Origin of the sequence: Aeromicrobium panaciterrae (assembly GCF_039537165.1) — a bacterium.
In the GTDB taxonomy this organism is placed as follows: Bacteria; Actinomycetota; Actinomycetes; order Propionibacteriales; family Nocardioidaceae; genus Aeromicrobium; species Aeromicrobium panaciterrae.
Map to the genome: position 1 here is coordinate 2,487,154 of NZ_BAAAZZ010000002.1, position 46,054 is coordinate 2,533,207.

At 67.1% G+C, this 46,054-nt stretch carries 54 protein-coding genes and 1 other RNA gene (1 of these 55 cut by a window edge); 35 read left to right on the forward strand and 20 right to left on the reverse strand.

Features of this window, described 5'->3' with window-relative positions; translation table 11 throughout:
* The 4 genes in view from ABD683_RS13045 to ABD683_RS13060 are tightly spaced (at most 2 nt apart) and all read right to left on the reverse strand, a layout consistent with a single transcriptional unit that may run on beyond the window.
* Nucleotides 1-324, reverse strand: the 5' portion of a protein-coding gene (locus tag ABD683_RS13045; protein WP_344770387.1) for a Maf family protein. Its footprint begins 270 nt before the window's first position; the window shows 324 of its 594 coding nt (coding positions 1-324); it begins with the start codon at nucleotides 322-324; its stop codon lies off the left edge, out of view.
* Entirely contained in the window at nucleotides 321-980 is a 660-nt protein-coding gene (locus ABD683_RS13050; protein ID WP_344770388.1) for a hypothetical protein, read from the reverse strand. The genes ABD683_RS13045 and ABD683_RS13050 overlap by 4 nt, the downstream gene beginning before the upstream one ends.
* 2 nt (nucleotides 981-982) lie before the next feature.
* A complete protein-coding gene (locus ABD683_RS13055; protein WP_344770389.1) occupies nucleotides 983-1,234 on the reverse strand; it encodes an acyl-CoA carboxylase subunit epsilon in 252 nt (83 codons plus the stop codon).
* Entirely contained in the window at nucleotides 1,231-2,823 is a 1,593-nt protein-coding gene (locus ABD683_RS13060) for an acyl-CoA carboxylase subunit beta (protein WP_344770390.1), read from the reverse strand. Before ABD683_RS13060 ends, ABD683_RS13055 begins: the two co-directional genes overlap by 4 nt.
* Nucleotides 2,824-2,874: 51 nt before the next feature.
* Here ABD683_RS13060 and ABD683_RS13065 point away from each other — a divergent pair, with 51 nt between their 5' ends.
* The 5 genes from ABD683_RS13065 (at nucleotide 2,875) to purE (ending at nucleotide 6,885) form a co-directional block, all read left to right on the forward strand.
* Nucleotides 2,875-3,684 (forward strand): biotin--[acetyl-CoA-carboxylase] ligase, encoded by an 810-nt coding sequence (locus ABD683_RS13065; protein ID WP_344770391.1) that lies wholly within the window; start codon nucleotides 2,875-2,877, stop codon nucleotides 3,682-3,684.
* A gap of 12 nt (nucleotides 3,685-3,696) precedes the next feature.
* Complete coding sequence (locus tag ABD683_RS13070; protein WP_344770392.1) at nucleotides 3,697-4,209, forward strand: PH domain-containing protein; 513 nt, start codon at nucleotides 3,697-3,699, stop codon at nucleotides 4,207-4,209.
* On the forward strand, nucleotides 4,196-5,188 hold the full coding sequence (locus tag ABD683_RS13075; RefSeq protein ID WP_344770393.1) for an adenylate/guanylate cyclase domain-containing protein: 993 nt from the start codon (nucleotides 4,196-4,198) through the stop codon (nucleotides 5,186-5,188). Before ABD683_RS13070 ends, ABD683_RS13075 begins: the two co-directional genes overlap by 14 nt.
* A 70-nt stretch (nucleotides 5,189-5,258) precedes the next feature.
* Complete coding sequence (locus ABD683_RS13080) at nucleotides 5,259-6,386, forward strand: 5-(carboxyamino)imidazole ribonucleotide synthase (protein ID WP_344770394.1); 1,128 nt, start codon at nucleotides 5,259-5,261, stop codon at nucleotides 6,384-6,386.
* A gap of 4 nt (nucleotides 6,387-6,390) precedes the next feature.
* Nucleotides 6,391-6,885, forward strand: a complete 495-nt coding sequence (purE, locus tag ABD683_RS13085) for a 5-(carboxyamino)imidazole ribonucleotide mutase (protein WP_344770395.1) — start codon at nucleotides 6,391-6,393, stop codon at nucleotides 6,883-6,885.
* Here the strand turns inward: purE and ABD683_RS13090 are convergent.
* Nucleotides 6,882-7,496, reverse strand: coding sequence for a pyridoxamine 5'-phosphate oxidase family protein (locus ABD683_RS13090; RefSeq protein WP_344770396.1), 615 nt, complete (start codon nucleotides 7,494-7,496; stop codon nucleotides 6,882-6,884). The genes purE and ABD683_RS13090 overlap by 4 nt on opposite strands.
* 69 nt (nucleotides 7,497-7,565) lie before the next feature.
* Nucleotides 7,566-8,588, reverse strand: a complete 1,023-nt coding sequence (locus ABD683_RS13095; protein WP_344770397.1) for a hypothetical protein — start codon at nucleotides 8,586-8,588, stop codon at nucleotides 7,566-7,568.
* Between the two features lie 124 nt (nucleotides 8,589-8,712).
* On the opposite strand from ABD683_RS13095, the gene ABD683_RS13100 reads away from it, so the two are divergent.
* Nucleotides 8,713-9,864: an acyl-CoA dehydrogenase family protein gene (locus ABD683_RS13100; RefSeq protein WP_344771603.1), complete on the forward strand. Its 1,152-nt coding sequence runs from the start codon at nucleotides 8,713-8,715 to the stop codon at nucleotides 9,862-9,864.
* On the opposite strand, the gene ABD683_RS13105 is transcribed toward ABD683_RS13100, so the two are convergent.
* Nucleotides 9,861-10,811: an NAD(P)-dependent alcohol dehydrogenase gene (locus ABD683_RS13105; RefSeq protein WP_344770398.1), complete on the reverse strand. Its 951-nt coding sequence runs from the start codon at nucleotides 10,809-10,811 to the stop codon at nucleotides 9,861-9,863. The two genes, ABD683_RS13100 and ABD683_RS13105, sit on opposite strands and share 4 nt — an antisense overlap.
* A 76-nt stretch (nucleotides 10,812-10,887) precedes the next feature.
* On the opposite strand from ABD683_RS13105, the gene ABD683_RS13110 reads away from it, so the two are divergent.
* The 3 genes from ABD683_RS13110 to dapE are packed head-to-tail and all read left to right on the forward strand — an operon-like array spanning nucleotide 10,888 to nucleotide 13,375.
* Nucleotides 10,888-11,601, forward strand: a complete 714-nt coding sequence (locus ABD683_RS13110; protein WP_344770399.1) for a VOC family protein — start codon at nucleotides 10,888-10,890, stop codon at nucleotides 11,599-11,601.
* Between the two features lies 1 nt (nucleotide 11,602).
* Nucleotides 11,603-12,277, forward strand: coding sequence for a VOC family protein (locus ABD683_RS13115; RefSeq protein WP_344770400.1), 675 nt, complete (start codon nucleotides 11,603-11,605; stop codon nucleotides 12,275-12,277).
* Between the two features lie 39 nt (nucleotides 12,278-12,316).
* Nucleotides 12,317-13,375, forward strand: coding sequence for a succinyl-diaminopimelate desuccinylase (gene dapE, locus ABD683_RS13120; RefSeq protein WP_344770401.1), 1,059 nt, complete (start codon nucleotides 12,317-12,319; stop codon nucleotides 13,373-13,375).
* A gap of 75 nt (nucleotides 13,376-13,450) precedes the next feature.
* On the opposite strand, the gene ABD683_RS13125 is transcribed toward dapE, so the two are convergent.
* Complete coding sequence (locus tag ABD683_RS13125; RefSeq protein ID WP_344770402.1) at nucleotides 13,451-15,331, reverse strand: ABC transporter ATP-binding protein; 1,881 nt, start codon at nucleotides 15,329-15,331, stop codon at nucleotides 13,451-13,453.
* Between the two features lie 154 nt (nucleotides 15,332-15,485).
* On the opposite strand from ABD683_RS13125, the gene ABD683_RS13130 reads away from it, so the two are divergent.
* The gene (locus ABD683_RS13130; RefSeq protein WP_344770403.1) at nucleotides 15,486-16,214 is read left to right on the forward strand and encodes an LOG family protein; all 729 of its coding nucleotides are present in this window, start codon (nucleotides 15,486-15,488) and stop codon (nucleotides 16,212-16,214) included.
* 75 nt (nucleotides 16,215-16,289) lie between these two features.
* Here ABD683_RS13130 and folP read toward each other — a convergent pair whose 3' ends face one another.
* A complete protein-coding gene (gene folP / locus ABD683_RS13135) occupies nucleotides 16,290-17,102 on the reverse strand; it encodes a dihydropteroate synthase (protein WP_344770404.1) in 813 nt (270 codons plus the stop codon).
* 76 nt (nucleotides 17,103-17,178) lie between these two features.
* Here folP and ABD683_RS13140 point away from each other — a divergent pair, with 76 nt between their 5' ends.
* The 5 genes from ABD683_RS13140 to ABD683_RS13160 all read left to right on the forward strand — a co-directional run bounded on the left by ABD683_RS13140 (nucleotide 17,179) and on the right by ABD683_RS13160 (nucleotide 20,435).
* The gene (locus tag ABD683_RS13140) at nucleotides 17,179-17,721 is read left to right on the forward strand and encodes a DNA-3-methyladenine glycosylase I (RefSeq protein ID WP_344770405.1); all 543 of its coding nucleotides are present in this window, start codon (nucleotides 17,179-17,181) and stop codon (nucleotides 17,719-17,721) included.
* A 45-nt stretch (nucleotides 17,722-17,766) separates the two neighbouring features.
* Complete coding sequence (locus tag ABD683_RS13145; protein ID WP_344770406.1) at nucleotides 17,767-18,360, forward strand: hypothetical protein; 594 nt, start codon at nucleotides 17,767-17,769, stop codon at nucleotides 18,358-18,360.
* Between the two features lie 83 nt (nucleotides 18,361-18,443).
* The gene (locus ABD683_RS13150) at nucleotides 18,444-19,007 is read left to right on the forward strand and encodes an RNA polymerase sigma factor (RefSeq protein WP_344770407.1); all 564 of its coding nucleotides are present in this window, start codon (nucleotides 18,444-18,446) and stop codon (nucleotides 19,005-19,007) included.
* On the forward strand, nucleotides 19,004-19,993 hold the full coding sequence (locus tag ABD683_RS13155; RefSeq protein ID WP_344770408.1) for a hypothetical protein: 990 nt from the start codon (nucleotides 19,004-19,006) through the stop codon (nucleotides 19,991-19,993). The genes ABD683_RS13150 and ABD683_RS13155 overlap by 4 nt, the downstream gene beginning before the upstream one ends.
* 40 nt (nucleotides 19,994-20,033) lie before the next feature.
* Nucleotides 20,034-20,435: a VOC family protein gene (locus ABD683_RS13160; protein WP_344770409.1), complete on the forward strand. Its 402-nt coding sequence runs from the start codon at nucleotides 20,034-20,036 to the stop codon at nucleotides 20,433-20,435.
* A gap of 18 nt (nucleotides 20,436-20,453) precedes the next feature.
* On the opposite strand, the gene ABD683_RS13165 is transcribed toward ABD683_RS13160, so the two are convergent.
* Nucleotides 20,454-20,957, reverse strand: a complete 504-nt coding sequence (locus ABD683_RS13165; protein WP_344770410.1) for a TetR/AcrR family transcriptional regulator — start codon at nucleotides 20,955-20,957, stop codon at nucleotides 20,454-20,456.
* A 160-nt stretch (nucleotides 20,958-21,117) separates the two neighbouring features.
* On the opposite strand from ABD683_RS13165, the gene ABD683_RS13170 reads away from it, so the two are divergent.
* Entirely contained in the window at nucleotides 21,118-21,669 is a 552-nt protein-coding gene (locus ABD683_RS13170; RefSeq protein ID WP_344770411.1) for a dihydrofolate reductase family protein, read from the forward strand.
* Nucleotides 21,670-21,681: 12 nt separating this feature from the next.
* Here ABD683_RS13170 and ABD683_RS13175 read toward each other — a convergent pair whose 3' ends face one another.
* The 3 genes from ABD683_RS13175 to ABD683_RS13185 are packed head-to-tail and all read right to left on the reverse strand — an operon-like array spanning nucleotide 21,682 to nucleotide 23,969.
* On the reverse strand, nucleotides 21,682-22,506 hold the full coding sequence (locus tag ABD683_RS13175) for an SGNH/GDSL hydrolase family protein (protein WP_344770412.1): 825 nt from the start codon (nucleotides 22,504-22,506) through the stop codon (nucleotides 21,682-21,684).
* 33 nt (nucleotides 22,507-22,539) lie between these two features.
* Entirely contained in the window at nucleotides 22,540-23,286 is a 747-nt protein-coding gene (locus ABD683_RS13180) for an SDR family NAD(P)-dependent oxidoreductase (protein WP_344770413.1), read from the reverse strand.
* Complete coding sequence (locus ABD683_RS13185) at nucleotides 23,283-23,969, reverse strand: hypothetical protein (RefSeq protein WP_344770414.1); 687 nt, start codon at nucleotides 23,967-23,969, stop codon at nucleotides 23,283-23,285. Before ABD683_RS13185 ends, ABD683_RS13180 begins: the two co-directional genes overlap by 4 nt.
* A 109-nt stretch (nucleotides 23,970-24,078) precedes the next feature.
* Here ABD683_RS13185 and ABD683_RS13190 point away from each other — a divergent pair, with 109 nt between their 5' ends.
* The 8 genes from ABD683_RS13190 to ABD683_RS13225 all read left to right on the forward strand — a co-directional run bounded on the left by ABD683_RS13190 (nucleotide 24,079) and on the right by ABD683_RS13225 (nucleotide 29,226).
* Nucleotides 24,079-24,699: a TetR/AcrR family transcriptional regulator gene (locus tag ABD683_RS13190; protein WP_344770415.1), complete on the forward strand. Its 621-nt coding sequence runs from the start codon at nucleotides 24,079-24,081 to the stop codon at nucleotides 24,697-24,699.
* Between the two features lie 124 nt (nucleotides 24,700-24,823).
* Nucleotides 24,824-26,062 (forward strand): TadA family conjugal transfer-associated ATPase, encoded by a 1,239-nt coding sequence (locus ABD683_RS13195; RefSeq protein ID WP_344770416.1) that lies wholly within the window; start codon nucleotides 24,824-24,826, stop codon nucleotides 26,060-26,062.
* Nucleotides 26,050-26,907 carry a type II secretion system F family protein gene (locus tag ABD683_RS13200; protein ID WP_344770417.1) on the forward strand — a complete coding sequence of 286 codons (858 nt, stop codon included), beginning with the start codon at nucleotides 26,050-26,052 and terminating at the stop codon, nucleotides 26,905-26,907. Before ABD683_RS13195 ends, ABD683_RS13200 begins: the two co-directional genes overlap by 13 nt.
* Entirely contained in the window at nucleotides 26,904-27,815 is a 912-nt protein-coding gene (locus ABD683_RS13205) for a type II secretion system F family protein (RefSeq protein WP_344770418.1), read from the forward strand. Before ABD683_RS13200 ends, ABD683_RS13205 begins: the two co-directional genes overlap by 4 nt.
* 10 nt (nucleotides 27,816-27,825) lie before the next feature.
* Nucleotides 27,826-27,996, forward strand: a complete 171-nt coding sequence (locus tag ABD683_RS13210; RefSeq protein WP_344770419.1) for a hypothetical protein — start codon at nucleotides 27,826-27,828, stop codon at nucleotides 27,994-27,996.
* A 2-nt stretch (nucleotides 27,997-27,998) separates the two neighbouring features.
* The gene (locus ABD683_RS13215) at nucleotides 27,999-28,382 is read left to right on the forward strand and encodes a TadE family protein (protein WP_344770420.1); all 384 of its coding nucleotides are present in this window, start codon (nucleotides 27,999-28,001) and stop codon (nucleotides 28,380-28,382) included.
* Nucleotides 28,379-28,807 carry a hypothetical protein gene (locus tag ABD683_RS13220; RefSeq protein WP_344770421.1) on the forward strand — a complete coding sequence of 143 codons (429 nt, stop codon included), beginning with the start codon at nucleotides 28,379-28,381 and terminating at the stop codon, nucleotides 28,805-28,807. Before ABD683_RS13215 ends, ABD683_RS13220 begins: the two co-directional genes overlap by 4 nt.
* The gene (locus ABD683_RS13225; protein ID WP_344770422.1) at nucleotides 28,804-29,226 is read left to right on the forward strand and encodes a pilus assembly protein TadG-related protein; all 423 of its coding nucleotides are present in this window, start codon (nucleotides 28,804-28,806) and stop codon (nucleotides 29,224-29,226) included. Before ABD683_RS13220 ends, ABD683_RS13225 begins: the two co-directional genes overlap by 4 nt.
* A gap of 100 nt (nucleotides 29,227-29,326) precedes the next feature.
* Here ABD683_RS13225 and ABD683_RS13230 read toward each other — a convergent pair whose 3' ends face one another.
* Both ABD683_RS13230 and ABD683_RS13235 read right to left on the reverse strand, forming a co-directional pair.
* Nucleotides 29,327-29,938, reverse strand: a complete 612-nt coding sequence (locus tag ABD683_RS13230) for a LysE family translocator (protein ID WP_344770423.1) — start codon at nucleotides 29,936-29,938, stop codon at nucleotides 29,327-29,329.
* Nucleotides 29,939-29,948: 10 nt separating this feature from the next.
* Nucleotides 29,949-30,362, reverse strand: coding sequence for an HIT family protein (locus ABD683_RS13235; RefSeq protein ID WP_344770424.1), 414 nt, complete (start codon nucleotides 30,360-30,362; stop codon nucleotides 29,949-29,951).
* Nucleotides 30,363-30,401: 39 nt separating this feature from the next.
* On the opposite strand from ABD683_RS13235, the gene ABD683_RS13240 reads away from it, so the two are divergent.
* Entirely contained in the window at nucleotides 30,402-30,695 is a 294-nt protein-coding gene (locus ABD683_RS13240; protein ID WP_344770425.1) for a DUF5302 domain-containing protein, read from the forward strand.
* Between the two features lie 22 nt (nucleotides 30,696-30,717).
* Complete coding sequence (gene prfB / locus ABD683_RS13245) at nucleotides 30,718-31,821, forward strand: peptide chain release factor 2 (RefSeq protein WP_344770426.1); 1,104 nt, start codon at nucleotides 30,718-30,720, stop codon at nucleotides 31,819-31,821.
* Nucleotides 31,822-31,932: 111 nt separating this feature from the next.
* Here prfB and ABD683_RS13250 read toward each other — a convergent pair whose 3' ends face one another.
* The 5 genes from ABD683_RS13250 to ABD683_RS13270 form a co-directional block, all read right to left on the reverse strand.
* A complete protein-coding gene (locus ABD683_RS13250; RefSeq protein ID WP_344770427.1) occupies nucleotides 31,933-32,940 on the reverse strand; it encodes a sugar phosphate isomerase/epimerase family protein in 1,008 nt (335 codons plus the stop codon).
* A 1-nt stretch (nucleotide 32,941) separates the two neighbouring features.
* The gene (locus tag ABD683_RS13255; protein ID WP_344770428.1) at nucleotides 32,942-34,123 is read right to left on the reverse strand and encodes a Gfo/Idh/MocA family protein; all 1,182 of its coding nucleotides are present in this window, start codon (nucleotides 34,121-34,123) and stop codon (nucleotides 32,942-32,944) included.
* Nucleotides 34,124-34,225: 102 nt separating this feature from the next.
* Nucleotides 34,226-35,278 carry a substrate-binding domain-containing protein gene (locus ABD683_RS13260; protein ID WP_344770429.1) on the reverse strand — a complete coding sequence of 351 codons (1,053 nt, stop codon included), beginning with the start codon at nucleotides 35,276-35,278 and terminating at the stop codon, nucleotides 34,226-34,228.
* A gap of 45 nt (nucleotides 35,279-35,323) precedes the next feature.
* Entirely contained in the window at nucleotides 35,324-36,319 is a 996-nt protein-coding gene (locus ABD683_RS13265; RefSeq protein WP_344770430.1) for an ABC transporter permease, read from the reverse strand.
* A 76-nt stretch (nucleotides 36,320-36,395) separates the two neighbouring features.
* Nucleotides 36,396-37,928, reverse strand: coding sequence for a sugar ABC transporter ATP-binding protein (locus ABD683_RS13270; protein ID WP_344770431.1), 1,533 nt, complete (start codon nucleotides 37,926-37,928; stop codon nucleotides 36,396-36,398).
* A gap of 109 nt (nucleotides 37,929-38,037) precedes the next feature.
* Between ABD683_RS13270 and ABD683_RS13275 the strand changes: the two genes are divergently transcribed.
* From ABD683_RS13275 to ssrA, 9 genes are all read left to right on the forward strand, one after another.
* Complete coding sequence (locus ABD683_RS13275) at nucleotides 38,038-39,234, forward strand: ROK family transcriptional regulator (protein WP_344770432.1); 1,197 nt, start codon at nucleotides 38,038-38,040, stop codon at nucleotides 39,232-39,234.
* 51 nt (nucleotides 39,235-39,285) lie between these two features.
* Complete coding sequence (gene ftsE / locus ABD683_RS13280; RefSeq protein ID WP_344770433.1) at nucleotides 39,286-39,975, forward strand: cell division ATP-binding protein FtsE; 690 nt, start codon at nucleotides 39,286-39,288, stop codon at nucleotides 39,973-39,975.
* 7 nt (nucleotides 39,976-39,982) lie between these two features.
* Nucleotides 39,983-40,897 carry a permease-like cell division protein FtsX gene (gene ftsX, locus ABD683_RS13285; protein ID WP_344770434.1) on the forward strand — a complete coding sequence of 305 codons (915 nt, stop codon included), beginning with the start codon at nucleotides 39,983-39,985 and terminating at the stop codon, nucleotides 40,895-40,897.
* A gap of 93 nt (nucleotides 40,898-40,990) precedes the next feature.
* Complete coding sequence (locus ABD683_RS13290; RefSeq protein ID WP_344770435.1) at nucleotides 40,991-42,235, forward strand: peptidoglycan DD-metalloendopeptidase family protein; 1,245 nt, start codon at nucleotides 40,991-40,993, stop codon at nucleotides 42,233-42,235.
* A gap of 6 nt (nucleotides 42,236-42,241) precedes the next feature.
* Nucleotides 42,242-42,727: an SRPBCC family protein gene (locus ABD683_RS13295; protein WP_344770436.1), complete on the forward strand. Its 486-nt coding sequence runs from the start codon at nucleotides 42,242-42,244 to the stop codon at nucleotides 42,725-42,727.
* Nucleotides 42,728-42,739: 12 nt separating this feature from the next.
* The gene (gene smpB / locus ABD683_RS13300; protein ID WP_309971478.1) at nucleotides 42,740-43,216 is read left to right on the forward strand and encodes an SsrA-binding protein SmpB; all 477 of its coding nucleotides are present in this window, start codon (nucleotides 42,740-42,742) and stop codon (nucleotides 43,214-43,216) included.
* Nucleotides 43,216-44,082: an amidohydrolase family protein gene (locus tag ABD683_RS13305; protein WP_344770437.1), complete on the forward strand. Its 867-nt coding sequence runs from the start codon at nucleotides 43,216-43,218 to the stop codon at nucleotides 44,080-44,082. Before smpB ends, ABD683_RS13305 begins: the two co-directional genes overlap by 1 nt.
* The gene (locus tag ABD683_RS13310) at nucleotides 44,079-45,452 is read left to right on the forward strand and encodes an MFS transporter (RefSeq protein ID WP_344770438.1); all 1,374 of its coding nucleotides are present in this window, start codon (nucleotides 44,079-44,081) and stop codon (nucleotides 45,450-45,452) included. Before ABD683_RS13305 ends, ABD683_RS13310 begins: the two co-directional genes overlap by 4 nt.
* Nucleotides 45,453-45,645: 193 nt before the next feature.
* Nucleotides 45,646-46,014: a transfer-messenger RNA gene (gene ssrA / locus ABD683_RS13315) on the forward strand.
* The last annotated feature ends 40 nt before the right edge of the window (nucleotides 46,015-46,054 follow it).

Below are 46,054 nucleotides of genomic sequence, written 5' to 3' on the forward strand. Positions count from 1 at the left end.
CACGCAATGACCCGTGTGCAGCACGCCGCTGCGACCCCGCATCCGGCGCCACCGCCCGGCGGCCTCCACCGGACCCGCGGGCTTGCCGAAGATCTCGCCCTCGAACGCCAGCACCGAGTCGCAGCCGATGACCAGGGCATCCGGCTCGACCTGCGCGGCGACGGCGCGACACTTGAGCTGGGCCAGCGCGGCGGCCAGGTTGCCGGCGTCTGTCGAGGTGATCTGGTCCTCGTTGACGCCCGACACGATGACGTCGGGATGGATGCCGGCCGAGCGCAGGAGCGCGAGGCGGGCAGGGGACTGCGACGCCAGGACGATCCTCATCGCAGCTCCGTCACGTCGTAGCGCTGACGTACGACCTCGAGCCGCGGCTCCTTCAGGAGCTCGTCGATCAGCACCGCTGAGCCGCCGACACCGGTCCAGGTGCCTTCGATGCTCGTCGTCACGAACCATGCATGATCGGCCGGCCACATGAGGTTGGGACTGTTGATGTCGCGAGGCACGCCGTACCCATAGCCGACCGCACCCCACTGACCGGCTTCCGCGAGCTTGCCCCTGAACAACAGGTAGTCGTGGAAGTAGGAGAGCTTTGGACCAGCGAGCACCTCGGGCGCGAACGCCGGCGGCACAGGTGGCGGGGGCTTCTCCTTCGTGAAGATGCGCCCGGGCCACTTCATCGGACCCGAGAATGCCGTGAGGAAACCGACGGGGTCGCCGCCGTCGATGTCGCCGTAGCCGTCCCACAGCCCGAAGTAGCAGTCGTCGGGCGTCGAGGTGTGGCCGCTGAGCACAGCGACCAGTGCCGCCAGCAGGTCATCGTCGAGATGTCCCTCGTACCGTTCACCGTCGCCCCTGTCGCTGTGGAGCACGCGTACGTAGGACGAGAATCCAGCCGGACCGAGGTTGTGCGGCAACGGAGAGCTGCCGTCATCGGCAAACCAGTCGGCGACCGAGACGTCAGCGAGCGGGCGCAGCGGCATGGTCAGCCGAGAGCCGAGCTGCGCCACTGGCCCGGGCCGAAGCGGTGCGGGGCACGCGCGAGGCGTGCGGGATGGCCCCACTGCGAGCGCGGTGCGGCCTTCGTACGGGATGCGGCGTGAGCCGCCGCGGCGTTGCGTGCGGCCACGACAGCGACGAGTGCCGCGAGCTCCTCGGGCGTCAGGTCACCCTTGACGACCCGAAGCACCGGCTTCGCGCCCGGCGCCTCTTCTGCCGGCTCGGCTGACTCGCTCACAGCGGGATGTTCCCGTGCTTCTTGGGCGGCAGCGTCTCGCGCTTGGTGCGCAGCAGACGCAGTCCCTTGGTGATCTCGGCACGGGTCTGCGACGGCTCGATGACGGCGTCGACATAACCGCGCTCGGCGGCGAGGTAGGGATTGCAGAGCGTGTCCTCGTACTCCGTCATCAGCTGCGCACGCAGGGCCTCGGGATCCTCGGCCGCCGCGATCTCCTTGCGATAGAGGATGCCGACCGCGCCGGACGCGCCGACGACGGCGATCTGCCCGGTCGGCCACGCGATGTTGAGGTCAGCACCCAGGTGCTTCGAACCCATGACGTCGTACGCGCCGCCGTACGCCTTGCGGGTGATGACCGTGATGAGCGGGACGGTGGCCTCGGCGTACGCATAGATCAGCTTGGCGCCGCGGCGGATGATGCCGTTCCACTCCTGGTCGGTGCCGGGCAGGAAGCCGGGGACGTCGACGAACGTGAGGACCGGGATGTTGAACGCATCGCAGGTACGGACGAAGCGCGCTGCCTTCTCGGACGCGTCGATGTCGAGGCAACCGGCGAGCTGCATCGGCTGGTTGGCGACGACGCCGACGCTGCGACCCTCGACGCGGCCGTAGCCGATCAGGATGTTGGGCGCGAACAGCGGCATGACCTCGAGGAAGTCGCCGTCGTCGACGATCGCCTCGATCACGGTGTGCATGTCGTAGGGCTGGTTGGCCGAGTCGGGGATCAGCGTGTCGAGCGCCAGATCGGTCTCGGACGGCTCGAGCTCGACGACGGTGTCGTACGGCTCGGGCTCCTCCATGTTGTTCTGCGGGAGGTAGGAGATCAGCGCCTTGACGTACTCGATGGCGTCTTCCTCGTCGGCACCCATGTAGTGGGCGTTGCCGCTCTTGGTGTTGTGGGCCCGGGCGCCGCCCAGGTCCTCCATCGTGACCTCTTCACCGGTCACGGTCTTGATGATGTCGGGGCCGGTGATGAACATGTTGGACGACTTGTCGACCATCACCACGAAGTCGGTGACGGCGGGAGAGTAGACGTGGCCGCCGGCGTTGGCGCCCATGATCAGCGAGATCTGCGGGATGACGCCCGAGGCGTGCACGTTGCGCTTGAAGATCTCGCCATAGAGGCCGAGCGAGACAACGCCCTCCTGGATGCGTGCGCCTGAGCCCTCGTTGATGCCGATGATGGGGCAGCCCGACTTGATCGCGAGATCCATGACCTTGGTGATCTTCTCGCCATAGACCTGGCCGAGCGATCCGCCGAACACCGAGAAGTCCTGGCTGAAGACGCAGACCTGGCGGCCGTCGATCGTGCCGTAGCCCGTGATGACGCCATCGCCGAGTGGACGGTTCTTCTCGAGTCCGAACTCGGTCGAGCGGTGACGCGCGAGAGCGTCGAGCTCGACGAACGAGCCCTCGTCGAGCAGCTGGTCGATCCGCTCGCGGGCGCTCTGACGTCCTCGGGCGCTCTGCTTCTCGTGCGCACGCTCGGCCATCTCGACGAGCGCGGTGTCGCGCTTCTCGATGAAGTCCGCAAGCTTGCCGGCGGTCGAATGGAGCTCGGGCTTCGCTTCGATCTGTTGTTCACTCACGCGGCTCAGCGTAACGAGTCCGGTTCTTGAGGGATATGTGAGTCTGTTCTCATGCCCTTTGACGACCTGGACCGACCGCCGCTCGACGCCGGAGCGCTGCGTACTGCGCTCACGGGTCCCGGCCGGTTCTGGACCGACGTCGTGATCACGGCACAGACCGGCAGCACCAACGCCGATGTCGCCGAGGCCGCCCGCCACGGTGCTCCGGAGGGCACGGTGCACGCGACCGACAAGCAGGTTGCAGGCCGCGGCCGGCTCGACCGTACGTGGGAGTCACCGGCCGGCTCGGGCATCGCCGTGTCGGTGCTGCTCCGCCCCGCCGAGATCCCGGCCGCACGCTGGGTGTGGCTGCCGCTGCTCGTGGGGCTCGCCGTCGACGCGACGGTCCAGGAGCTCGGCGTCGACTGCGGCCTCAAGTGGCCCAACGACGTGCTGGTCGACAACCGCAAGCTGGCCGGGATCCTGCTGGAGCGGGTCGACACGCCGGCCGGAGCGGCCGCGATCATCGGCGTCGGTCTCAACGTGACACTGCGTCAGGACGAGCTGCCCGTCGAGACCGCCACCTCGCTGCTGCTCGAAGGTGCCACCGAGACCGACCGGACCCTGGTCCTGCGTGCACTGCTGCGCAACCTCGAGGCGCTCTACCTGGCCTGGAAGGACGCCGATGGCAACCCGGCGGCCGGCATCCGCGACTCCTACGAGCGCCGCTGCGTCACACTCGGCACCCGCGTGCGCGTGGCGCTGCCCAACGATGAGTTCCTCGAGGGCCAGGCGACCGCGATCGACGAGCTGGGGCGCCTCGTCGTCGATGGGCGGCCGATCAGCGCGGGCGATATCACGCACGTACGACCGGCCACGTGACAAAATCCCCCCATGGCCCTTCCCCGCAAGCTGATGGTCGACGGAGAGCACACCGTCGCGACGACTCGTACGCACATCAAGGTGCTGTTCATCCCGTTCGTGATCCTGCTGCTCGTCGCGCTGCTGGAGGGCTACGTACAGGCCAAGGTCGACGGCGAGGTCGATGCGGCGGTGCGCTGGATCCTCTTCGGCGTCGCCGTGGTGCTGGTCTTCTTCGGGACCTTGCTGCCGTTCGCGCGCTGGTTCGCCTGGACCTACACGCTGACCAACAAGCGCATCGTCGAGCAGAAGGGCCTACTGACTCGCACCGGTCGGGTCATCCCGCTCAGCCGCATCAACGATGTGGCGTTCGAGAAGAACCTCTCCGATCGCATCCTCGGCTGCGGCACGCTCATCATCCACGACGCGAGCGACCAGGCCGGCCTCCAGCTCAAGGACATTCCACGCATCGAGGCATTCCACCGCACGGTCTCCAACCTGGTCTTCGAACAGCACGGCAAGACGGCGAGTGATGAATCGGTCTGAGCTACGCGAGCAGCTCGCCCGCCAGATCCTGGGTGGCGAGCTGGAGCTGACGAGCGCCGAGGTCGTCGAGAAGGGCGGACTGAGCCTCGACGCCGGTGAGCGGCTGTGGCGCGCACTGGGCTTCCCCGACACGGGTGACAGTGTCGCGTACGGCGAGGCCGACGTACGGGCCGTGTCGATCGTGGCGACCGCGATCGAGCTTGGCGTGCTCGACGAGCTCACGGCGTTCCGGATGACCCGCGCACTCGGCCACACGATGTCGAGGCTCGCTGACTGGCAGGTCTCGACCCTCGTCGAACAGGTCGAGCACGATGTCGAGGGCGGCAAGTCCGGCAGCCGCCTGGAGGCCGCGATCGATCTCGCCACCAATGCGGCACCCGGGTTCGAGGAGCTGATCCTGTACGTGTGGCGCCGCCACCTCGCCGCCGCGGCCGCCCGCATCGAGGCGTTGGGCGCCGCCGACGAGGAGCTCCTCTCCACCGTCATGACGGTGGGCTTCGCCGACCTCTCGCGGTTCACCTCCCTGGCCAACGGGCTCGACGACGCCGCGCTCGCGACCCTGGTCGAGGACTTCGAGAACCGGTGCGCCGACATCGTCACCTCGCACGGTGGACGGGTCATCAAGACGCTCGGTGATGCCGTGCTGTTCGTGTGTGACGACGCGGCGGAAGGCACGCGTACGGCGCTCGACCTGGTGCGCCAGATCGGCACCCGCTCGGAGCTGCCTGACATCTGTGTCGGCCTGGCGACCGGATCGGCGATCAGCCGGCTCGGTGACGTGTTCGGCCCGCCGGTCAACCTTGCAGCCCGGCTGTCGCACGTCGCCCGCAGCAACCGCGTGCTGATCGACCAGGAGACCGCGAAGTCGCTGGACGACGAGTTCGACCTTCGTACGCTGCCGCCGCGGCCCTTGCGTGGCTTCGGCAACGTCTCGCCGATCACGGTGAGCGAGCGTCGCGGCTTCTTCCGCACGCACTAGATGACTGATTCCAAGGGGTGCCGGTCGAGTCAGGCAACGTCCCTGGGAATCAATCATCTAGGGTCGTGCCGTGACCTCGCCGCTCTCTCTTGCCGTCATCGGCGGTGGTCAGCTGGCCCGGATGATGCAGCAGGCGGCGATCGGTCTTGGCGTCCACATCCGGCTGCTGGCCGAAGCGCCTGACGTCTCGGCGGCGCAGGTGATCCCGGACCACTTCGTCGGCGACTACACCGACATCGACGATCTCCGCAGGGCGGCCGAGGGCTCATCCGTCGTCACGTTCGATCACGAGCACGTACCTCCGGAGCACCTGAGGACCCTCGCGGCTGAGGGCCACATGCCCCGTCCGGGACCAGGCGCGTTGATCCACGCGCAGGACAAGATCACACTGCGCACGCGGCTCGACGAGCTGGCCGTACCGTCGCCGCGCTGGGCCGTCGTCGCCTCCGTCGACGAGGTGGTCGCCTTCGGCCTGCCGTGCGTGCTCAAGACGCCACGCGGGGGCTACGACGGCAAGGGCGTGTGGGTCGTACGATCTGAGTCCGACGCTGCCGAGGCGCTGGCCGGCGATGCGGTGCTCGCCGAGGAGCTCGTCGACTTCCGCCGCGAGCTGTCGGCGCAGGTGGCCCGCCGGCCTGCGGGCGAGACCGTCACCTACCCGGTCGTCGAGTCACGCCAGGAGAACGGTGTCTGCAAGGAGGTCATCGCCCCGGCGCCCGACCTGGCCGATGAGCTCAGCCAGCAGGCCCAGCAGATCGCGATCGAGGTCGCCGAGGCACTGGATGTCACCGGGATGCTGGCCGTCGAGATGTTCGAGACCGACGACGGACGGCTGCTGGTCAACGAGTTCGCGATGCGACCGCACAACACCGGCCACTGGTCGATCGACGGCGCTGCCACCAGCCAGTTCGAGAACCACCTGCGCGGCGTGCTCGACTTGCCGCTCGGGCCGTCGACGCCGTCAGCAGCCTGGAGCGTCATGTACAACGTGCTGGGGGGTGCGATCGACGACCTCGAGGGACAAGTCGGCGTCGTGCTTGCCGCCGTGCCGGAGGCGCACATCCATCTGTACGGGAAGTCCGTGAAGGCGGGCCGCAAGGTCGGCCACCTCACCGTGACCGGCGACGACCTCGAGACGGTCCTCGCGCGGGCACGGCAGGCAGGAGCACTGCTCCAGGACGGCTCGCCGATAGGCTGATCCCATGACTTCACCGCGCGTGGGCATCGTGATGGGCTCGGACTCGGACTGGCCGACCATGGAGGCCGCGGCGACGGCGCTCGGCGAGTTCGGCATCGCGTACGAGGCCGACGTCGTCTCGGCGCACCGGATGCCCGACGAGATGCTGGCGTACGGCCGCGAGGCGCACGCGCGAGGCATCGAGGTCATCATCGCCGGAGCCGGGGGAGCGGCCCACCTGCCCGGCATGCTGGCCGCCGTGACGCCCTTGCCGGTGATCGGCGTACCCGTTGCGCTCAAGCACCTCGACGGCATGGACTCGCTGCTGTCGATCGTGCAGATGCCGGCCGGCGTACCCGTGGCAACCGTGTCGATCGGCAACGCCCGCAACGCGGGACTCCTCGCCGTACGCATCCTGGCCACGGGCGACGACGCGCTGACTCAGAAGATGGTCGACTTCCAGGCCGCGCTCGCCGACACGGCACGCGCCAAGGGCGCGAAGGTCCGCAAGAAGGACTAGACCTCGTAGAGGTGTTGGGCGTACTGCGTGCCGTAGTAGGTCTCCAGCACCTCGATGCTGTCCTCGGGACGCTCCAGCGCCTTCGCGATGCGGGCACGGCTGGCGACCTCGTCGGGGTGCCAGGTCTCGGGCTTCCAGAGGCTGGACCGCAGGAACGCCTTGGAGCAGTGGAAGAAGATCTGCTCGACGTCGACCTCGAGGATCACGACAGGCTTGTGACCCTTGACGACCATCTGGTCGGCGTACGGCGCATCCGCGAGCAAGGTGGCCCTGCCGTTGATCCGCAAGGTGTCACCGCGGCCCGGGATGAAGAAGATCAGCCCGACGTGGGGGTTCTCCAGGATGTTGGAGAACCCGTCGACGCGCTTGTTGCCGGGACGCTCCGGGATCGCCAGCGTGGTGTCGTCGACCACCAGCCCGAAGCCCGCCGGGTCGCCCTTGGGGGAGACGTCGCACCGACCGCTGGCATCTGACGTCGCCACCAGGCAGAACGGAGACGCGGCGAGCCACTCGCGGTGCTCGTCGGTGAAAGCGTGTCGGTCCTTGTCGATGACCCGCTGCAGGGGCTCGCCGAGGAGCTCACGCAGCTCGGCCTGGGTGGTGATCGTCATGGATTCAGGGTAGGCGGGGCGCTGACGGCGACGCCTCCTGGGAGGACTCGGAAGGCGCCGTCATGTGCGTCATCGAGCAGGGAGGACCATCCCGATGCCGCCGATCTCACCACCGTCCTTGAGCAACAGAGGCGTTGCATCCTCGTACGACGCGGCGTTTTCGAACCACACGGTGGTGGACGGTTCTGAGGCCTCATCGTCTGCCCGGACCTTGATCGGACCGGCGTGGTCGATGGTTCGGACCGTCCAATCGCCGTCCTGGTCGGTGTATGTGCTGCCGAGCCAGTGAGTGCTGTCGTCGGCATCCCAGATATTGATCCAGACGTCGGCCAGTGGGGCGCCATTGGTATCGGTCACAGTTCCGGATACCTGCTCGAGTGGGTTGTCGAGCACTTGAGTGTTGATCGTCGTCACCTTGCCGGCCTTGACCGTGACCTGTTCGGTACCTTCGCAGAGCGCGACCGCGGGCATGTTGTCGTAGCATCCTCCGGCGAAGTTCAGGTCAGTGTCCGTGAACGTCAGCTCGTACGATCCGGGACGCACGCCGTCGATGCGGAAGGACCCGTCCTTCGTCACGGGGGTCCAGCCGCCATATCCGGTGGTCCGATTCATGGCGGATACTGTGCCTGCCGCAGCTGGTTGGACCTCGTCACCTTCCTTGGTGAACAGCTTGCCCTCGATGAACCCAGCCAAGGTCATCGTGACGTCTGGCACCTTCGACGACCCGGCGGTGAAGGTCCGCGTCTGGGTGATGTCGACGTAACGCCCACTGAGGTCGTCGAGCGCGAGGTAGTACAGCGTCTTCGCGCTCTTGGGAACGGCCGGGAAGGTGAAGCGGCCTGCGCTGTCAGTGTGGGTTTGGCCGAGATCCATCTCGTTGCCGACGCGGTGAAGCGTGACCTGTATGTCGCTCAGAGGCCTGCCCGCCTTGTCGTAGACATGCCCGGTGAATTGCACCGTGTTTGCGGCGGGTGCGGCGCTTTGCGTGATGGCCGGGCCAGCCACGAGTGCCACGAGCGCTGCAATGAGCATTCGGATCGAAGTTCCGGACATGTTTTCTCCTCGAATTGTGGTGTGGTGATTGAGATGCACCGATCGAGTGAAAGGTTGTCGCCGAGGTGTGTCCGATCCCACGACGCGTGAACTTGGGATGTGGCACACGGCGGAGATAGAATTACTAGGTCGTCCTACTAATTCTGGAGTCCCCGTGTCAGACATGTTCGTCCTCTCCGAAGAGCACCAGGCCATCCGCGAAGCCGTACGCGCTGTTGCCGAGGCCAAGATCGCGCCGTTCGCGGCCGAGGTCGATGAGGACGCTCGGTTCCCGCACGAGGCCGCGGCAGCACTGTTGGCTGCCGACTTCCACGCGCCGCACGTGCCGGAGGAGTACGGCGGAGCAGGCGCCGATGCGCTCGCCACGGTGCTCGTGATCGAGGAAGTCGCCCGCGTCGACGTCTCTGCCTCGCTGATCCCGGCGGTCAACAAGCTCGGCTCGCTGCCGGTGATGATCTCGGGCGACGAGGCCATCAAGAAGACCTACCTCTCGCGTCTCGCTGCAGGCGAGGGCTTCTCCTACTGCCTCTCCGAGCCCGACGCGGGCAGCGACGCCGCCAACCAGAAGACCAAGGCCGTACGCGATGGCGACGACTGGGTGCTCAACGGCGTCAAGCGTTGGATCACCAACGCCGGCGAGTCCGAGTTCTACACCGTGCTCGCGATGACCGATCCCGACAAGCGCAGCAAAGGCATCTCGGCGTTCGTCGTCGAGAAGTCCGACGAGGGTGTCTCGTTCGGTGCTCCGGAGAAGAAGCTCGGCATCAAGGGCTCGCCGACGCGCGAGGTCTACCTCGACAACGTACGCATCCCCGGTGACCGCATCATCGGTGCCGAGGGCACCGGTTTCGCCACCGCGATGAAGACGCTGGACCACACCCGCGTGACGATCGCCGCCCAGGCCGTCGGCGTCGCGCAGGGCGCGCTCGACTACGCGCTCGGCTACGTGCAGGAGCGCACGCAGTTCGGCAAGAAGATCTCGGAGTTCCAGGGCATCGAGTTCATGCTCGCCGACATGGGCATGAAGATCGAAGCCGCTCGCCAGCTCACGTACGCGGCCGCCGGCCGGTCGGAGCGTGGCGACAAGGACCTCACGTTCTTCGGCGCAGCCGCAAAGGCGTTCGCCTCCGACACCGCGATGCAGGTCACGACGGATGCCGTGCAGCTGTTGGGTGGCTACGGCTTCACCAAGGACTACCCGGTCGAGCGCATGATGCGCGATGCCAAGATCACGCAGATCTATGAAGGCACCAACCAGGTGCAGCGCATCGTGATGGCGCGCCAGCTTCTCAGCGGCATCCAGAGCACGCTTTAGATCTCGACGACGACCTTGCCGAGCGCCTTGCTCTCGCCGACGCGGGAGAGGGCAGCAGCGGTGTGGTCGAGGTCGTACGTGCTGTCGACGTGGATCTTCACGTCGCCCGACACGCACAGCTCCGCGAGCGGCTCGAAGTGCTCTGGGCCCTCCTTGACGACGAGGACGCCGATGCTGCGGCCTGACGCCAGGCCGACGAGCCCGCCGACGGTGAGGATGCGCAGGAGTGAGCGGGACGTACCGCCGACACAGCGGTAGGTTCCACCACGTTTGAGTGCTCGACGGTAGGCGAACACGGATCGACGGGCGACCAGGTCGAGGATCAGGTCGTACTTCTCACCCCTCGTGTAGTCGTCACTCTGGTAGTCGATCACCTCGTCCGCGCCCACGGACCTCATGTGGTCGAGCTTGGTGGCGTTGTCGACGCCGGTCACGTGGGCGCCTGCCAGCTTGGCGAGCTGGATCGCAAGGCTGCCGGTGCCTCCGCCGGCGCCGTTGATGAGGACGCGCTTGCCCGGCGCGGCCCATCGGGTGCCCTGGAGCGCGATCGCGCCGGACTGCGGGAGAGTTGCTGCTTCTGCGTACGTCAGATCCTTCGGCTTCAGCGCTGCCGCCTTCTCAGGCATGACGGCGTACTCGGCGAACCCACCCTTGAGCGTGAGGTTGTCGGCGTAGATCTCGTCACCGGGCTTGAAGCGGGTGGCCCTGTCGCCGACCTGGTCGACGACCCCGGCGATGTCTGAGCCGAGGACGTTCCGCGCCGGGCGACGCAGGCCACCGAGCCTCGCGTATGCGGGGTCGCCGAGCAGGCACTCCCAGTCGCTGAGGTTGAGCGCGGTGGCAGCGACCTTGACGCGGATCTGGCCCTTGCCGGGATCGGGGATGGGCACGTCCCGTACCGACAGCACCTCGGGCGATCCGTACTTCTCGTAGACGACGGCCTTCATGCGATTCCTGTTCGTGAGGGCGTGAGACACAGCCTAGGTGTCGCAAACGTCGGTGGTGCGTGACAGGCTGAATCCCATGATCGGGGAACTCAAGACCGTGGCGTTCGACGCGCCAGACATCAACGCACTGTCCGCCTTCTACACCTCGTTGGCGGGCTGGGAGCAGACGTATGCCGGCGACGACTGGGTCACGCTGACCACTGTCGACGGCTGGCGCATCGGCCTGCAGCTGGCGCCCGACCATGTGCCGCCCCAGTGGCCCGACCCTGCGCACCCTCAGCAGGCCCACCTCGACATCCGGGTGCCCGATCTGGCCGCGGCCACCCAGCGCGCCGTCGAGCTCGGCGCGACGCTTCTGCGCGAGAACGAACGCTGGAACACCCTCGCCGATCCCGCCGGGCACCCGTTCGACCTCGCCAGTCACCCTGAGGGCCCTCACCCGACGATCTTCGGCGTGATGCTTGACGTCCCTGACGCCACGGCGTCGAGTGCGTTCTATTCCGAGCTGACCGGCAAGCCCGTCACCTACGAGGCCGAGGGCATGGCGATGCTCGGCAACGAGGGCGAACAGCCGATCCTGTTCCAGCAGGTCGAGGGCTACGTCGCTCCACGCTGGCCCGACCCCGCCTTCCCGCAGCAGATCCACTTCGACATCCAGGTCGATGACGTCGACGAGGCCGAGCCCAAGGTGTTGGCGATCGGTGCGACCAGGTTGCCCTACGAGGGTGACGACTGGCGCGTGTTCGCCGATCCGCACGGCAAGCCGTTCTGCCTCATCTGGGACAACTGACATGGCACTGGTGACCTACAAGGCGGTCTGCATCGACGCCCTGGATGCAGCCAAGATGGGCGAGTTCTGGGCCAGGACGCTCGACTACGACCTCGAGACGCTCGGCGACGGCGATGCCGTGATCCGCGGCCCGGGAGAGGGCGAGGAGATCTGGATCAACACGGTCTCGGAGCCCAAGACCGTCTGGCACCGCGTCCACCTCGACCTCCGCCAGGGTTCGCTCCAGCCATTCAGCGAGCTCGAGCAGGTGTCCAAGACCGGGGAGTTCGCCTGGACGACGTTCCGCGATCCCGAGGGCGGTGAGTTCTGCGTGTTCGTCCACGACGAGCCGATCAAGCACCGGCTCAAGGACGTCGTGGTGCAGGCCATCGATCCGACCGCGATCTCGCGATGGTGGGCCGACGTCATGGGTGGCGACCTCAACCACGTTGATCCCGACTACTCCCACATTGACGACGTGCCCGGGTCGAGCCTCGAGTCGTTCGACTTCGTCGTCACGACGAAGCCCAAGACCGTCAAGAACCGCGTCCACTGGGATGTCACCCTCAACCAAGGGGTGACGGTGGATGGCCTCGTCGCCAAGGGGGCGACCGTGCTGCGCGCTCCGGACCACCAGATCCGTTGGACTGTCATGGCAGACCCGGAAGGCAACGAGTTCTGCGTCTTCGACCGCTGATGTCACGGCGTGATGGGCGGTGCGTGATGAAATGGGCACGTGCCCCTCGATCTTGAGACCGACGTCGTCACCCTGACCGCAGCTCTGGTCGACACCTTCTCCGAGAGCCTCCAGGAGAAGGAGATCGCCGACGACGTCGACACGGCACTCCGCGCGTACCCCCACCTCACGGTTGAGCGTGAGGGTCACACGATCGTCGCGCGCACCGAGCTGGGTCGCGACGAACGCGTGGTGATCGCAGGACATCTCGACACCGTGCCCGTCAACGGCAACTTCCCGTCGCGGCTCGAGGGCGAGATCCTCCACGGTCTTGGCAGCTGCGACATGAAGGGCGGCGTCGCCGTCGCGCTGCTGCTGGCCGCACAGATCAGCGAGCCGGTCGTCGACGTCACGTACGTGTTCTACGACGGCGAGGAGATCGAGGCGGAGTTCAATGGCCTCGGGAAGCTGGCCCGTACGCGTCCAGAGCTGCTCGCCGCAGATCTGGCCATCGTCATGGAGCCGACCGATGCCGGCATCGAGGCTGGCTGCCAGGGCACCATGCGCGCCGAGATCCGTACGACGGGTGAACGCGCCCACTCCGCCCGCTCGTGGATGGGGTCGAACGCGATCCACGCGCTGGCACCCGTGCTCGACACTCTTGCCACCTACGTCGCCCGCGAGGTCGAGATCGACGGGCTGACCTATCGCGAGGGGCTCAACGCCGTCGGCATCAGCGGTGGCGTCGCCGGCAACGTCGTGCCCGACGAGGCGGCGGTGATGGTCAACTATCGCTTCGCGCCTGACCGCACCGAGGAGGAAGCCCACCTGCACCTGCAGGAGGTGTTCGAGGGGTTCGGCCTGACGGTCACCGACTCCGCGCCGGGTGCTCGCCCCGGCCTGACCGAGCCGGCGACGGCGGCTTTCGTCGCCAACGTCGGCGGCACGGTGCTGCCGAAGTTCGGCTGGACCGACGTCGCGCAGTTCACGGTGCTCGGCATCCCGGCGATCAACTACGGCCCTGGCAACCCGATGTACGCCCACAAGGCCGACGAGCACGTCCCGATCGAGCAGCTCCGCCGCGTCCACCAGACCATGGCGAGCTGGCTCCAGAGCTAGAACTGACCGCGATTTGTGACGTTAAAAGCGCCAAACAGCAGACTTGACGCTTTTAACGTCACAAATCGCGGGGGACTAGACCGGCTCGGCGATCGGTCCTTGGTCGAACTGCGTCCGGTAGAGCTCTTCGTAGCGTCCACCCTGGGCCAGCAGCGCGGCGTGGGTGCCCTGCTCGACGATGCGCCCGTCCTCGACGACGAGGATGAGGTCAGCCGCTCGTACGGTCGACAACCGGTGCGCGATGACCAGCGACGTACGACCTGCCAGCGCCGCCGCGAGCGCCTCCTGCACCGCTGCCTCCGACGTCGAGTCGAGGTGCGCCGTGGCCTCGTCGAGGATCACCAGCTGCGGGCGGGCGAGCAGGAGCCGCGCGATCGTGAGGCGCTGACGCTCACCGCCGGACAAGCGGTAGCCACGCTCGCCGACGACGGTGTCGAGCCCGTCGGACAGCGACCGTATGAGGTCGTCGAGCCGGGCATCGTGCAGCGCTTCCCACAGCTCGTCCTCGGTCGCCTCGGGCCGCGAGAGCAGGAGGTTGGAGCGTACGGACTCGTGGAACAGGTGACCGTCCTGCGTCGCCATGCCCAGCGTCGCACGGATCGACGCGAGCGTGAGGTCTCGTACGTCGACACCGTTGAGCCGGATCGCGCCCGAGTCGACGTCGTACAGGCGGGGGACGAGGCTGGCGATCGTGGACTTGCCGGCACCGGACGTGCCGACCAGCGCGACGAGCTGCCCGGGCTCGATCGTGAACGACACGCCGTGGAGCACGTCGACGCCGCCGCGACTGTCGAGCTGTGCCACCTCCTCGAGCGATGCCAGCGACACTTTGTCGGCCGAGGGGTACGCGAAGGTGACGTCGTCGAACTCGACCGACACCGGACCCGGCGGCAGGGCGACGGCGTCTGGCTTCTCGGCGATCAGCGGCTTGAGGTCGAGCACCTCGAAGACCCGCTCGAAGCTGACAACAGCACTCATCACCTCGACGCGCGCACTGGCCAGCGCGGTCAACGGCGCGTAGAGACGGGTGAGCAGCAGTGCCATGGCCACCACGTCGCCGGGATCGAGCGTGCCGCGCAGGGCGTAGAACCCGCCGAGGCCGTAGACGACTGCCAGCGCCAAGGCTGACACCGTGGTCAGCGCGGTGACGAACACCGACTGCAGCATCGCCGACCTCACGCCGATGTCGCGTACGCGCCGGGCTCGCGCCGCGAACTCGATCGACTCCCGCTCGGGCCGGCCGTAGAGCTTCACCAGCGTGGCGCCCGGCGCGGAGAAACGCTCAGTCATCCGGGTGCTCATGGTGGCGTTGTAGTCGGCGGCCTCACGACGCATCGCCGCGAGGCGACCGCCCATACGCCGTGCCGGTATGACGAACACCGGCAGCAGGATCAGCGCCACCAGCGTGATCTGCCACGAGATGCTCAGCATCACGACGAGTGCGAGCGTCAGCGTCACGAGGTTGCTGACGACGCCCGACAGGGTGTCGCTGAACGCGCGCTGCGCGCCGAGGACGTCGTTGTTGAGCCTGCTGACCAGCGCGCCAGTGCGCGTACGGGTGAAGAACGCCACCGGCATCCGTTGCACGTGGTCGAACACCTTGGTGCGCAGGTCGAGGATCAGACCCTCACCGATGTTGGCCGACAGCCAGCGGGTGTAGATGCCGAAGCCGGCGTCGGCCAGCGCGATCAGGGCGATCAGCCCGGCGAGCTCGAACACGGTACGCCGGGAGTCGCCGTCGACGATCGCGTTGACCACCTTGCCGGCGAGCACCGGCGTCGCCACCGCGAGCACGGCGGTGACCACGCTCATCATGAGGAACAGGATGAGCGTGCGCTTGTGCGGCACCGCGAACGTGCCGATCCGTCGCAGGGTCTCGCGGGTCACCTTGTGCGCGCCCTCGCCGTTCATCATCGTGCGGTGCAGCGCGGACCATGCGGTCGCATCCATGCTCATCTGGGGTTCTCCAATTGTTCGACCTTCAGTCTCCACCCAGGGTGTGTCTCCCGATTCACCGCCGGCTCGCGCGGCCAATCGGGAGACACACCCTTGCCACTGACGAACGTACGACCTCACGTCGACTTGAGGTCAACACCGATAGCCTCGACGCATGACTGAACGACGCGAGACGCAGAAGGGGCCCATCCGGCTCCGCGGCGCCCAGGTGCAGACCAGCACGACCGATCAGCGACTCCTCGACTCGCGCGGACCCACCGACTGGGTGCACACCGATCCGTGGCGGGTGCTGCGCATCCAGTCCGAGTTCGTCGAGGGTTTCGGAGCGCTGGCCGAGCTCGGCCCGGCCGTCAGCATCTTCGGCTCGGCTCGCACCAAGCCCGACGACCCGATGTATGACGCCGCCCGCCAGATCGCCGAGAAGCTCTGCGGCGAGGGTTACGCCGTGATCACCGGCGGCGGACCCGGCGTCATGGAGGCCGCCAACCAGGGCGCCCACGAGTGCGGGGGAGTCTCGGTCGGCCTCGGCATCGAGCTGCCGCACGAGCAGGGCATGAACGAGTACGTCGACCTCGGCATCAACTTCCGCTACTTCTTCGTCCGCAAGACGATGTTCGTGAAGTACGCCCAGGGTTACGTCGTCATGCCGGGTGGCTTCGGCACGATGGACGAGCTGTTCGAGGCCCTCACGCTGGTGCAGACGCAGAAGATCACCTCGTTCCCTATCGTGCTGTTCGGCACGGACTACTGGGGTGGGCTCATCGACTGGCTCCGCAACACGATGCTCACCGACTACAAGGTGAGCGCCGAGGACATCGACATGCTCCACATCACCGACGACGTCGACGAAGCCGTCTCCTGGTTCGTCGCCAAGGACACCTAGTCCACGACCGCGATTTGTGACCAAGAAGGCTCTAAAAGGGGCGGGAAACGCTCATTTCGTCACAAATCGCGGCGACTAGGCCAGGCCTCGGCGGGAGACGGCTGGGGGGCGGTCGCCCTTGATCGACGCGACCATGTCGAGCACCTGACGCGTCTCGGCGATGTTGTGCGCACGGAACACCCGCGCACCCTGCCACGCCGACACCGCGGTGGCGCCGAGCGTGCCGGGCAGCCGGTGGTCCTTGTCGAGGTCGAGCGTCTCGCCGACGAAGTCCTTGTTCGACAGCGCCACCAGCACCGGCCACCCGGTGGCGACGAGCTCGTCGAGGCGTCGGGTCAGCTCGAGGCTGTGCCGGGTGTTCTTGCCGAAGTCGTGCGTGGGGTCGATCAGGATGCCGTCCTCGCGTACGCCCGCAGCCAGCGCCTTGTCGGCGAGCTCCGTGACGGTGCTGATGACATCGGCGACCACGTCGGCGTACGCGGCGCGATGTGGATCCGTACGCGGGCCGATGCCGCCGGTGTGGCTGCACACGATGCCGGCACCGTGCTGGGCGGCGACGGCAGCGAGCTCCGGGTCGTGGCCCGACCACGTGTCGTTCACCAGATCGGCGCCGAGCTTGCACAGCTCGTCGGCGACCTCGCTGCGCCAGGTGTCGACGCTGATCACGAGGTCAGGGAACCGCGACCGTGCCTCGGCGACGAAGTCAGCCGTACGCCGCAGCTCCTCGGCCGCATCGACCTCGGGCCCGTACCCCGCCCGTACGCCACCGACGTCCACGATGTCGGCACCCTCGGCGACGGCGACCGACAACTTCTCGAGCGCCGGCTCGAGGTCGAATGTCGCACCGTTGTCGTAGAACGAGTCGGGTGTGCGGTTGATGATCGCCATGAGGGCCAGCTCTCCGGGCGCAAACGAGCGAGTACCCAGTCGGAGACTGTCCTCCCTGCGTGGCACGATCACGTCCATGAGCCTAGACGTGGTCCGGTGCCCCTGGGGCGACGATCCGGCGATGATCGACTATCACGACAACGAGTGGGGCAAGGAGCTCCGCGGCGACCGTGAGCTGTTCGAGCGGATGTCGCTGGAGGCGTTCCAGTCCGGCCTCTCGTGGGCCATCATCCTGCGCAAGCGCCCGGGATTCCGTGCGGCGTTCGCCGACTTCGACCCGGAGGTCGTCGCGACGTACGGCGACGACGATGTCGAGCGGCTCCTGCAGGACGCCGGCATCGTCCGCAATCGGATGAAGATCGAGGCCACGATCAGCAACGCTCGTACGCTTCTCGATCTCGACGAGTCGTTCAGCGAGCTGCTCTGGTCGTTCGCGCCACCGGCCCGGCCGGCGCCGAAGTCGTACGCCGAGGTGGCCGCGACCACGCCCGAGTCGATCGCCATGGCCAAGGCGCTCAAGAAGAAGGGCTTCCGGTTCTTCGGCCCGACCACGGCATATGCCTTGATGCAGGCCACCGGCATGGTCAACGACCACCTCGAGGACTGCATTGCCCGCTGAGGCGTGCCTCCCAGCAATTGCGGCCACACTACCTACGATCGGAGCATGACCCACTCCCGCCGGGCGTCACGCTCAACCAGGGTTGTGACCGCCACCGTGCTGCTCGTCATCGCCGTGGTCGGAGCTGCCGCAGCGATCGTCGTGTCGACGATCCCTGCTCTTGTCGCAGCCACCTCGTACGCCGTCGTCGCCGGTATCGTCTCGACGCGGCTGCTCGCCAACGACCTCGCGACGGTACGTCGCGACTGGGCGCGCGACCGCGCACAGATCGCCGACCGCAACCGCGTCCAGGCCATCTCCCGGTCCAAGGAGCACACCGCGTTCGCCGAGCAGATGGCCTCACGGATCAAGCACAAGGACGCCCAGCTCGAGTCGCTCCGTGACTCCCTCGTGACCGCCGAGATCGACCTCGCCAAGATGCGCGAACGCGTCTCTGAGGAACGCGCACGGATTGACGCGCTGACGTCCGACCTCGACTCGGCGCAGTCCGACATCGAGTCGGCACGCAACGACCTGATGAAGGCGACTGACGCCCTCGCCGCCAGCGAAGCCGCCGAGATCCAGGCCCGTGCCGAGGTCGTCGCCTGGGAGCAGTCCGTGACCGAGGAGCAGCGCAGAGTCCACCAGCGCCCTGCGTGAGTTGAAGACACCATCGGAACAAAACCCGCCTGCCGCGTGAACCCGATCGGTTCGTCCCGGCAATCAGGTATGTGAACACCCTGATGCCGGAAAGCTCGGACGCGGAGATCATCGCTGACTCGGTCGAGCAGCCGCACGTCTTCACCGCGCTGTTCGACCGCCATGCGCGAGGGATCCATCGCTTCATCGCCCGCCGGATCGGAGCGGTGGACGCCCACGACGTGGTGTCGCAGACCTTCCTGGTGGCGTTCGAGAACAGGGAGAGGTACGACGCCGCGTTCCCCAGTGCCCGTCCGTGGCTCTTCGGGATCGCGTCCAACGTCATGCGTCACCACTGCCGGTCCGAGGTGCGGGCGTGGCGGGCGATGGCCGCTTCCGGCATCGAGGTCGAGCCGTCGTTCGTCGACGAGGTCGTCGACCGTGTGGACTTTCGGGCCCACGGCGCTGCGATGGCCGCGGTGCTCGCCGACCTTCATGAGCGGGATCGCGACGTCCTGCTGCTGTTCGCCTGGGAGGACTTCTCCTATGCGGAGATCGCGGCTGCTCTCGCGATCCCGGTCGGCACGGTGCGTTCACGTCTTCATCGAGCCCGCTCGCAGCTGCAGGCGGCGCTCGGCACGCACGTATTGGAGGAGATCAACCTATGAACGACATCACCTTGCTCAAGACGCTCAACGCCGACGTCCCCGAGGCGGACGACGTCGCACTGAGGCGAGCGCGCCGACGACTGATCGAGAAGGCTGTCGGGCCGGCCGTGGCCCGGCGCCGGCGCTACCGGCGGATGGCTGTGCGCCTCGGGGGCGTCGCCGCAGCCGCTGCCGTCATCGTCGGCATCGGCGCCGCCCGCTTTGACAGCAATCCCGTCGGCTCTCCCGCCGCTGCCACGGAGGTTCTCCAGCGCGCGACTGCGGTCGCGTCGGCTGCGGAGAAACATGCGTACGTCCACACGACGCACGTGGTCACGCTGGACGGCACGGTGCTGTGGACCGCGGAGACGTGGATCCCGCGCGACGAGAAGGCGCCGTGGGTGCAGTCCAGCACGGTGCCGGGCGAGGACGGACCCGTGACCTGGGTCTTCGATGCGCCGCAGCCCGGCGATGACCTGGCTTCCGTGGACCCGATGTCGCAGGACGGCGACGGCGTGACGAGGCCGTCCGAGGCCACGATCAGGCTCATCAGCCCGATCAACGACGACATCCCCCGGGGCGAGGCAGAGCTATCCGCCTGGTTGACGCGTCCCATGACGTTGGGACACGACCGCAAGCCTGCATCGACGGGGGAGGCGGCCATCAGGCGTGCTGGGCGCATCCTCGCAGCGACGCTCACGCCGCCGGAGCTGCGTACGCGGGTGTTCAAGGCCCTGTCGACGATCAAGGGCGTGACGGTCGATGAGGATGCTGACTTCGCCGGGCGACCTGCCGTGTCGCTCACCTCTGGCCACGATGACCGATCCCAGCTGTTCTTCGCCGAGGACGGCACTTTCCTCGGAAGCATCACGATCGGTGCCGACGACGACCCGGGATCCACCGCGGAGCAGCAGAGCGCGCTGACGTACGACTTCGCCGCGCCGCCCGCGCACCTGCTGGCGAGTCCGACACACCGCGGTACGAGCGCTGTCGTGCCGAACAACTGAGTGGCATCGAGGCGTGGAGGGTGCGCCTATGCTCACGGCCATGCACATGGAGCTCGTGACGATCGTGGTGGACGAGTATGACCCGGCCATCGAATTCTTCGTCGAGGCTCTGCAGTTCGAGCTGGTCGAGGACTCGCCGTCGCGGACCAACGACGGCAGACCCAAGCGGTGGGTCGTCGTACGCCCGCCTGGTGCGCAGACCTCGATACTGCTGGCCCGAGCTGACGGTGACGAGCAGGCTGCCGCTGTCGGCAACCAGCTTGCCGGTCGGGTCGCATTCTTCCTGCGAGTCAATGACTTCGAGCACGTGTATACGCGCCTCATCGAGCGTGGTGTCAGGTTCGTGAGTCCGCCGCGGGATGAACCGTACGGACGTGTGGGAGTGTTCCTCGACATCGCGGGCAACCGGTGGGACCTTCTAGGACCATCGCCAACCGGTTAGCGTCCGAGGGAGACGCGTCTAGGGCAAGCGGCCTGGATGCTCCGCGAGAGTTTTCAGCTCCTCCTGGAGCTGGCCCACCGAGGGAGCGGTGTCCGGGTCGATCAGTGACTGCACCATCAGGCCGAGCAGAAGCGCCAGGGGGACCGACCCGCCGAACGCTTCACGGCTGTGTCTCTGGGCTTCCGCGAGTCTCTCCCGGAGCGCAGGAACCTGCTGGGCCTGCGCGATCGCCTCGATCTGTGCGACCCACAGCGCGCGATGCGTGACAAAGGAGTCGGTCAAGGCCTGCCATCGACCCTCGGGACCAGACGCAGCCTGCTCAAGCTCGACTTGTCCTCCCAGCTCTTCGATCGACTCGAAAAGAGCCTGGATGAGCAGGTTCTCGCGAGAGCCGAAGTGGTAGCCGATCGCCGCGTGGCTCACTCCGGCTTCCTTGGCAATGTCTCGCACGGTCGTCCTGGCCCAGCCACGCTCGACGAGGCATCGTTTCGCCCCGACAAGCAGATCGTCTCTGTTTCCCACGGTTTCTCCCTGTCTTCCGTTGTGTGCTGGGCAAGCGTAGCCGATATTTGTCCAAATGGATTGACCATTTGGTCAACAGTCTCGTAGCCTCGTGTTCACGGAGCACGTACGACCGCCACTCCGGTTGTCACATGCGCGGTCACCATTGGAGGGGAACGAGATGGGAACGCTGACGGTGGACTGGTTCACGTCCTTGGACGGCTACGGCCTGGGGGAGGGCTGGCCGCCCTACTTCGGCCTGGAGGGCCCGGGCATGTTCGACTGGGTGATGGAGCAACAGGACCGGCCGCACACGATCCTCATGGGTGCCACCACCTACCGTGAGATGGCGGACGTCGTTCAACACCTGGGTGACGATCCAACGCTCGAGTCGCTGATGCAGACACCCAAGATCGTCTTCTCCTCGCACTTGCAGGAGCCACTCAGCTGGGTCAACACCGAGCTGGTCCGAGAGGATGCGATCGCCCACATCCGTACGCTCAAGGAGCAACCGGGAGCCATGCGGACCATCGGCAGCCTGAGTCTGGGCCGGGCGCTGCTGGCTGCGGAGCTGGTCGACCGGCTCCGGGTCATGGTCTTCCCCCTTGTCCTGGGCAACACCGGCCGTCAGCCCGTCTACGACGGGCTCCCGGACCTCAGTCTCGAGCTGATCAGCAGCCGCACGCTCGACGGGCGACTCCTGCTGTTGGACTACACGCCCTCGCTCGTGTGACGCCAGGCGCGCTCATGCAGTGAGCGTCTCGATGAGGGCCGTGACGATCCGCTGCTGGCCGGCGAGTGATGGATGGACGCCGTCCGGGCCGTGCAAGGCCGGGTCGGACGGGGTGCCGAATGCGTCCACGAGGTCGACCACGGGTTCGTCGAATGCGGAGATGGCATCGGCGAGGGCCGTGATGTCGCTGTTGCGCCAGGTGCTGGCCCCGTACCGGAACGCGGGGCTGGCGGCCACGCGCTCCTCGTCGACGGGCACCGGGGTGAGCCAGACCCACTGAGCCTGTGTGCGTTCGGCGGCGATGCGACTCAGCTCGCCGAGGTTGTCCACGCTCTCGGCGAGAGTGACCTGGGGCTTGCTGTCGGCGATCCGGGTGACGTCGTTGCCGCCCAGACCGCAGATGATCCAGTCGGCACCGGGGTGAAGCATCGACGGCCATCGGCGCAGGACCATCGCCGTCGTGTGGGCCGAGAGTCCGGCGTTGGCCACCGTGAGGTCGTCATCCGGTCTGGCGAGCGTCAGGACGTGCCGCAGGATCTCGGCCCACGACTGCAGGTCGTCGGTGATGGAGTCTCCGACGGCGAGGATGCGGTCGCCGCGTCGGAACGGGAGGCGCTCGACCCGGCTGGCGAGCTCAGCGTCGGCGAGCAGGTCGGTGGCAGCGTCGCGGGTCCGGTTGTCGAACTCGGCGCGGACCTCGGCGTACTCCTGCGGACCCATGCCGAAGATGGCTGGGAGTGCGTCGGAAAGTCCGGGGAGGTAGCCGTAGAGCTTCTCCAGGTGCACGTACTGCAGCTGATCTGCGGCGGGCGGCGAATAGGCGGTCTTGTTGGTCATGCTCGTTCTCCTGTGCGATCTGAGATGGGGGGCTCAAGCACCGCGGGCGCCCTTGCCGCCGTCGACGGTCAGGACGGCGCCCGTGGTGTACGACGCCGCTGGGGACGCCAGCCAGGTCACTGCGGCGGCGACCTCGGCAGGGCCGCCCAACCGTCCGAGTGGCGCGTACGAGCCGATCTGCTGCTTGACCTCGGCGGGTTGAGTGGCGATGCCGCCGGAGTCGATGGAGCCCGGGGCCACGGCGTTCACGCGGATGCCTCGGTCGGCGTAGTCCAAGGCGGCGGTCCGGGTCAGGCCCACCACGCCGTGCTTGGCAGCCACGTAGGCGGCCATCCCCGGCGCGGCGGTCACGCCTGCTGTGGAGACGACGTTCACCAGGCTGCCGCCATCGGGCAGGGCTGCGAGCTCGTGCCGCATGGCGACCAGCGTGCCCCGCAGGGTGACCTGCAGCACTCTGTCGGCATCTTGCGTCGACAGCTCGCCCAACGGTGCGGGCCGGTGGGCTGCGCCGGCGTTGTTGACGGCGATGTCCATGCCATCGTCGGCTGCCTGCCGTACGAGGGTGCGGACCGCGTCGTCATCCGTGACGTCGATCGTCATCGCTCGAGCCGGGATGCCAGCCGTCTCCAGGTCGGCGTGGAGCTGCCCGACCCTGACTCCGTCACGTGAGGCGATGACGAGCCTGGCCCCGGCGCCGCCGAGCGCGTGCGCGATCGCCTGCCCGATGCCTCCGTTCGCGCCGATGACCAGCGCGGTCCTCCCGTCCAGCGGGCCGGTCATGCGAGCTCTCCCTGCGAGTGGCGGGTCTCGGGGAGCAGGAACCCTGCCGCGACGAGCCAGATGAGTGATCCGAACCGGCCGATTGGGATGAGGTATTGCACGGGCTCGATGACCATCGTGAGGATGCTCAGCTCGGCGAGCAGTGCGATCACCAAGCCGACTCGGGCGAACCAGTGGGGCAGCAGGTGCAGCATGAGACCGGGTACGGCGATGCCGGCGACCAGGAGTCCCAGTCCGAGGACATGTGCGAACCCGCCGGCGGCAAAGCTCGCGTACGAGAGGGCATGGGTGAGCGCGGGGTCCCCGCTCACCACCGACTGGCTCTGGGTCCAGGTGACGATGGCGGACACGACGAGCAGCGTCGCGGCCGCCGTGCCGCCGAACAGTCCAATACCCGGACCGGGAACTCGTACACCCAGTCGCTGCTGGCGGGCGTACACCGTCGCGGCGTAGATCCCGAGCGGGATCGCCGAGCCCAGCTGCAGCATCGAGGCGAATCGGGCGGCGGAGCCGTGATCGGCGAAGAACCCGACCACGACGTCGGTGTCGCCAAACGGTGAGGTGATGGTTTCTCCGTCGGAGAGGACCGCCATGGAAATCAGGCTGCCGATCAGCAGGCCGAGGGACGCCATGCCGAGGAAGCCGGGATGTGGTCCAGCCGGGCCTGGTGCAGAGGTGGCCATGATGAACTCCTTTCTCAACGAGACGGAGCGTCTCGTCTTGTTTGACTATGCACACGACACGTCAGAACTGTCAAGAGACGCGACGTCTCGTCTTGCTAAAGTGGGGCGCATGCCTGCCAACCCGACACGCCGGAGCCCCACGTCGCATGCCGCGATCCTGAGCGCTGCCTGGGACCTGGCGTGCGAGGTCGGCTATGCGCGGCTGACGGTCGAGGCGATCGCCAAGCGTGCCGGCGTCGGCAAGCAGACGATCTATCGGTGGTGGCGGACCAAGGACGAGATCCTGCTCGAGGAGCTCGACTCGCGCACCAGCGCCACCTTGGAGTTCGCCCACTCCGGTGACATCCGCGCGGACCTGCGCCGACAGCTCACCGAGGTGACCAAGGTCCTGGGCTCGGACGAGTACGCGCCGTACCGAGGCCTCATCGCCGCCGCCCAGTCAGACCCGGAGCTCCTGCGACAGATCGAGCAGCGCATCATCGAGCCGCGCGTCGACGCACTCGTTGAGCGTGTCTCGCAGGCGCAGCGCGACGGTCAGCTGAGAGACGACATCGCGCCTCGCGACGTCGTGGAGCTGCTGTACGGCCCGATCTACTACCGACTGCTGGTGCGGACACGCCCGCTCCGGGTGGCCGACACCCGCCACCACCTCGATCTCCTGTTCGAGGGCCTGAGTCCCGGTCAGGCGGTGAAGGCGGCCAAGGCGGCCGACGTGGCGCAGCCTGGCTGAACGGCCCGGTCCAGCCTTCTCCACAGATCCGTGCCAGGAGGTCTTCCCAAACAAGCCGTCATTCGGCAGGATCTTGCGACAGTCGGATGTTGGTCGGCACTCTTCGGGGGAAGAGGTTCTGGGAGTGGATTCGCAAGCGCCTGCGCTCGCCGAGCGCGTACGCGACCTCGTACGCGAGCGCCGCATCGACCCGCGCACCGACGCTGACTCCGTACGGCGTGCCGCCCTCGACGCGATTGCCGAGCACGAGTCACGCAGCCTGACCGGAGCCGTGCGGTCACTCGACGAACCAGATCTGGTCGTCGGTCAGATCGTCGCCGACGTCTCAGGCTTCGGTCCGTTGCAGCCCTATCTCGACGACGAGACGGTCGAGGAGATCTGGATCAACGAGCCGTCCAGGGTCTTCATCGCTCGAGCCGGGCGACATGAGCTCACGTCGGTGATCCTGTCGGGCGAGCAGGTGCGCGAGCTCATCGAGCGGATGCTGTCGTCATCTGGTCGTCGCCTCGACATCAGCCAGCCGTTCGTCGATGCGATGCTGCCCGGAGGCCACCGGCTGCACGTCGTGCTCGAAGGGATCGCGCGGGGGTTCGCCGCCGTCAACATCCGCAAGTTCGTGGCACGTGCGCATTCGCTCGACGACCTGGTCACGTTGGGCACGATCGACTCGCGGGCGGCGGAGTTTCTGACGGCCAGCGTTCTGGCCGGTCTCAACATCGTGGTCTCCGGGGGCACCCAAGCGGGCAAGACGACATTGCTCAACTGCCTCGCGGCCGCGATCCCCGGCTCGCAGCGGCTGGTCTCGGTCGAAGAAGTCTTCGAGCTCCAGTGCGGCCACCCCGACTGGGTCGCGATGCAGACCCGTCAGGCCGGGCTCGAGGGCACCGGCAGCATCGACCTGCGGTCCTTGGTCAAGGAAGCCCTCCGCATGCGCCCCTCACGTGTCATCGTCGGTGAGGTGCGATCGGCCGAGTGCCTGGATCTGCTCCTGGCACTCAACGCAGGTCTCCCCGGCATGGCCAGCATCCACGCCAACTCGGCCAAGCAGGCACTGGTCAAGATGTGCACGCTGCCCCTGCTCGCCGGTGACAACATCGGATCGCGTTTCGTGGTGCCCACCGTGGCTTCATCGGTCGACCTCGTCGTCCACACCGGCATCGATCCCGACGGGTCACGCGCCGTACGCGAGATCGCGACCGTGACCGGCCGGGTCGAGAACGGGCTCATCGAGTCAGAGCCGGTGTTCGTACGCCGGGCCGGTCGGCTCGAACGTGGCCACGGTGCACCGTTGCGGCGAGAGGCCTTCGAGCTGGTCGGCATCGACCTCGACGACGTGCTGGGAGTCGGCCGATGGGCGCCTTGATCGGGCTCGTGTTCGGCGTCGGCGTGCTACTCATCCTGGCTGCGCTCACCCGGCAGCCGTCCATGGTGCGACGTTCGGCATCGCGTACGAGCCGACTGGGCACGCTGCTCGCATCGGCGGGCGTGCAGGGTGTCTCGCCCGCACAGGTCGTGGCGCTGTGCCTCGGATCGTTCGTCCTTGCGGCGTTCGTGATGATCGGCGTCTCAGGTGTGCTCGCGGTGGGACTCGTGTTCGGGTCGATGGCGGCGTGGTTGCCGATCGCCGTGCTGCGCGGTAGGGCCGCCAGGCGTCTGCGTGATCACGCCGCACTCTGGCCCGACGTCGTCGACAACCTGTCATCCGCCGTACGAGCCGGGCTGTCGCTGCCCGAAGCGCTGATGCAGCTCGGTGACCGCGGCCCCGAGGGCCTCCGCGCACCATTCGTGCAGTTCGGTCGCGACTACCAGTCGACCGGGCGCTTCCATGAGTCCCTCGACCTGCTCAAGGATCGGCTCGCCGATCCCATCGGCGACCGGGTGGTCGAGGCGCTTCGCATCGCCCGCGAGGTGGGTGGCGGCGACCTCGGCACGATGCTGCGGTCCCTGTCAGGATTCCTGCGCGACGATCTCCGTACGCGCGGCGAGCTCGAGTCCAGGCAGTCGTGGACGGTCAACGGTGCCCGCCTCGCCGTGGCGGCTCCGTGGCTGGTCCTGCTGTTCATGAGCTTCCAGGGCGAGGTCATCGAGCGATTCGCCACGACCACCGGCCTGGTCGTCCTCGGCACCGGCGCCGCGCTGTGTGCGATCGCCTACCGCCTGATGATGTGGATCGGTCGGCTGCCCGCAGAGCAACGGATCCTGGCGTGACCGGCGCCGTCATCGGCCTCTGCGCTTCCTCAGGGGTGCTGCTGCTCGTTTCCGGCTGGTTGCGTACTCGCCGTCCGGCACTCGACCAGCGTGTGCTCCCGTACGTCCGAGACGTCCACCCTTACGTGCCCGTGGGTGCGCCGACCGGAGTGGTGTCGGCGGTGTTCGGGCCCAGCGTGCGCAGGGCTGGAGCCGCGATCGGTGACCTTCTCGGAGGCTCGGCGAGTGTGTCGCGCAGGCTCGTACGTCTCGGCTCCCCGATGACGGTCGACGACTTCCGCATCCGACAAGTCGCGTGGGGCGGAGCCGGCCTCGCCATCGGTGTCGTCGTGTCGATCGTGCTCTGGTCGGCCCGAGACGCGGCGATGCCGATGCTTCTGGTGATATGCGCTGTTGGTCTCGTCGGCGGAGTTCTGTGGTGCGACAGCGCCCTCTCGAGCCAGGTCCGATCGCGCGAAGCGCAGCTGCAGGCTGAGTTCCCTGTCGTCGCCGACCTGCTCGCGCTGGCGGTCGCGGCGGGGGAGAGCCCTGTCGCGGGCCTTGAGCGGGTCATGCGGGTCTGCCAAGGACAGCTCTCCTACGAGCTCGGCCAGGTGCTCTCGGACATCCGCACCGGTACCCCGATGGCGGCCGCATTCGATCGACTCGCGTCGCGGACGGGTGTCGCGAGCATTGCGCGATTCGCCGAAGGGCTTGCGATCGCCGTCGAGCGCGGCACACCGCTGGTCGACGTGCTGCATGCCCAGGCTGCCGATGTCCGGGAGTCCGGACGCCGCGAGCTGATGGAGGTCGGCGGTCGCAAGGAGGTCGCGATGATGATCCCCGTCGTGTTCCTGATCCTCCCGGTGACCGTCGTCTTCGCGTTCTTCCCCGGCTACATCGGCCTCCACCTGACCTCGGGAATGTGAAAGGAACGCCATGAAGAGACTGTTGAAGCGGCTTGGATCTCGCCACGACGAGCGCGGTGACGTGCCCGGATGGGTCATGATCACCGTGATGAGCGCTGGGCTGGTGGCCGTGCTCGGTGCCGTCGCGGGTCCGCAGCTGCGTCAGATGCTCGAGCAGGCACTGTCGGCGGTCGGCGGCTGAACGTGCCCCGCCGCGATGAGGCCGGAGCGGCGGTCGTCGACTTCGTGCTCGTGATGATGCTGCTCGTCCCACTGGTGCTCGGCATCGCCCAGGTCGGCCTGGTGCTTCACGTCCGCAACACCCTGTCATCTGCGGCATCTGAAGGCGCCCGGGCAGCGGCACCTTTCGGAGCGACTCCCGAAGACGGTGCGGCTCGTACGCGGGCGTTGATCCGGCAGGCGCTCGCGGATCGCTACGCCGACGGTGTCTCGGCATCCTGGACCACCGTGGGCGGTGTCGCCGGCTCCGAGGTGGTCGTGCACGCGGACGTGCCGGCGCTCGGACTGTTCGGTCCGTCAGTGTCGCTGACGGTGCGCGGCCACGCCGTGCGGGAGGTTGCACCATGAGTCACGACGACGGCACGGCGTCGGTGGAGTTCGTCTGGCTGACGATCCTGCTCCTGGTGCCGTTCGTCTACATCGTGATCGCGGTGTTCGATGCGCAGCGCGCCGCATACGGCGTATCGACCGCCAGCCGCGCCGCCGCTCGGGCGTTCGTCCAGGCACCCGATGTCGCGACCGCCGAACGTCGTGCCCGAATCGCGGCAGAGGTCGCCCTCGGCGACCAGGGCATGTCGGCCGCGGACATCCAGATCTCGTGCCTGCCGACGCCGGGTGCGTGCCTCCAGCCGGGTTCGTCGGTGCGCGTGCGCATCAGCACGACCCAGGCCCTGCCGCTGACCCCCAGCGCCCTGGGTTCGCAGCTCGGCGGCATCGCCGTCGACAGCGTGCACACCGAGCCGTACGGCAGCTTTCGGGCGGCGGGGTCATGAGTCGAGACGAACGTGGCCAGGTCACGGTGATGACGATCGGGTTCTTCGTCTTCCTTGCACTGCTCGCTGTCGTGGTCGTCAACTCGTCAGCGGCATTCCTGGAGCGGCAGGAGCTCGCCAACCTCGCCGACGGTGCCGCGCTCGCGGCTGCGGATGGCCTGAGCGAAGAGGCGTTCTACCGAGACGGTGCTGACACGGCCGTTGAGCTCGATCCGGCGGAGGCTCGCCGCCTCGTGGCGTCCTACCTGGCGGCGTCCGGCGGTGATGTCGGATCGGTCGCGGTGACCTCTGACGGCGACGAGGTCCACGTACGACTTGAGCGGACCATCACGCTTGCCATCGCGCCACCGGGATGGGACTCGCAGACCACGATCGTGTCCGAGGCGACGTCCCAGCTCCGCCTCGGCGACTCGCCCTAGCCATTGCGGCCGTGTCGACCTGCGATGCGCCAGCTGCGGCGAACCCATGCACGCCGGCGACATCGACGTGCTGCCGGGCCCCGGGAGCGCCGCCGCGCAGCTATTTCGTGGCGAGGGCCAGCCGTCCCGCGAGTGCCGCGTAGGTGCCGGCAAACGAACGGCGCATCCAGAGCACGACGTTCGGGCGAGAGATGACCTGGTCGCGTACGGCAGCAGCGAACAGGCCGTACAGGACGAACACCACGAGGGTCACCAGCATGAAGACCAGGCTGAGCAGCAGCATGCGCGACAAGGTGTTGGACTGACCAGCGGGTACGAACTGTGGTAGGAACGCGAAGAAGAAGATCGTGAGCTTGGGATTGAGGACGTTGATCAGGATGCCCGAACGGATGACCTTCAAGGCCGTACGCGGCGAGGTCTCCTCGTCAACGGCGAGGTCGCTGGTGTCTCGGAGCGTCGTCCAGGCCATGTAGAGCAAGTAGGCGACGCCGGCGTACTTGAGCGTCTGGAACGCAACAGCGCTGGCGTGCAGCAGGGCGGCAAGGCCGGTGATGGCGGCGATCATGTGCGGGATGATGCCGAGCGTGCAGCCGATCGCGGCGATGATGCTGGCCTTCGTTCCGCGCGAGATGCCGGCCGAGATCGTGTAGAGCGCTCCCGTGCCGGGAGTGGCAACGATGACCAGGGTCGTGACCATGAACGCTGTGCTCATGCGCGGCAGGCTACTTCATCGCGTCGCGGATCGTTGCTGCGTACGTCTCGGCCTCGCCGTCGGCGTACTTCGTGCGCGGCCAGAAGAATCCACGCAGACCATCGCCCTTGGTACGCGGCACCACGTGGACGTGGAGGTGCGCGACGCTCTGTGAGACGACATTGTTCATCGCGACGAACGTGCCCTGGGCGCCGAGCCCGGAGGTGATCGCGTTGCCGACGCGCTTCGCAGCATCTAACAGCGGGACCATCAGATCCGTCGGCAGGTCGGCGAGCGTGATGAGGTGCTGGCGGGGGACCAGGAGCACGTGACCCTTGAACACCGGTCGTACGTCGAGGAAGCCCACGACGTGCTCCTCGTCGAGCACGATGGTCGCTTCGGCCGTCCCGGCGATGATGCCGCAGAACAGACAGTCGTCACTCATGGGTCGATCACATCACAGCGAGGGCACTAGGGTGGGGGCATGGCTGCCAAGAAGACCGCGAAGAAGAAGCCCAAGAGCGGCAACCCGGCGAAGCAGGCCGCGACCGACAAGGCTGCTCCGGCCACGAAGGCCAAGAAGGTCGCGAAGGCTGCTGCTCCCGAAAAGATCGAGGGCGACAAGCTCGACATGAAGGCGAAGTTCCGCGAGGCGCTGGAGAAGAAGAACGCGAGCCAGCACGCCTCCGCAGAGGGTGCTGACCACGACGGCAGCGAGAAGTCGCACGGAGCGACCGGCCCCACGATGGCGCCCGAGTTCCGCCGCAAGAGCGTCTGACCCGACCGGGTAACCTCGACAGGTGGCAACACCCGACTTCGCTGAGCAGACCAAGGCCCTCGACACGACCCTGACGTCGATCGAGAAGGTCCTCGACCTCGACTCCATCCGCGCCGAGATCGCGTCCCTCCAGGAGGAGGTCGGAGACCCCGGTCTCTGGGACGACCAGGCCAATGCCCAGCGCGTCACCAGCCGGCTCTCCACGCTGCAGGCCGAGGTCGAGCGCGTCACGGGTCTCCGTCAGCGTCTCGACGACGTCGAGATCATGCACGAGATGGCCGCCGAGGAGGGCGACGCCGCCGCCGAGGCCGAGGTCGCCGGCGAGCTCGTCAAGATCCAGAAGGCCATCGAGGCGCTCGAGGTCCGCACCCTGCTGTCGGGGGAGTACGACATGCGCGACGCGCTGGTGTCGATCCGTTCGGGCGCCGGGGGTGTCGACGCGGCCGACTTCGCGCTGATGCTGCAGCGCATGTACATCCGCTGGGCCGAGCGCCATGGCTACACCGTCGAGGTCTACGACACGTCATACGCCGAAGAGGCGGGCCTGAAGTCGACGACGTTCGCGATCAAGGCGCCCTATGCCTACGGCACGCTCTCGGTCGAGGCCGGCACGCACCGCCTCGTACGCATCTCGCCGTTCGACAACCAGGGACGCCGTCAGACGTCGTTCGCGGCGGTCGAGGTGGTGCCGGTGCTCGAGCAGACCGACGAGATCGACATTCCCGAAGAAGACATTCGCGTCGACGTCTACCGCTCGTCGGGCCCCGGCGGTCAGAGCGTCAACACGACGGACTCCGCCGTACGCCTCACGCACATCCCGACCGGCACGGTCGTCAGCTGCCAGAACGAGAAGAGCCAGCTGCAGAACAAGGCCAGCGCCATGGTCATCCTCAAGGCCAAGCTGCTCGCGCTCAAGAAGGCCGAGGAGCGGGCTCAGCTCGACGAGATGCGCGGAGACGTACAGGCGTCATGGGGTGACCAGATGCGCAACTACGTCCTCAACCCCTACCAGATGGTCAAGGACCTGCGCACCGAGTACGAGACCGGCAACACCCAGGCGGTGCTCGACGGCGAGATCGACGACTTCATCGAAGCCGGAATTCGTTGGCGCCGCAGCGCCGCCTAGCCCACGTACGTCTGGGTGGACGCCAGGTCACCGCCCCAACCAACGTGAGGTGAGCGGTGACTCAGCGTCCAGGAGGCACAGGCCGGTGGACGCCAGGTCACCGCCCCAGGACTAGTCGCCGGAGCTGAAGGCGGCGTCGAACGCCGCCTCTGGTGCGTCGAAGAGGTTCTTCTTCACGAACGCCAGCGCCTCAGGCGCTCCGAGCAGGCGATCCATGCCGGCGTCCTCCCACTCGATCGAGATGGGTCCGTCGTAGCCGATCGTGTTGAGCATGCGGAAGCACGCCTCCCACGGCACGTCACCGCGACCCGTCGAGACGAAGTCCCAGCCACGACGCGGGTCCGCCCACGGCAGGTGCGAGCCGAGACGGCCGTTGCGGCCGTTGCCGACCTGCTTCTTGGCGTCCTTGCAGTCGACGTGATAGATCCGGTCCTTGAAGTCCCACAGGAATCCGAGCGGGTCGAGGTCCTGCCAGACGAAGTGCGACGGGTCCCAGTTGAGGCCGAACGCCTCACGGTGACCGATCGCGTCCAGCGCCGCATGCGTCGTCCAGTAGTCGTACGCGATCTCGCTCGGGTGCACCTCGTGGGCGAAGCGGACGCCCTCCTCGTCGAACACGTCGAGGATGGGGTTCCAGCGATCGGCGAAGTCGGTGTAGCCCGCTGCGACCATTTCCTCGGACGCCGGCGGGAACATCGCGACGTACTTCCAGATCGCCGAGCCGGTGAAGCCGATGACGGTGTCGACGCCGAGCAGCTTGGCGGCGCGGGCGGTGTTCTTGAGCTCCTGAGCAGCGCGCTGGCGTACGCCCTCAGGATCGCCGTCGCCCCAGATGCGTGACGACAGGATGCCCTCGTGGCGACCGTCGATCGGGTCGTCGCAGACGGCCTGACCCGTGAGGTGGTTGGAGATCGCGTAGACCTTGAGCCCGTTCTTCTCCAGGATGTCGTGGCGCGACTTCACGTACGCGGGGTCCTCCACGGCCTGCCATGGGTCGAAGTGGTCGCCCCAGCAGGCGATCTCGAGTCCGTCATATCCCCACTCGCCGGCGAGCCGGGCAACTTCCTCGAAGGGGAGGTCGGCCCACTGGCCGGTGAACAGTGTGATCGGGCGTGCCATCTCAAGCTCCTGTCGGGTGGGTCTTGCCATCGTCTGCGCTCGCCGCCACGGCGTCGAGCACGCGTTGTACGGCGAGGCCGTCGGCAAAGGAAGGTACGGGGTCGTTGCCCGCGGCGATGTCGTTGACGAAGTCGACGACCTGGTGGGTGAAGCCGTGCTCGTAGCCGAGTCCGTGACCCGGGGGCCACCATGCGGCGATGTAGGGGTGCGAGGCCTCCGTGACGATGATCCGGCGGAAGCCGGAGATCGCGGGGTCCTCGGTGCGGTCGAAGAACTCGAGTACGTTCATGTCCTCGAAGTCGAACGCCAGCGAGCCCTTCGAGCCGTTGACCTCGAGCCGCAGCGCGTTCTTGCGACCCGTGGCGAACCGGGTCGCCTCGAACACGCCGATGGCGCCGTCGACGAAGCGGGCGGTGAAGACGGCCGCATCGTCGACGGTCACCGGTCCACGCTCTGCGTCGGAGCTGGAGGACCCCCCGAGCGTCGCGTGATCGCCCGCGATGGGGCGCGTCTTGACGAACGTCTCCATGAGCCCGCTGACCGAGGCGATCTGCGAGCCGGTGACGAACTGAGCCATGTCGATGATGTGGGCTCCGATGTCCCCGAGAGCGCCGGAGCCTGCTTTGTCCTTGTCGAGGCGCCAGTTGAGCGGCGCGTTCTCGTCGGTGAGCCAGTCCTGGAGGTACTGGGCGCGTACGTGGCGGATCGTGCCGAGCCGACCTTCGGCCACGAGGCGCTGGGCAAGCGCCACGGCGGGCGTACGGCGGTAGGTGAAGCCGACCATGGCGCGTACGCCGTTCTTGGCGGCGTCGGCAGCGGCGGCGGCCATGGCCTCGGCCTCGGCGACGGTGTTGGCGAGCGGCTTCTCGCAGAGCACGTGCTTGCCGGCCTTGAGCGCCTCGATGGCGATCTCGGCGTGCGTGTCGCCGGGGGTGCAGATGTCGATGACCTGGATGTCGTCGCGCGTGAGCAGCGAGCGCCAGTCGGTCTCGACGGACTCCCAGCCGAAGCGCAGGGCGACCTGGCCGGCGGCGTCCTCGTTGCGGCCGCAGATGGCAGCCATGCGCGGGTGCAGGGGGAGGTCGAAGAATGCGGGGGCGGTGCGCCACGCCTGCGAGTGGGCGGCGCCCATGAAGGCGTAGCCGACCATGCCGATCCCGAGGTCGGTGCGTGCGTCAGTCATGTGCCTTGCCTTCCGGAAGGTTCAGGGGAGGGGGGAAGAGGTGGTGTGGGGGCCTGCGCGTCAGCTGAGTTCACGGCAGCGTGACGCGCAGGCCCCGGCCTGTCAGGACTCGAACGCCGAGTCGAGGTAGTCGTCGACGTTGGCCTTGGTGACCACCGGTGCCGACAGCTTGATCTGACGCGGCACCTCCACCTCGGCGAGGTCGGAGAGCGACTTGCCCTGGACCAGCAGGCGGGCCAGCTTGACGCCATCGGCAGCCTGCGTCGACGGGTAGATGACCGTAGCCTTCAGCACCGTGTTGTCAGCCTTGATGTCGCGCATGACGTTGGCCGAACCGGCGCCACCGATCATGACGAACTCGTCGCGGTTGGCGTTCTTGATGGCGGCGAGCACGCCGACACCCTGGTCGTCATCGTGGTTCCACAGGTAGTCGATCTTCGGAGCAGCCTGCAGCAGGTTCGAGGCAGCCTTCTCGCCCGACTCGACCGTGAACTCGGCGGCAACGCGGTTGTTGACCTTGAGTCCACAGACCTTGAGTGCGTCGGCGAATCCGCGCGAGCGGTCCTGCGTCAGGGGCAGCGAGTCGATGCCGGCGATCTCGGCGACGACCTTGTTCTTGTCGCCCTTGGCCTGCTCGCACACGAACGTACCGGCGGAGACACCCATGCCGTAGTTGTCACCCAGCACCGTGGTGCGGGCGGCGAACGGCGAGTTGAACTCACGGTCGACGTTGATGACGACGATTCCGGCGTCCATGGCCTTGCGGGCCACGGCCGTCATCGCTGCGCCGTCGAACGGCAGGAGGACGATCGCGTCGACCTTGTCGTTGATGAACGTCTCCACCTGCGAGATCTGCAGGTTGACGTCGTTGGTGCCCTCGGCGACCTTGAGGTCGATGTCGTCGTACTCCTTGGCCTGGGCGATCGCCGACTTGGTGATGGAGCCCATCCAGCCGTGGTCGGCGGCGGGAGCCGAGAAGCCGATGACGACCTTGTCGCCCGACTTGTCGTTGTCAGTGTTGCTCTTGCCGATGGCGTCGCTGGTGTCGTCGTCGCCGCCGGAACCGTTGGTACACGCTCCGAGTACGAGCGTCGCCGCCGCGAATGCGCCGACAAGGGCGAAGGCGCGGCGCCTCCGTGGATGGATGGTGGACATGTGTGACTCCTGTTGTGATGGGTTGTGACGTGGTGGTGCGGTGAATCAGGTCCTGCGGTTCGCGATGCGCTGCTGGAGAAGCACAGCGACCACGATGATCACGCCCTTCGCGACGTTCTGCGTCGACGTCGACAGGTTGTTGAGCGTGAAGACATTGGTGAGGGTCGTGAGGATCAGGACGCCGAACAGCGTCCCGACGACGGTGCCCCGGCCACCGCTCAGCAGCGTGCCGCCGATGACCACGGCCGCGATGGCATCGAGCTCGAGGAGCTGGCCATGGGTCGAGGACCCGGTCGTCGTACGCGACATCAGCATGATCGCGGCGACGCCGCAGGTCGCGCCGAGCAGCGTGTAGAGGTAGACCGTGTGCCGCTGCACCTTGATGCCGGCGAGACGGGCCGCCTCCGGGTTGCCGCCGACGGCGAACGTACGGCGCCCGAACGTCGTGCGGTTGAGCAGGAACCAGCCGCCCAGCGTGACCAGCGCGAACATGTAGACGATCACGGGGATGCCGAGCGGTTCGGCGCCGAAGAAGTCGGTGAAGCCCTGGTTGGTGATGATCTGGGTCTTGCGATCGGCGATGAGCTCAGCGAGGCCGCGAGCGGACGCCAGCATCGCCAGCGTCGCGATGAACGGGACAACCCTGCCGTACGCGACCAGCACCCCGTTGATCAGTCCGCATGCCGATCCGACGACCACCGCGGCGAACACCATCGCGATCCAGCCGATGTCGTCTGCCATCGCCTGGGTGCCGGTGGTGGTCGCCCACACGGAGGCCAGCGCGAGGATCGCTCCGACCGACAGGTCGATGCCGCCGCCGGTGATCACGAACGTCATGCCGACCGCGACGACGCCGAGCACGGCGGCGAGACGCAGGATCGTCAGCACGTTGTCGGTGCTGGCGAACCGGTCGCCGGTGGTGGCGATACCGACGACGCACACGATGACCAGTGCGATGACGAGTCCGAGGTTGCGGACGACGCCGAGCGATATGCCACGGTCCTCGCGGGTCTTGGTGTCTTCTGCCTGAACGGTGCTCACGCCGAAACCTCCGTTGAAAAAGGCACGGTACGGAGGCCTCGGTGTGAGTGACTCATGGTTCGTTCGCTGCGCTCTCTCACGCTACGTCTCCTTGGATCATCTGCTGGTCGTCATGGGTGGCGAGGATGCGGTCGAGCACGCCCGACGAGTCGATCTCGGTGCTGGGTCCTTCGTGCACCACGTGTCCGTCGGCGACGACGAGCACGCGGTCCGAGAGTCCGAGGACCTCGTCGATGTCACTCGACACGATGACGAGGGCGACGCCGGAGTCGGCGAGCTCGCGGATCAGGTTGTAGATCTCCGAGCGGGCTCCGACGTCGACACCTCGTGTCGGCTCGTCGAGCAGCAGCACCCTGCACGACCGCAGCAGCCAACGGGCCAGGACGACCTTCTGCTGGTTGCCGCCCGAGAGCGTGCGGATGATGCGTTCGGGGGCGTCGGGACGTACGTCGACCGACTTCGCCGCCTCATGGGCTGCACGACGCTCGGCGCCGTCCTTGGAGATGCCGTAGCGCGCGAAGCGGGTGAGGCTGGCGAGCGAGATGTTGCGGTAGACCGCGTCGTCGAGGATCAGGCCCTGCGACTTGCGCTCCTCGGGGCAGAGGCCGAGTCCCGCCGCGACGGCGGCATCGACCGATCCGTTGCGCAGCTTCTTGCCATCGACCGTGACGGAGCCGCGAGTGGCGTGGCGGGCGCCGTAGACGGTCTCGATGATCTCGCTGCGCCCCGCGCCGACGAGACCGGCTATGCCGACGATCTCGCCGGGACGTACGTCGAACGACACGTCGTCGAACTCCTGGTCGCGCCCGAGGCCGGCCACCTGCAGCAGGGGAGGAGCTTCGGGAAGGTCGGTGGTACGTCGCGGGAACACCGACGACACGGTCCGACCTGTCATCAGCGTGATGAGCTCGGAGGTCGGGGTGTCCTTGGCGGACAGGTCGGTGGCGACGGTCTTGCCGTCCTTGAGCACCGTGAGGCGGTCACCGACACGGCGGATCTCCTCGAGGCGGTGCGAGATGTAGATGATCGCGGCCCCGCTGGCTCGCAGGTCATCGACAACCGTGAACAGACCGTCGACCTCGCCCGGGTCGAGAACGGCGGACGGCTCGTCCATCACGATGACGCGCGCGTCGTGTGACAGCGCGCGGGCCATCGAGACGATCTGTTTGCCGGCTGCCGACAGGCTGCCGACCTCGCGGGTCGGCCGGATCTCGGGATGGCCCAGGCGGGCGAGCAGCTCGCGGGCCTTCTTGTTCATGTCGGAGTCGCGGGTCACGCCACCATGGGCCATCTCGTGGCCGAGGAAGATGTTGTCGGCGACGCTGAGCCCGTCGATCAGGTCGAGCTCCTGGTAGATCGTCGCGACGCCGGTCGCCAGCGCGGCGATCGGATCGGCGAACGTGACGGGCTCGCCCTCCCACAGGATCGTTCCTTCGTCGACGCCGTGGGCCCCCGACAGGATCTTGATCAGGGTGGACTTGCCGGCACCGTTCTGGCCGAGCAGGCAGTGAACTTCGCCCGCGCGAACCACGAGGTCGACGCCGTCCAGGGCGCGTACGCCGGGGAACTCCTTGACGATGCCGCGCATCTCGAGCAGAGCTGTTGCCATGGCCGTGACCCTAGTCACACCTTTTGCTTTTCGTCAAGCAGAAGTATGTTGTTCGTCGACACACTTGACTCGACGCGTTGCCTGAAGGAGGCGTGGTTTACTCATGGCCATGACCGTGCCCCCCGGGCTTCCCCCCACGCTCGCCGGCACCGGAGACCTGTTCCAGCTGCTGCGCGACGGACGCCCCCGCACCCGCGCCGAGCTCGCCCAGCAGTCGTCCCTCGCCCGCTCGACCGTGACAGCTCGCGTGGACGCGCTGCTGGCATCCGGACTGCTCTCGCCCGTCGGAGAGGCTGCTTCAACGGGTGGCCGGCCACCCACGCGGTTCGCGCTCAACCGCGACAACCGGGTCGTGATCGCGATCGACCTGGGTGCCTCGCACGCCAGTGTCGCGGTCACCGACCTCTCCGGACGCATCCTCAAGGAGAAGACCGTCGAGAGCGACATCGCCGATGGTCCCGAGATCGTCCTCGACCTGGTCACCAGGATCGCCCTGGGGCTTCTCGAGGACATCGACCGGCCCGTACGTGACGTCGCGGGCGTCGGCATCGGCGTACCCGGACCCGTGGAGCACGCCACCGGCCGCCCGGCAAACCCGCCGATCATGCCGGGCTGGCACGACTTCGACATCCCCGAGGAGCTCGGCAAGACGTTCGGCGGGCCGGTGCTCGTCGACAACGACGTCAACCTGATGGCCCTCGGCGAGTTCGTCACGTCGTGGCAGTCCGCGCAGCACCTGCTGCTGGTCAAGGTCGCCACAGGTATCGGTGCCGGAGTCATCGCCGACGGGCGACTCATGCGCGGCGCGCTCGGTTCGGCCGGCGACCTCGGTCACGTCCAGGTCGCCGGCGCGCCCGACGACGTGGTGTGCCGCTGCGGCAACGTCGGCTGCCTCGAGGCGGTCGCCGCCGGCCCCGCGATCGCCGCCAAGCTCAGCGCGCTCGGGCTCGACGTTGACGGGTCCCAGGGCATCGTCGACGCGGTGGCGGCGGGCGACATCGCGGCGCTGCAAGCCGTACGAGAGGCCGGTCGCGACCTCGGCACGGTCCTCGCCACCTGTGTCAACCTGCTCAACCCGTCGGTGATCGTCATCGGCGGGAAGCTCTCGGAGGCGGGCGAGTACCTTCTTGCCGGCGTACGCGAGGTCGTCTACCGGCGGTCGCTGCCGCTGGCCACGCACGACCTGCGCATCGTGAGCACCCAGGTCGGCAGCCAGGGTGGCATCCTCGGCGCCAGTGCCATGGTCATCGATGCGGTACTGGCACCGCGTGCCGTCGACGACTACGTCGCCCAGCGCACGGCCTGACCTCCGCGAGCCTTCCCAGCCTCGTGGCACCGTCTGCCTAGACTCGATCGAGTGATTCGATTCGACAAGGTCACCAAGACCTATCCCGGCCAGAAGCGCCCTGCGCTCGACGCCCTCGATCTCGAGATCGAGAAGGGCGAGTTCGTCTTCCTGGTCGGCGCCTCCGGATCCGGCAAGTCGACGTTCCTTCGGCTGATCCTGCGTGAGACCACACCGACCACCGGGCGCGTGTATGTCGCCGGCAAGGAGATCAACAAGCTCTCGAGCTGGAAGGTCCCCAAGCTGCGCCGCCAGGTCGGCACGGTGTTCCAGGACTTCCGGCTGCTGCCCAACAAGACCGTGTCGGAGAACGTCGCGTTCGCCCTGCAGGTCATCGGCAAGTCGCGCAGCGAGATCGCCAAGGTCGTTCCCGAGACCCTCGAGATGGTCGGCCTGGAGGGCAAGGGTCACCGCATGCCCGACGAGCTCTCCGGTGGTGAGCAGCAACGCGTCGCGGTCGCCCGCGCGTTCGTCAACCGGCCGATGATCCTGATCGCCGACGAGCCCACCGGCAACCTCGACCCCGGCACCAGCGTCGGCATCATGAAGCTCCTCGACCGCATCAACCGCACCGACACGACCGTCGTCATGGCGACCCATGACTCCTCGATCGTCGACCAGATGCGCAAACGCGTCATCGAGCTCGAAGGCGGGCTGATCGTGCGCGACGAGGCCCGCGGCATCTACGGCTACCAGAACTGAGGCATTCATGAGAGCCACACTGAGCGAGCTGGGCCAGAGCCTTTCGCGCAACAAGTCCATGACGATCTCGCTGGTCGTCACGATGACGGTGTCCCTGCTGCTCGTGTCGCTGGGTCTGCTGATCAACAGCCAGGTCAACCGCACCGAGAAGTACTTCGGCGACAAGCTGCAGGTGCAGGTCAACCTCTGCACCAAGAACTCCCCAAGCACCAACTGCATCGGCGGCGTCGCGACCGACGACCAGAAGGCAGCGGTCAAGGCGGCGCTCAACGACAACCCCGAGGTCAAGTCGTTCGACGTCCGTACGCCGACCGACAACTACGAGCGCGCCCGCGCACTGCTCGGCCAGTCCGACAGCGGCAAGGCCCAGCTCGAGACGCTCGGCCCCGACTCGTTCCCCGAGTCCTACTTCGTCACGCTCAAGGACGCCCAGAAGTACGACGGCGTGGTGAGTCAGCTCTCCGGCATGGACGGCGTCGGCAACGTCAACTCGCTCAAGAAGCTGCTGGGGCCGCTGTTCGACATCCTGCGCAACATGAAGTGGGCGTCGTGGGGCATCGCAGGCTTGCTGGTGCTCGCGGCGATCCTGCAGGTGTCCAACACGATCCGGATGACGGCGTTCGCGCGGCGGCGTGAGATCGGCATCATGCGACTCGTCGGTGCCTCGAGCTGGCACATCCAGCTGCCGTTCGTGCTCGAGTCGCTGCTCGCCGCATTGATCTCGGCGACGTTGGCCGCGGCGGCGCTCGTCGGCTTCATGTACGTCGTCGTGTACGGCTATCTCCGAGACACCCTGGGGACGTTGACCACATGGGTCGGGTGGCGCGAAGCAGGTCTCGCGATCGGCGGGACGACGCTCCTCGCACTCTTGCTGGCGCTGATTCCGACACTCGTGATGACGCGCAAATACCTCGACGTCTGAGAGAAATGACCTAGAGTCACTCTTGTCACTGTTTCAACAGCAGTAACACCACGACAGTCTCGTACGCGAGAAACTTCCCCCAAGGTCGAGGTCATGTTCAGGTCCAGGCACAAGTCCGTGATGGCAGCTCTGCTTGCCGTCGTGATGATGGCGGCTGTCTCCAGCCCTTCTCTCGCCGACTCCAAGAGCGACCTCGAGAAGAAGCAGGAGGAAGCCAACGCGGCAGCCAAGGAGGCCAAGAAGGCGCTCGACGGTTCGACCAAGGAGTACAACGCGGCCGTGCTCGCGCTGCGTGCCGCACAGGCCAAGCTCGATGCCGCGGAAAACCAGCTCGGCAAGACGCGCGGACTCCTCGCCGTTGCCCAGCAGGTCGATGCGCAGATGCAGGCCAAGCTGCTGGTCAGCCAGGCCAACCTCGACGGCGCCGTCGCCAAGCTCAAGCAGGGCGAGACCGAGCTCAATGAGTCCGAGGCGAAGGTCGAGCAGTTCACGGTCGAGAACCTCCAGCAGGGTGATCCCGGCATGCGCGCCTTCGGCGACCTGCTCCGCGGCGAGGACCCAGCGAAGTTCACCGAGCAGATGAACCTCAACGACTCCGTCAGCGACGCTCAGCTCGCCACGATGCAGGGACTCGCCGCCACCAAGGTGCTGCTCGAGGTCAAGCGCAACGAGGTGCAGAAGCTCCGCGACATCGTCAAGAAGCAGCGTGCCGAAGCCGCGGCCAACCTCGTACGCAAGACCAAGCTCGAGGCCCAGGCGCAGGATCAGCGCGACACGATCTCCGGGCTCGTCGCCGCGCGCGAAAAGGCGAAGGGCTCTGCAGCGGCGACCAAGGCCGAGGACGAGAAGAAGTACCGCGAGGAAGTCGCCGAGCGCAACCGTCTCGAGGCGCAGATCCAAGCGTTGGTCAACAACGGCGGCTCCAATCCGGGCGGCGACGGCCAAGGCACTCTGTCACGGCCCGTCAACGGTCCGATCACCTCGCCGTACGGCATGCGCTTGCACCCCATCACCCACGTCTACAAGCTGCACGACGGGACGGACTTCGGCGTCCCCTGCGGCACTCCGGTACGCGCGGCGGCCAGCGGCACGATCATCAGCCAGTACTACAACGGTGCCTACGGCAACCGGGTGATCCTCAACAACGGCACGATGCGCGGCGTGAACGTCGTGACCACCTACAACCACCTGAGCCGCTTCAAGAAGCGCGCCGGCCAGCACGTCAGCCGTGGCGAGGTCATCGCCTACTCCGGCACGACGGGCTACTCGACCGGCTGCCACCTGCACTTCATGGTCCTGGTCAACGGCCACACGACCAACCCGATGAACTGGCTCTAGGACCGAATGCCGGTCGTCGAGTCCAGCGTGATCCTGGGAGTGGACCACGCCACCGCGTTCGCCGTGTCGCAGACGACCGGCGAGACACGGCTGCGCTGGGACCCGTTCATCAACGAGCAGCACCTGATGGACGGTGCGACGAAGCCGGCCAAGGGCGTGCGCACGTCGACGCAGCACCGGTTGAAGGTGTTGCGGATGATCAGCGTGTACGTGTCGTACAACCCGCCATCCAATGTCGGCATGAAGATGATCGACGGGCCGTGGTTCTTCGAGTCCTTCGCCGGCGGGTGGCGGTTCGCGCCCGAACCTGGCGGCGGTACGCGCGCGACCTGGCGCTACAGCTTCAGGTGCCGGCCACGCTGGCTCGCGCCGATCGCCGAGCGGATCGGCAGGTGGGTCCTGCAGCGTGACATCGACCGCCGGATCAGTGGATTCGCCCGAGGTTGCTCCGACTCGGAGGTGCTGGCCGCCGTTCGCGCATCTTCTCCATGAGAGAATTGACCCGTGGCCAAAGAGGTGGGGCGCAAGGTTGTTGCGCAGAACAAGAAGGCGCGCCACGACTATCACATCGAAGACACGTTTGAGGCCGGTCTGGTCCTCACCGGAACCGAGGTGAAGTCGTTGCGTGCTGGTCGCGCATCCCTGGTCGACGGATTCGGCGAGGTCGAGCGCGGCGAGGCCTGGCTGCTGCACGTCCACATCCCCGAATACACGCAGGGCACCTGGACCAACCACGAGACCCGCCGGCGCCGCAAGATGCTGCTGCACCGCACCGAGATCGAGCGCATCGAGCGCCGCACCACCGAGAAGGGGCTGACGATCGTCCCGCTCTCGCTCTACTTCAAGGACGGCCGCGCCAAGGTCGAGATCGCGCTGGCACGGGGCAAGAAGACGTACGACAAGCGTCACGCCATCGCCGAGCGTACGGCCACCCGCGAGGCGGAGCGCGACCTCGGTCGCCGCCTCAAGGGCATCCACTAGTGCAGGACGACCAGCTCCCTGAGCTGGCCGCGGGGCTCGGCATTCCCGGGCTGTTCGACGTGCACGTGCACTTCATGCCGCCGGCGATCCTCGCCAAGGTGTGGGCCTACTTCGACTCCGCCGGACCGCTGCTCGGCCGTTCGTGGCCCATCACCTATCGCGGCACCGACGAAGAACGCGTCGAGCAGCTGCGCGCGATGGGCGTCAAGAAGTTCTCGTCGATGTCCTATGCGCACAAGCCCGGCATCGCTGCATACATGAACGACTGGACGCGTGGCTTCGCCGAGCGGACGCCCGACACGCTCTGGTCGGCGACCTTCTATCCCGAGCCCGACGCGCAGACGTACGTCTCAGCGCTCATCGAAGACGGCGTCGAGCTGTTCAAGGCGCACCTGCAGGTCGGTGACTTCGCCGCGAACGATCCACTGCTCGAGCCCGTATGGGGCGCGCTCGCCGACAGCGGCACGCCGATCGTGCTGCATGCCGGCTCCGGACCGGCTCCCGGCAACCACACGGGGCCGGCCGGGATCGCCGACGTGCTCGGCCGCCACCCATCGCTCAACGTCGTCATCGCGCACCTGGGAATGCCGGAGTATGCGGAATTCCTCGATCTCGCCAGCCGTTATGCGGGGGTGCGACTCGACACCACGATGGCGTTCGTCGACTTCTGGGACGGCCCGGCACCCGCGGAGATCACTCCGCGACTCGTCGACCTGCAGGACAGGATCTTGTTCGGAACGGACTTCCCCAACATCCCCTACGCGTACGCTCACCAGGTCGAGGCTCTGCAACGGCTCGACCTCGGCGACGATTGGATGGCAGACGTGCTCTGGAACAACAGCGTCAAGCTTTTTGGTGCACCGTGAGGCTCGCCAGCGCGCAGGGCAAGTGGCTGCTCGCCGCAATGATCCTCGGCTCGGGCATGGCATTCCTCGACGGCTCGATCGTCGGTCTCGCACTGCCCGCGATCGACAAGGACCTCGATGCCGGTGTTGCTGGATTGCAGTGGACCGTCAACGCCTACACGCTCACGCTCGCCGCGTTGATCCTCGTCGGCGGCTCGCTGGGTGACCGGCTGGGCCGTCGCAAGGTGTACGTGGTCGGTGTCGCGTGGTTCGCCCTCGCCTCGGTCCTGTGCGCTGCTGCGCCGACGATCGAGGTGCTGGTCGCCGCTCGCGGGCTGCAGGGCATCGGCGCGGCGCTCCTCACGCCCGGCAGCCTCGCGATCATCTCGGCGTCGTTCGTCGAGGAGGACCGGGGCAAGGCGATCGGCGCCTGGTCCGGACTCGCGGGTGTCACGACCGCGATCGGACCGCTGGCCGGCGGCTGGCTCGTCGACGCTGTCGGTTGGCGCTCGATCTTCTGGCTCAACGTCCCGCTCGCCGCTGCCGTGATCTGGCTGTCGGTGAAGCATGTGCCGGAGACCAAGGGAGAGCAGGGCAAGCTCGACCTGACGGGTGCCGCACTGGCTGCCGGGGGACTGGCGCTGCTGACGTACGGACTGGTCGAGAAGTCCTGGACGTGGTCGATCGGCGGAATCGCGCTGATGGCGGTCTTCGTGGTGCACCAGAAGCTCTCACCGCACGCGTTGATCCCGCTCAGCCTGTTCACCGATCGTGTGTTCACGGCGGCCAACATCTGCACGTTCGCGATCTACGGCGCACTGAGCGGCTCGATGTTCCTGCTCGTGCTGCAGCTCCAGTACGTCAGCGGCTACAGCCCGCTCGAGGCCGGGCTCGCCACGATCGCGATCACGATCCTGATGCTGCTGTTCTCGTCCAAGGCGGGTGAGCTCGGCGCCAAGATCGGTCCACGCTGGCCCATGACGATCGGCCCGATCGTGTCGGCAGCCGGTCTGTTGATGCTGCTCGGCGTCGGCGAAAGCCCCAACTTCTGGATCGACGTGCTGCCCGGTTCAATCGTCTTCGGTGCCGGCATCACGTTGCTCGTCGCACCGCTGACGACGGCGGTGCTGGCTGCTGCTCCGATGGACCAGACCGGCATCGCGTCGGGCATCAACAACGCCGTCGCCCGTACGGCATCGCTCCTCGCAGTTGCCGCCATCCCGCCCATCGCGGGCATCGCGGGCGCGAACTTCTCCGACCCCGAGGTCTTCTCGCCCGGTTATCGCACCGGCATGTGGATCTGTGCCGGAATGCTGGTGGTCGCAGGTCTTTGCGCCATGACGCTGATCCACGGCCGCAAGGTCAGCCCAGCGGCGCTGCAGTCCGACTGAACGGCCCGGCCAGCCGGCCCCCCGCGAGTGGTGCAAACGCGGGTTTTTGAGACGGCGCGTCTCCCGGACCTGCACCACTCGCGCTCCGGTTTGCACCACTGGCCGTGGCTCGGACGGAATGTGAGGCTGGGTCGTGTCGTTGCGGCGGAGTAGTATGTAATGCAGTTGCTTCGGCGGCTTTGAAAATTCAAGAGGGGCTGATCGGTTTCGACTAAGGTCGTTCGATTCAGGAGAAGCGGGTAGAGGATCCAGGGTTATCTCTTTAACGATCTCTGGAAACCAACAAGTGCCGATTCCAAGCGCACTGACTTCGCCCTCGCTGCCTAAGCGATAGGTGAAGCGTTGGCCTGGGGGCGTTCCCGCCCCAGATCACCAACGTCATCTAGGGGACTTGCTGGACACACCACGTCGCAGGGTGTGTCCGGGACTCTTATGCGACTGAGCCTGTCGGAGACGTGTTCGTCCGAGCTCCGGGGCCGAGAAAAGCGCTAGACGAACTACACCCGTAGAAGCCCTGACTCAGCGCCATAGGACCCGGGTTCGATTCCCGGCAGCTCCACGAATGACGACGCCCCACTCACCCCGGTTTTGGGTGAGTGGGG

What these genes read in the sequence shown, in the direction of transcription:
- ABD683_RS13175 (WP_344770412.1), bottom strand. Translation starts at nt 22,506, where the DNA reads ATGACCAACAAGACCGCCTATTCGCCGCCCGCCGCAGATCAGCTGCAG.
- folP (WP_344770404.1), bottom strand. Translation starts at nt 17,102, where the DNA reads ATGGCGATCATCAACCGCACACCCGACTCGTTCTACGACAACGGTGCG.
- ABD683_RS13115 (WP_344770400.1), top strand. Translation starts at nt 11,603, where the DNA reads ATGGCACTGGTGACCTACAAGGCGGTCTGCATCGACGCCCTGGATGCA.
- ABD683_RS13050 (WP_344770388.1), bottom strand. Translation starts at nt 980, where the DNA reads ATGCCGCTGCGCCCGCTCGCTGACGTCTCGGTCGCCGACTGGTTTGCC.
- ABD683_RS13250 (WP_344770427.1), bottom strand. Translation starts at nt 32,940, where the DNA reads ATGGCACGCCCGATCACACTGTTCACCGGCCAGTGGGCCGACCTCCCC.
- ABD683_RS13145 (WP_344770406.1), top strand. Translation starts at nt 17,767, where the DNA reads ATGACCCACTCCCGCCGGGCGTCACGCTCAACCAGGGTTGTGACCGCC.
- ABD683_RS13220 (WP_344770421.1), top strand. Translation starts at nt 28,379, where the DNA reads ATGAGTCACGACGACGGCACGGCGTCGGTGGAGTTCGTCTGGCTGACG.
- ABD683_RS13090 (WP_344770396.1), bottom strand. Translation starts at nt 7,496, where the DNA reads ATGACGATCACCACCCAGGCCGAGCTGCGTGAGCTCCTCGGCGAGCCC.
- ABD683_RS13150 (WP_344770407.1), top strand. Translation starts at nt 18,444, where the DNA reads ATGCCGGAAAGCTCGGACGCGGAGATCATCGCTGACTCGGTCGAGCAG.
- ABD683_RS13075 (WP_344770393.1), top strand. Translation starts at nt 4,196, where the DNA reads ATGAATCGGTCTGAGCTACGCGAGCAGCTCGCCCGCCAGATCCTGGGT.
- ABD683_RS13100 (WP_344771603.1), top strand. Translation starts at nt 8,713, where the DNA reads ATGTTCGTCCTCTCCGAAGAGCACCAGGCCATCCGCGAAGCCGTACGC.
- ABD683_RS13295 (WP_344770436.1), top strand. Translation starts at nt 42,242, where the DNA reads ATGCCGGTCGTCGAGTCCAGCGTGATCCTGGGAGTGGACCACGCCACC.
- ABD683_RS13105 (WP_344770398.1), bottom strand. Translation starts at nt 10,811, where the DNA reads ATGAAGGCCGTCGTCTACGAGAAGTACGGATCGCCCGAGGTGCTGTCG.
- ABD683_RS13260 (WP_344770429.1), bottom strand. Translation starts at nt 35,278, where the DNA reads ATGTCCACCATCCATCCACGGAGGCGCCGCGCCTTCGCCCTTGTCGGC.
- ABD683_RS13160 (WP_344770409.1), top strand. Translation starts at nt 20,034, where the DNA reads ATGCACATGGAGCTCGTGACGATCGTGGTGGACGAGTATGACCCGGCC.
- ABD683_RS13065 (WP_344770391.1), top strand. Translation starts at nt 2,875, where the DNA reads ATGCCCTTTGACGACCTGGACCGACCGCCGCTCGACGCCGGAGCGCTG.
- ABD683_RS13140 (WP_344770405.1), top strand. Translation starts at nt 17,179, where the DNA reads ATGAGCCTAGACGTGGTCCGGTGCCCCTGGGGCGACGATCCGGCGATG.
- ABD683_RS13070 (WP_344770392.1), top strand. Translation starts at nt 3,697, where the DNA reads ATGGCCCTTCCCCGCAAGCTGATGGTCGACGGAGAGCACACCGTCGCG.
- ABD683_RS13255 (WP_344770428.1), bottom strand. Translation starts at nt 34,123, where the DNA reads ATGACTGACGCACGCACCGACCTCGGGATCGGCATGGTCGGCTACGCC.
- ABD683_RS13125 (WP_344770402.1), bottom strand. Translation starts at nt 15,331, where the DNA reads ATGAGCATGGATGCGACCGCATGGTCCGCGCTGCACCGCACGATGATG.
- ABD683_RS13240 (WP_344770425.1), top strand. Translation starts at nt 30,402, where the DNA reads ATGGCTGCCAAGAAGACCGCGAAGAAGAAGCCCAAGAGCGGCAACCCG.
- ABD683_RS13200 (WP_344770417.1), top strand. Translation starts at nt 26,050, where the DNA reads ATGGGCGCCTTGATCGGGCTCGTGTTCGGCGTCGGCGTGCTACTCATC.
- purE (WP_344770395.1), top strand. Translation starts at nt 6,391, where the DNA reads ATGACTTCACCGCGCGTGGGCATCGTGATGGGCTCGGACTCGGACTGG.
- ABD683_RS13170 (WP_344770411.1), top strand. Translation starts at nt 21,118, where the DNA reads ATGGGAACGCTGACGGTGGACTGGTTCACGTCCTTGGACGGCTACGGC.
- ABD683_RS13230 (WP_344770423.1), bottom strand. Translation starts at nt 29,938, where the DNA reads ATGAGCACAGCGTTCATGGTCACGACCCTGGTCATCGTTGCCACTCCC.
- ABD683_RS13275 (WP_344770432.1), top strand. Translation starts at nt 38,038, where the DNA reads ATGACCGTGCCCCCCGGGCTTCCCCCCACGCTCGCCGGCACCGGAGAC.
- ABD683_RS13185 (WP_344770414.1), bottom strand. Translation starts at nt 23,969, where the DNA reads ATGGCCACCTCTGCACCAGGCCCGGCTGGACCACATCCCGGCTTCCTC.
- ABD683_RS13210 (WP_344770419.1), top strand. Translation starts at nt 27,826, where the DNA reads ATGAAGAGACTGTTGAAGCGGCTTGGATCTCGCCACGACGAGCGCGGT.
- ABD683_RS13270 (WP_344770431.1), bottom strand. Translation starts at nt 37,928, where the DNA reads ATGGCAACAGCTCTGCTCGAGATGCGCGGCATCGTCAAGGAGTTCCCC.
- ABD683_RS13180 (WP_344770413.1), bottom strand. Translation starts at nt 23,286, where the DNA reads ATGACCGGCCCGCTGGACGGGAGGACCGCGCTGGTCATCGGCGCGAAC.
- ABD683_RS13225 (WP_344770422.1), top strand. Translation starts at nt 28,804, where the DNA reads ATGAGTCGAGACGAACGTGGCCAGGTCACGGTGATGACGATCGGGTTC.
- ABD683_RS13110 (WP_344770399.1), top strand. Translation starts at nt 10,888, where the DNA reads ATGATCGGGGAACTCAAGACCGTGGCGTTCGACGCGCCAGACATCAAC.
- ABD683_RS13290 (WP_344770435.1), top strand. Translation starts at nt 40,991, where the DNA reads ATGTTCAGGTCCAGGCACAAGTCCGTGATGGCAGCTCTGCTTGCCGTC.
- ABD683_RS13235 (WP_344770424.1), bottom strand. Translation starts at nt 30,362, where the DNA reads ATGAGTGACGACTGTCTGTTCTGCGGCATCATCGCCGGGACGGCCGAA.
- ftsX (WP_344770434.1), top strand. Translation starts at nt 39,983, where the DNA reads ATGAGAGCCACACTGAGCGAGCTGGGCCAGAGCCTTTCGCGCAACAAG.
- ABD683_RS13190 (WP_344770415.1), top strand. Translation starts at nt 24,079, where the DNA reads ATGCCTGCCAACCCGACACGCCGGAGCCCCACGTCGCATGCCGCGATC.
- ABD683_RS13155 (WP_344770408.1), top strand. Translation starts at nt 19,004, where the DNA reads ATGAACGACATCACCTTGCTCAAGACGCTCAACGCCGACGTCCCCGAG.
- ABD683_RS13130 (WP_344770403.1), top strand. Translation starts at nt 15,486, where the DNA reads ATGACTGAACGACGCGAGACGCAGAAGGGGCCCATCCGGCTCCGCGGC.